Source organism: Streptomyces muensis (assembly GCF_021474425.1).
In the GTDB taxonomy this organism is placed as follows: Bacteria; Actinomycetota; Actinomycetes; order Streptomycetales; family Streptomycetaceae; genus Streptomyces; species Streptomyces muensis.
Genome location: NZ_JAKEIP010000008.1, coordinates 56,371 through 107,092 on the forward strand (window position 1 = coordinate 56,371; position 50,722 = coordinate 107,092).

The window sequence follows — 50,722 nt, forward strand, 5'->3', positions numbered from 1 at the left end:
CCGAACCGGCCGCCGCGGCCGACGCCGGCGACGGGTGCAGGATCTCCGCGTGGACGTCCCGGCCCGCCAAGTGACCTATGGGCAGCCGCAGTTCCGGTTCGCCGCCGCGCCGCCAGACGGTGAGGTACGACGTACGGCCGTCGGACGACCGCATCCCCAGCGCCAGCCACTCGTCCGTCCAGCCGGGCAGCCCGAGCGGCCAGAACGGGACGGCATGCGCCAGGTCCGGGCGGATCGCCTTGTACGTGGTCACCGCGTCCCGCACGAGGTCGAGTTGACGCGGTGACATCCGGTCCAGATGGCCCGAGAGATGGATCCGCCCGAGCAAGGCACCGCCCAGGGTGAAGGCGATCAGGTCGTCGTCGAAGCCGGGCTGCGGGTAGGCCCAGACGGCGCCCTGTTCGGGCGGTACGGCGGTCGGCGCGGCGGCGGCGATGGGCGGGTAGCGCAGGGGGTCCTGTTGGTCGCTGGTGGACTGGAGCTGGGTGACGGCGAGGGTGGCCCCGTCCATCCGCATACCGCCCGAGGCGCAGTTCTCGACGACCAGGTGGGGGTGCCGGTCCAGCACCTCGGAGAGCCAGTCCAGGTAGGCGTGGGCGTGGCCGAGCAGGCCGGCTCCGGGTGCGAGGTCCCCGGGTGCGAGGGTGCCGGGGTCGACCACGATGTTGTAGTCCAGCTTGAGATAGCCCACGCCCCAGTCGCCGACGATGCGGTCCACCGCCTTGTCGAGGTGCGCCCGGGCGGCCGGGTGGCGCAGGTCGAGCTGGTGGCGGCCCTGTTCGGTGAGGCGTACGCCGTCGCGCTGGAAGAAGGCGTCCGGCGGGAGCGCCGCGGCGACCGGGCTGCGTACGCCGACGACCTCCGGTTCCAGCCACAGCCCGGGCACCATGCCGCGCTCCCGGATCCGGTCCAGGACCGCCCGGATGCCGCCGTCGGGGAAGCGCCGCGCCGAGGGCAGCCACGCGCCGACGGTGTCCCACCAGTCGCCGTCGGCCGAGTCGTCGTACCAGCCGGCGTCCACGCAGAAGTACTCCGCGCCCGTCCGGGCCGCCGCGTCGATCAGCGGGAACAGCTTCTCGGTGGTCGGGTCGCCCATGAGCGTGTTCATGTAGTCGTTGAAGACGACCGGGAGCGCGGTGTGGTCCGGGTGCGGGCGGCGAACGGCGCGGCGGTACACGGTCAGAGCGCCCATGGCCTCGTCGAACCCGGTGCCGAGGGCCAGGACTCCCGGCACGGTGGTGAACTCCTCGCCCGGCGCGAGCCGGACCCGCCACTGGTGCTCCGCGTCCGTGGGGCCGTTCAGCGCCACGTACGTGCCGTGCCCGCGCTCGCCCAGGTCCCAGCGCCAGCCGGCCGGGGACTCGATCTGCCACAGCCAGGTCCGGCCGCTCCCCCGCTCCGTCAGCGCCCCCATCGCCAGATGACCGTCGGTGGGCCAGCTGCCGCGTCCGGCGAGGACGAGGGCGGCCCGGCTGTCGTGCTGATGGGCGCCGACGTTGATGTCGGCGACGGTGGCGCGCAGCGGTTCGGTGGACCAACGGCACTCCGCGAGCCAGTCGTTGCGGGCCCGGCGCACGTCGAGGGCGTCCGGTGCGGGCAGGCCGCCGAGGAGCAGGCTGCTGACCGACTGGACGACGAGCGGCTCCGGGCCGTCGTTGCGGAGCCGGACGCGGGAGCGCAGGACCGGCAGTCCGGTGGGGGACGTCAGCTCGACGAAAGCCGTCAACCCGGTCGCCGGGTCGTGGAGTTCGAGGGTCAGCCACTCCTGGTCGCCGCGCCGCCCACTGTGCCGGCCCCGGTACTTCAGGCGCGCGCCGAGGGCCGTGCCGGTGAAGCGCGGGCCGGACCAGGCGCTGCCGTGCCCGAAGGCCGTGAGCTCGACGAGGGGGAGGGCGGCCTCCGGACGGACGGGCTCGCCGTCACCGAGCCGGACCAGTCGCAGGGTCCCGTCGGACGCCGTGGCGAACCCGGCCTCCAGGGCGACATGACCCCAAGTGAAGGTGTCCTGCGTGCCGTTGAGTTCCGCGTCGCCCGTACCGGTCAAGGTGCTCCCCCTCGTGAATCCCTCGTTACGGTCTCTTGACGGTCCCCATGTGACCGGTCACAATCCTGGCATGAATGTGACCGGTCACACAAGGCGCCCTGCGAGTATCAGGGACGTCGCGACCGCCGCCGGCGTCTCGTACCAGACCGTCTCCCGGGTGATCAACGGCCATCCCAGCGTCAGGCCGACCACCCGGGAGCGCGTCCTCGCCGCCATCGACGAGCTGGGCTTCCGGCGCAGCGCCACCGCGCTCGCCCTGGCCAGCGGACGCAGCAGGGCCGTGACCGTGCTCACCGCGAACACCACGCACTACGGCTACGCCTCGATCCTCCAGGGCATCGAGGAGGCCGCCCGAGCCGAGTCCTACGCGGTCGGGATCGGCGTGCTGGAGTCGGCGGACGAGGCGGCCGTCGCGGCCGAGGTGCGGCGGGCGGCGGGCGCGGGCGGCGGGCTGATCGTGATCGCGTACGACCCTGCCGGAGTGAAGGCGCTCGGTGCCGTCCCCGCCGAACTCCCGGTCGTCGGCGTCGTCGAGACCCCGGCGAGCACGCCCGACCCGGGCCGGCCCTGGGTGTGGACCGACGACCGCGAGGCCGCCTACCAGGCGACCCGCCATCTGCTCTCGCTGGGGCACGAGACCGTGCACTACGTCGCCATCCCGTCCAGCACCCGGCGCACCAGCGCCCGTACCAGCGGCTGGCGGCAGGCGCTGCGCGAGGCCGGTGCGCCCGAACCCCGGCCGGTGCAGGGCAGTTGGGGTCCGGCGGAGGGTCACGCGGCGGGCCACGAGCTCGCTCGGGACCCCGCGGTCTCGGCGATCCTGTGCGGCAACGACGACCTGGCGCTCGGGGTACTGCGGGCCCTGCACGAGGCGGGGCGCTCCGTGCCCGGCGAGGTGAGCGTGGCCGGGTTCGACGACGCCCCGCACTCGGCGTATCTGACGCCGTCCCTGACGACCGTACGGCTGGATTTCACCGGGCTCGGGCGGGCCGCGTTCGCCCTGTTGCACGGGGTGCTGGAGGAGGCCGCGCGGATCGCCCCGCATCCGGTGTCGGTGCCGGAGCTGGTGGTGCGGGAGAGCTCGGGGCCGCCCCCGGCCACCACCTGAACGCGCCGCACGGTCCCTCGACTCGCCGCAGAACCTCTCGACACACCACAGCCCCCTCGACACATCGCACGCCCCCGCCGCACCACACCATCCCTGACCGCGTCGCACAGTCCGCCATGGCGCCGGACGGTCCCCGAACGCATCGCACGAGCACCGCTGTTCTGATTCCTGCTTCCTGAACCACCCGTTCGCGAAAGGCAAGTGATGAAGACAAGAGCTCTCCCCGCCCTGGCGCTGATATGTGCCCTCGGCCTCGCCGCCACCGCGTGCAGCGATCCCACGGCCGGCGCTTCCGGTGACTCGGGCACGGACGGGAAGCGGACGGCCGTCGACCCGACGGCCCGTCTGGACGGCGTGAAGCTGACGATGTGGACCGCGCAGAACACGGTCGACGCGCCCAAGCAGGTCATCGACGCCTTCGAGAAGGCGACCGGCGCGCAGGTGGAGACCCAGGCGATCCCGGACCTGTACGAGCAGAACGTGCCGACCAAGCTGGCCTCCGGCGACCGCCCGGACCTGATGTTCTGGCAGCCGTCCATCTCCACGCTGCCGTTCGTCCAGCCGCAGCAGAACCTCCTCACCCTGGACGGCGAGCCGTGGGAGGCCAGGCTCGGCGACACCGAGAAGTCGCTCGGCGTGATCGACGGCAAGCGGTACGCGGCGATCGTCACCAGCCCCGCCATGCTCGGCGTCTACTACAACAAGGACGTCTTCAAGCAGGCCGGGCTCGGCGAGAAGGACTTCCCGAAGTCGTACGACGAGCTGCTCGCCCTCGGCCACAAGGTCGTCGACAAGACGGACGCGGCCGCCTTCTACGAGGCCGGCGGCGACAAGTGGCCGCTGCAGTGGCAGATGCAGGTCCAGCTCACCGACCTCGACAAGCAGTGGTGGGCGGACCTGAACGAGAACAAGAAGAAGTGGACCGACCCGGTCGTCGTCGGCGCGATCAAGAAGTACAAGGAGAAGCTGCTCGACGCCGGGCTCGCCCAGAAGAACTACCGGACCGGCACCTTCACCGGACAGGCCGACGCGCTGTGGAAGGGCGAGGCCGGCATGGTCCTCAATGTCACGTCCTTCCAGAGCCAGTTGCAGGCCAAGTACTCCACGGCGGAGATCGACAGGAAGATCGGCTGGTTCCCGATCGCCAACTCCGCCGCCACCGGCATGTACTCGCCCGACCAGACCAACGGTGTGGTCGCCTTCAGGACCGGCGACGACAAGCGGCAGAACGCGGCCCGGCAGTTCCTCGCCTTCTGGCTCGGCCCGGACTACGCCGACTACATCAAGGCGATGAAGATCCCGTCCGTACAGCCGTCCGTGCCCACCCCCGAGGGTCTGCCGCAGACCTCCAAGGCCCAGGTCGCGGCCCTGCCCACCGCCATCGGCGTCTTCCAGGCCAAGGCGATCGTCGCCCCGGACACCCACCTGTACCTCGCCGACATGATCTTCGACAAGAAGAACCCGACGCAGGTCGCCCAGGCCATCCAGGACCAGTTCGCGCAGGTGGCCAAGGCCCAGGGCGCGCCCGGGTTCTAGCCATGGCCGACACCGTCGTACGTACGCGGAAGCAGCCGTCCGCGCAAGGCGAGTCCAGGGGCGTGGGACGGCTGCCGCGCGCCGCCGTGCACCACCCCTGGTGGTTCGCGCTTCCAGCGATCGTCGTCTTCGCGGGCTTCTTCCTGGTGCCCAACCTGCTCAACTTCTACTACCCGTTCACCGACTGGTCCTCGTACCACGCGGACATCGCCTTCACCGGCCTCGACAACTTCAGAACCATCGCCGAGGACGGCTCGCTGCTCCGCGCGATCCGGACGACCCTGCTGTACGCCCTGCTGGCGGCGCTGTTCCAGAACGGCTTCGGGCTGGGGCTCGCGCTGCTGCTGGAGGCCGACAGCCGCTTCAACCGGTTCTTCCGCGCGGTGTTCTTCCTGCCGGTCCTGATCTCGGCGCTCGCCACCGGTTACGTCTTCCAGGCGCTGCTCGACCAGGACGGAGCCGTCAACTCCGTGCTGGGGACGGACGTTCCGTGGCTGGGCTCGACGACCTGGACCCTCGTCGTCGTCACCCTCATCCACGGCTGGAAGTGGATGGGCCTGTCCATGCTGATCTATCTGGCCGGGCTCAAGGGCATCCCCGGCGACATGCTGGAAGCTGCGCGGATGGACGGCGCCGGGCCGTGGCGGACCTTCTGGTCGGTGCGCTGGCCGATGCTCGCGCCGGCCGTCACCTTCAACGTCACCACCGCGCTGATCGGCTCGATGAACACCTTCGACATCGTGCAGGCCACGACCGGCGGCGGTCCGGCGGCCTCGACCGAGGTCTTCAACATCTACATGTTCCGGATCTTCGGTCAGGGCCTGTACGCCCAGGCCTCCGCGATGAGCCTGGTGCTCTTCCTGGTCGTGGTCGCGGTGGCGATTCCCCTGGTCGTCGGGTTGCGACGAAGGGAGCAGCTGCTGTGAACCCGTCCGTCGCCTGGCGGTACGGCCGCCCAGCCCTGGTCCTGCTGCTCGCCGGCCTGGCCGTCGGCGTACCGCTGTGGCTGGTCGTCGTCACCTCCGCGAAGCCGCAGGCGGAGGCCATCAAGCCCAACCTGGACCTGCCGCGGCACTGGCAGCCCGCCGACAACTACGCCGACGCCGTGAGCCAGGGCGAGATGCTGCGCGGCTTCTTCAACTCCCTGCTGGTGGTGCTGCCTTCGGTCGTCCTCGTCCTGCTCCTCGGGGCGGGCGCCGCCTGGGTCTTCGCGCGCCGCAAGTCCAGGCTGGTGTCGGCGGCGTACGCGCTGTGCATCAGCGGACTGCTGCTGCCTCCCGCGGTCATCACCATCGTGATGGAACTGCGCCAGCTGGGCCTGTCGAACACCCGGCCCGGCATGATCGCCGTCTACACCGGCATGTACCTGTCGACGTCGATCTTCTTCATGACCGGCTTCATCCGTGCCATCCCGCTGGAGCTGGAGGAGGCGGCCCGGATGGACGGGGCGACACCGTCGCGGATCTTCTGGCGAATCGTCCTGCCGCTGCTGCGCCCGGTGATCGCCACCGCGACGATCATGGTGATGCTCTACGCGTGGAGCGACGTCTTCTACGCCTTCTTCGTCCTCGGCGGCGGCGAGCGGGCCACCCTCCCGCTGAACCTCTACCAGGTCGCCAGCGCCCAGCTCTACCTCAACAACTGGCATCTCGTCTTCGCGTACGTCGTGGTGATGAGCCTGCCCATGGTCGCCGTGTTCCTCGTCGGCCAGCGAAAGATCGTGTCCGGAATCACCAGTGGAGCCGTCAAGTGACCGGAGGTCCAGCAGAGTGATCACCCCCGCCCGCACACGAACCCGTACCAGATTGCTCACCGGACGCCGTACGGGATCCCGTACCGGCTTCCGTGCCAGAACCGCCCTGATATCAGCCGCACTTGGAGCAGCCACCATGGCAGCCACTCTCCCCGCCGCGGGCCCCGCGGCCGCTGCCGACCCGCAGCGCCTCACCGTCGACCTGTCCGCCTCCGAGGGGCCGGTGATGCTCGGCGCCAACGGCGCGCTGTACGGGCTCAGCGACGACGGGGTGCCCAGCGACGCCGCGCTGGAACCCCTGAAGGTCACCAGCGTCTCGCAGAAGCCGGAGGGCGGCGCCCAGCACCCCAACGGCGACGCGCTCACCGTCTCGAAGTCGTTCTTCCGCAACGGCGGCGGCGAGATCAACGTGATGATGCAGGACATCTACGCCAAGTGGCCGTACGAGGATCTCGGCATCGACGACTACCTCCCCAAGGTCGACAAGATCGCCAAGGAGGTGGCGGCGGACCCGAACAGCGAGCGGTTCGTCTACATCCCGTTCAACGAGCCGGACCAGATCTGGTACAAGCTCGGCGTCGCCGACCAGGCCCAGTACGAGGCCAACCGGGACCGGTTCTTCAAGGACTGGAAGACGGTGTACCAGCGCATCCGCGCGATCGACCCGGACGCGAGGATCGCGGGTCCGAACGAAGCCGCCTACCACACCCGCCTGTTGAAGGACTTCCTCGCCTTCGCCAAGCGGGAGAACGTCCTGCCGCAGGTGATGACCTGGCACGAGCTGGGGTCCGGCTCGTTGCGCGACTTCCAGGCGCACTACGACGACTACCGCAAGCTCGAACGCGAGGCGGGCATCGCGCCGCTGAAGATCAACATCGACGAGTACGCCAACCGCCGCGACCTCTCCGTCCCGGGCCAGCTCGTGCAGTGGGTCTCGATGTTCGAGCGGAACAAGGTGTACGCGAACATGGCGTACTGGGACGCGGCCGGCAACCTCAGCGGCCATGTCGTGCGCTCCAACATCCCCAACGGCGGCTGGTGGTTGTTCCGCTGGTACGCCGGGATGACCGGTGACACCGTCAAGGTGACCCCGGCGCAGCCGAACACCATCGACACCCTCCAGGGCCTGGCCTCCCTGGACACCGGCCGCCGTCAGGCGCAGGTGCTGCTCGGCGGTGCGGCGGGCGACTCCGACGTCGTCGTGCGCAACGTGCCCCGTTCCGTCTTCGGCCGTACGGTCACCGCGACCGTCGCCGAGGCCGCCTGGTCCGGCTACGAGGGGCAGCACGCGACGCCGCGGGTCCTCGCCCGTACGAAGGTGAAGGTGGCCGACGACGGTTCGGTGACCGTCCCGCTGCGCGGCATGCGCAAGATGTCCGCGTACCGGATCGTCCTGACCCCCGGCGGCACGGGCACCCCCTCCCCCGCCGCCGTGCCCTGGTCGGCGTCGTACGAGGCCGAGGCGGCCGCCGTCACCGACGGCAAGGTCTACACGCAGGGCACGGTCGAGAACGCCAACGGCTACGCGGCCTCCGGCACCAAGGACGTCGGCTCGCTCAACCAGGCCACCAGCAAGGTCGACTTCACGGTCACGGTGCCCACGGACGGGACGTACGACCTGGCGATCCTGTACGGCAACCAGTCCGGCGGCCCGGCCACGCAGAAGCTGTCGGTCGACGGCGACGAGACGGCCACGGTCACCTATCCCTCCACGGAGAACTGGACCTACCGCGCCAAGAAGGACGTCACGGTGCGGCTGTCCGCAGGCACCCATGTCCTCACGCTCGCGAAGGGTGACGCCGAGGTCACCCTCGACCGCATCGACCTGACCGCCCGCGAGGGAGCGCCCTCGGCGTCGTACGAGGCCACGCTGGCGGACATCAGCGGGCGGCCGTCGTACGACTACTCCTCCTCGGCGGGAGTGGGCACCGGCGCCCTGGTGCTGCGCTCCGGCGACAAGGCGGTCTTCGACGTGTACGCCCCGCGCGACGGCTACTTCACGGTGGTGCCGGAGGCGACGGCGGCGGTGAAGCTCGCCCTGCACGGCGAGACGGTGACGGCGGCGCCGGGCCGGCCGCTGCGGCTCTACCTCGTGGCGGGGAACAACCGGGTCGCGGTGACCGCCCCGCACTCCGCCGTCCGGTCGCTGGAGGTCTCGGGCAGCGGATCGAGCTCCGGCGCCCTCTCCTACGAGGGCAGGGCGGCCGTCCTCAAGGGCGGGGCCGAGCTGGTCCAATCCGTGCACGCCTCCGCCGGTTCCTACATCGGCAAGCTCGGCAACAGCCCCGACAGCACGGCCGAGTTCACGGTGCGCGCACCCAGCTCGGGCCGCTACCTGCTGGTCGTCCACTACGCGCACAACGACCGGCGGGACAACGGCCACGCCTACAACACGGACATCATGTCCCGTACGGCGGACATCACCGTGGGGAGCGCGGCGCCGGTGAAGGCCACCTTCAAGAACACCTGGAGCTCGGACGACTACTGGACGCTGGGCGTCCCGGTCGACCTGAGTAAGGGTTCCAACAAGGTGACCTTCGGCAACGCGACCGGCTGGGCGCCCGACATCGACCGGATCGAGCTGGGCCGGGTGATCGACCGGGGGTAGCCGGGCGGGGTCGTGGCCGACGGTTCCACCTGTTCCGCCTTCCGGTGGAGCAGGTGGAACCCGCACGTCAGGCGACCTGCCCGCTGTGCAGTGCCGTGTACGCCCCGTTCCGGCGCAGGAGTTCCTCGTGGGTGCCGATCTCCTGGATACGGCCGTCTCCCATCACCACGATGCGGTCCGCGCCGCGCACGGTGGACAGCCGGTGCGCCACCACGAAGGTCGTACGGCCGTGCAGGAGACGGGCGAGGGCCTGCTGGACCAGCGCCTCCGACCGGGTGTCCAGGGCCGAGGTCGCCTCGTCGAGGATCAGCACCCTCGGGTCCCGGATCAGGGCCCGTGCGATGGCCAGACGCTGCCGCTGTCCGCCGGACAGCCGTGCCCCGCGCTCGCCGACCACGGTGTCGAGGCCCTGCGGCAGCCGGTCGACGAACTCCAGCGCGTTGGCGTCGCGCAGCGCCGCGCGCACCGTCTCCTCGTCGGCGTCGTCCATGCCGTAGGCGACGTTCTCGCGGACGGTGCCGTCGAAGAGGATCGACTCCTGCGGCACGACCGAGACGAAACGGCGGTAGGTGCGCAGGTCGAGGGTGTTCATGTCGGTGCCGTCGAGTTCCAGCCGTCCCGAGGTCGGACGGATGAAGCCGATGACGAGGTTCAGCACGGTGGACTTGCCCGCACCGGACGCGCCGACGAGGGCGATGGTCTCCCCCGGTGTGACCGAGAGACTGAAGTCCCGTACGGCGGGGCGGCCGTTGTCCTCGTAGGCGAACCTGACGTTGTCGAAGGTCACCGCGCCACGCAGCGAGGTCAGTTCGGCCTTGCCCGCGTAGTCCTCCAGCTCGGGGGCCTGGAGCACCTCGCCGACGGAGCGCACGGACTCCAGGCCCTTGGTGATGACCGGGGCCAGGCCCGCCAACGTTGTCGTGGAGTTGGTGAGGGTGGTCAGGAAGGCGCTCAGCATGACGACGTCACCGGCGGTCACACCCCAGACGCCGTAGTACGAGATCAGCGCGGCGCCGGCGAGGACGAGCACGCCGACGACGTTCAGCACGACCCAGGCGAGCGAGCCGAAGCGGCCGTTGACCAGGTCGAGGCGCATGCCGGAGGTCAGCAGCCGGTGCAGGGTGCCGTCCATGCGGCGCAGCGCCTTGCCCTCCAGGCCGTGGGCGCGGGTGACCGGGATGAGGCGGGTCATCTCCGTCACCCGGGAGGACAGGGTCTCGACCTCGTGGCGGAAGTGCTCGTTGTGGGTGCGCAGTCGGGCCCGGAGGCGGGCGACGACGAGCGCGGCGGCGGGCACGACGACGAGGAAGACCGGCAGGAACTCCGGTGTGCGGATCCCGATGATGACGAGGCCGCCGATGAGCACGGTGCCCGCGCCGAGCCCCGTCTCCGCGGTCTGCTGCACCATCTGCTCGACGGTCTCCACGTCACGCACGACCTTGGCCTGGAGCACACCGGCGCTCACGCGCGAGTGGTAGCCGATGGAGAGCTGCTGCATACGGGTGCACAGCGCGGAGCGCAGGCCGGTGCCCATCCGGCGCACGCTGCCGTACAGCAGGCGGACGTACAGCACGTGCAGGGGGTAGTTGACGAGCAGGATGAACATGATCACGCCGGTGCTCAGCCACAGTCTGCTGATCGGCTGGTGCTGGACGACCGTGTCGATGATGGACGCGGTGATCAGCGGCAGCAGCCAGATCGGGCTGTGCTTGACGGTGAAGACGCCGACCGCTCCGGCGATGCGGTAGCGGTCGGCGCGGAAGAGGTAGGCGAGGGTGCGGACGGGGTGTTCACCGCGGTAGCGGTGGTCGAGCGGCCTCTCGTGTGACGACGCCATCGGCGTTGTCCTTCCCAGGGTTCCGGATGAGTTGCAGACACCTGCACGGCAAGCGCATGGCAAAGCCAGTGGCAAGCGCTTTCCTATCCCGTCCCGAGAGGGAGTACAAGCGCATTCCCGAACGGCCCCCGGGGTCGTTCAGACGGCGTCCAGCTCCGCGAGTTCCTCGGCGGTGAGCACGAGTTCGGTCGCGGCGAGCGAGTCCAGGATCGTCTCCGGGCGGCTCGATCCGGGGATCGGGACGACGACCGGCGACTTGGCGAGCATCCAGGCCAGGCACACCCGCTGCGGGCTCACCCCGTGGGCCTCGGCGACCCGCGCGAACGGGGCGTAGGCGGAGCCCAGTTCACGGGCCCGGGAGATGCCGCCGAGCGGGCTCCAGGGCAGGAACGCGACACCGAGTTCGTCGCACAGGCGCAGCTCCGGCTCGCTGGAGCGGAACGCCGGGGAGAACTGGTTCTGCACGGAGACCAGCCGGCCGCCGAGGATGTCGTTCGCCTGGCGGATCTGCTCCGGGTTCGCGTTGGAGATTCCGGCCATCCGGATCTTGCCCTCGTCGAGCAGGTCGCGTACGGCGCCGACCGACTCGGCGTACGGCACCTTCGGGTCGGGGCGGTGGAACTGATACAGCCCGATGGCCTCGACGCCGAGCCGGCGCAGGGACTCCTCGCAGGCCTCCTTCAGGTGCCGGGGGCTGCCGTCGAGCGTCCAGGTTCCGTCGCCGGGGCGGAGATGGCCGCCCTTCGTGGCGACGAGGACGTCCTTGCCCAGGTCGTGGGAGGCGAGGGCCTTGGCGATCAGGGTCTCGTTGTGACCGACCTCGGCGGCGTCCCGGTGATAGGCGTCCGCGGTGTCGATCAGGGTCACGCCGGCGTCGAGCGCGGCGTGGATGGTGGCGAGGGAGCGTGCCTCGTCCGGGCGTCCCTCGATGGACATGGGCATCGCGCCCAGCCCGATGGCGCTGACCTCGACGTCCCCGATGCGGCGGGTGTGCATGGGCTCGTGACCCCTCTTCTCGGCTGTCGTGTTCTCGGCTGTGGTGCGGGAACCGGAGCGACACCAGCCTGGCCGTCCCGTGGCACAAGGTCCAATAGAAGAAAGAGAACGCATTCAGCGACGGCGCCGCTGAATCTCAGTTGTTGAATCTCTGTTGCCGAGATCGGCCGCCCGACTGCTTGCGCGGCCTCCTGGTCGGTGTGACACGCTCGCCCTCGACCGACGGACTGAACAGGGTTCGACTGTTCGGCACAGTGAGAGGCGGCAGCATGCGCATCGGACTGCTCGGCACCGGCCCATGGGCTCAGATGGCCCACGCTCCCGCCCTGAGCCGGCACGGCGAACTGGACTTCGTGGGGGTGTGGGGCCGTCGAGCCGCCCCGACCAAGGAGTTGGCCGACAGCTACGGCGTCCGCGCCTACGACGACGTCGACATGCTGCTCGCCGACGTGGACGCGGTGGCCGTGGCCCTGCCGCCTGCCGTTCAGGCCGACCTGGCGGTGCGGGCCGCGCGGGCGGGCCGCCATCTGCTGCTCGACAAGCCGCTCGCGCCGACGGTGGAACAGGCGCGGGCGGTCGCCGAGGCCGTCGAGGAGGCCGGGGTGGCCTCGGTCGTCTTCTTCACCACCCGTTTCCAGCCGGAGGCCGAGGCGTGGATCACCGAACAGGCCGCGGTGGGAGGCTGGTTCACGGGGCGGGCGGAATGGCTCGGCGCGGTGTTCAGCGGGGACGGCAGCCCGTTCGCCACGCCGTGGCGGCGGGAGAAGGGCGCCCTGTGGGACGTGGGTCCGCACGCCCTGTCGGTGCTGCTGCCGATCCTGGGTGACGCGAAGCGCGTGACGGCGGCCGCGCCCGGCCCCGGTGACACCGTCCACCTGGTTCTCGACCACGCCGGCGGCGCGTCGAGCACCCTCACGCTGAGCCTCACGGCACCGCCCGCCGCGGAGGGTGCGGCGGCGGAGCTGCGGGGCTCGGCCGGCGTGACCCGGCTGCCGGAGAGCACCGAAAGCGCGGTGTCCGCCCTGATCCGGGCCGCGGACGCCCTGCTGGCGGCCTCCCGTACGGGGCGGCCGCATGCGTGCGACGCGGCGTTCGGACTGCGGGTCACCGAGATTCTGGCGACGGCCGAGGCGCTGTTGGACGGAGAAGCCTGAGGGGGCCGCTGGTCGGGGGGACGGGGCTGGAGCCTGCGGCTGCTGGTGATTGAGGCCGCCCGGCACCTCGTTGCCGGGCTCGCCCAGCGCACCGAACGACTCGCCCTGGGCGACGCCCTCGCGGAAACTGCTGTGAGCCCTATACCTGGTCCTCGAACGGCTCCTCACTCCACCGGAACCAGGCCCGCTCCCCCTCGATGTGCAACAGGAACTCTGCTACGGGTCCGTCCGGCGAGGACAATGAGACCTGTCTTCGGATCTCCTCGTAGACCGCTTCCCACGCCTCCACGTCGTCCTCGAAGTCCCCCTCCAGCAGGGCCAGTTCACGGGCGAACAGATCGCCGACCGCCTCGTACCCCGGACCGGGTGCGAAGCGGCCCGACAGCCATGGGAAGTCGGCCTCGTCGATCAGGATCTCCCCCACGGGCACGCCGCCGCCGCGCACCTGCCAGACCTCGCCCTCGAACCCCATGGCCAACTCCCTCGCCCCCGCCGATCACACCGCCGACCAGCATGCCACCCCCCACTGACAACGGCCCGACCACGCCGACCACGCCGGCTACGCCGACTTCGGCGCACGGAAGTTGATGCGCTCGCTGACGACGGGGAAGCCCGCCTTGGCGAAGTTCGCGGCCATGGGGAAGTTCCCCTGGTCCGTCGCGCCGCTGACAAACTCCGCGCCCTGCGCGGCGAGGAAGTGGGTGCACTCCGTGAGGAGGTCGTAGGCGTAGCCGTGGCCACGCTGTTCCGGGACGACTCCGATGAAGCCGATGGTCGGGCCGGAGGGATTGTGGGCCGGGATGTGGATGCCGGCCAGTTCGCCGTCCGGCGTGTGCGCGACCTGCCACCACTCCCGTGGGGAGGGGCACCAGTGGAAGAAGTCCAGTTCCTCCTGGGCCGCCTGGTCGAGGCCGCCCTGCTCGATGGCCTGCAGCGCGTGGGCGTCCAGGGTGGCGGAGTGGATGCGGCGCAGCGCGTCGAAGAAGACCGCGTCGTCGGGTTCGGGGCTGAAGCGCAGGCGTCCGGGGCGCTCGGGCAGGCCGAGTTCCGGGGTCCAGCGGTAGAGGAAGCGTTCCACCAGGAGTTCGTGGCCGGCCGCGCGGGCGGCGTTGAAGCGGGCGTCGGCGGCGGCCTTCAGACCGGGCTCGTCCCGCCAGCCGCCGGGCAGGTTGATCTCGAGTTCGACCTGCCAGGGTGCGGAGCGCAGGAGTTCGGCGCCGGCCGCCTCCTCGCCCTCGGCCACGTCGAACCAGTTGATGTTGACGGGCTCCGAGTCGTCGGGCCCGCCCCACCAGGCGCCGCGGGCGACGACCGTGCCGTCGCGCAGGGCGACCCGCTTCCACTCGGGGCGGAACCGGGTCCGCCGGTGGCCCTCGCGGGCACCGAGCGGGTCGGGGTGTGCGTCGAAGAGATGGGCGTCGCTCGCGCAGAGCGTACGGATGACCAGATCGGTCACGGATTCCTCCGGGATGAGGGCTGTTCGGAGCGCTCCCGGTCAGATCTGACGCGACACGCCGGGGCAACGGAAAGAGGAGCGCTGGACTCGGTTGAACCGCACGGCACTCGCCTCCTTCCGTCCGTCTCAGGGCGTGGAGCCACACCGTACGCGATCTTCATCAGAGCCGTCCACGGGTTTTCGCACGTCCTGAGCCAGCTCCTCGTGGCTGCTTGGAGAGCGCTCTCAGAGGTCAGCGCGACTTAAGTGGGCCTTAGGAAGGGGTTAAGCCGTCACGGGCACGCCGTGGTCCTTCAAGTTCACGCAGCTGAAAGGAGTTTGGACTTGATGCAGACCCATTGGCCCCTGCGGAGTTGGTGCGTACCATCAGGGCCCATCGGTGGCTGTGACGCTCGTTTCGAGAGCGCTCTCAGAACGAGGGCCGGCGTTACCGCCGCTACCCAGCACTCCCCCCACACCCAACCCCCACACACGAGTACTCGGGAGACCCCCACATGACTTCCCGCCACCATCGCCACCTCGGTCGACGCAGGCTTCTCCTCGCCCTCGGCGGCACGGCGGTGGCCGTTCCCGCCGTCGCCGCCGTGGGCCCGTACGCCCTCGCGGGCACGTCCGAGGACGGTGACACCCGTGCCGCGGCGGCCGCCGCGCTGCCGCTGACGATCGTCAACGAGAGCGGTTCCTTCGGCAACGCGAACGTCCACGTCTACATCGTCGGAAACCAGGACGGCCGCCAGGTACGCGTCACACCCGACGGCACCCTCGCGCCGATCGCGCTGTCGGACAACGGACCCGACGGCTTCACGGACTACGCGATCAGCCTGGCCGGCAGTGGCGAGACCCGGCTGTCGCTGCCGCAGATGTCCGGCCGGATCTATGTGTCGCTCGGCGAGAAGCTCAAGTTCAAGGCCGTCACGGACGGCAACGGCAACGCCGCGCTCCAGTACCCGGCCGGCTGGGTGACCTCGGACCCCAACTACCCGGTGCTGCACGACTGCGCCGAGTTCACGTACAACGCCGCCGGAATGTTCTGCAACACCACCATGGTCGACATGTTCAGCGTGCCGCTGAGCATCCGGCTGACCGGCGCCAAGGACCAGACGGCGGGCCGGCTGCGGGCCGGTGGACGCGCGGCCGCGTTCGCGGCGGTCCGCCAGGTCGCGGAGTTCGCCCGGCTCGTCGTGGACGACACGCGCGTGATCGCCCCGGGGCACGGCCTGGACGCGGGACTGTTCGCCAAGGACTACTTCGCGCCGTACATCGACGAGGTGTGGAGCACTTACACCGGACGGGACCTGACCGTCACCACCAACGCCGGGAAGTTCACCGGGCGGGTGCGCGGTGACCGGTTCACCTTCGACGGGCCCGCGCAGGTGTCCTTCGCCAAGCCGTCGACCCGGGACGTGCTGTTCTGCGACGGCAATCTCGCCGCCCCCAACGACGGCACGACCGGCCCGGTCGCCGCGATCCTCGGCGCCGGCTTCAACCGCTCGACGCTGCTCAGCCATCCTGCCCAGCCGACCACCGACGCCGCGACCTTCTACCGGACCGGCCTGACCAACCACTACGCCAAGGCGATGCACGCGGCCACCGAGGACGGCAAGGCGTACGGCTTCGCCTTCGACGACGTGGCCGATTTCGCCTCGTACATCCAGGACACGGCCCCGACGGGGATCCGGCTGACGCTCACGCCGTTCGAGAGCTGACCCGAGTCCCGTCGCGGCCCGTCGGGTCCGACGGGTCGCGCGGGTGCCCGGTCCTCGGAGCCGGGCGGTTTCGCTCCGGTGTCGGAGAGGTACTCCGGGTGTCCAGGGGCCGGCAGGGGTGCGGCGGGGTTTCGGCGCCTCCGGATGCAGGGTCCGCTCCGGCGTTGAATGGTGTTAACAGACCCGATGACCGCACCGGGCCCGAAGGAAGACTCCCGGATCCGAGGAGCAGAGATGATGCCGACGTCCCAGCCCGAAGCGTCCGGGCCGTCCGGGGAGCGCGTGACCCCGGACGACCTGCTCCACGCCCGCACCGGCACCGAAGTGTCGCCCGAGGACATAGTGCTTGCCTCAGGCAAGGATCTCACCCCCCGCAATTTGGAATGGGCCAAGCGCAAGCTGGCCGACGAGGGTCCCTCCGCCCTCGACAAGCTGCTGCCCTAGGTCGGACACGACCTGGCCTCAGCCCGGCTTCACCGTCCGGAATCCGCACGAGTCCACCCCGGGTGCGCGTCGGCACCCGGGGCGGCCGTTCGCGTGTCCGCACACAGCACCGGCACGCGCTGTACGAGGTTGTTGGCGAAGCCCCCGCGGTTCCAGGGCGGCTCCAGAGGCTGCGTACGGCCCTCGGCGTCGGTGGCCCGGGCGCTCAGGACGTACTCGCCGGGCAGTGCCGTCCAGCCGTACCGCCACCGGCGCCACGCCCACCGGTGCCCGCCGTCCGGCTCGAGACCGGCCTCCCGCCAGCCCCTCCCCGCGTCGGTGCTGACCTCGACGCGCGCCACCGGAGCCCGCCCGGACCAGGCACGTCCCTCCAGGGTCACCGGACCGGGCGGGACCACGCGGGCCCGGGACATGAAGTCGGGGAAGCCCGGCGGGACGAGCAGGGCGCGAGGCGCGATGCGGGTGACCGGCTCGCCCTCGTCCTCGGGATCCCGGCGCAGCCGGTACGCCACGGCCTGCTGGAACCCCCGGAACGGCTCGTCGGCGACGGTGATCTCGCGCAGCCACTTCACGTGCGCCATGCCGTACCAGCCGGGCACGACCAGCCGTAGCGGCCGGCCGTGCTGAGGGGGCAGCGGGGCACCGTTCATCGCGTACGCCACCAGCACCTCGGGGTCGTCGCCCGTGGCCACGTCCACGGGAAGCGCGCGCTGGTAGTCCTGCTCGACGCCGCGCTCGACGCCGTGGTCGGCGCCGGTGAAGACCACGTCGACCGCGTCCGCCCCGACACCGGCCTCGGCGAGCAGCAGCCGTAGCGGTACGCCCGTCCACTCGGCGGTGCCGACCGCCTCGAGAAGCCAGGGCTGGCTGACCGGCCGGGGCGCCAGAAAGGCCCGGCCGTTGCCCGCGCACTCCAGTGTGACCCGGGTGGTGACCTGCGGGAACGCCCGGAGGTCGGAGAGGTCGAGGCGCAGCGGGCGGTGGACGTGGCCGCCGAGGGTCAGGTGCCAGGGGGTGTCGTCGGGGACGTACGGGATGTCGTAGTGGGTCAGGACGTAGTGCAGCCCGGGCGGGGTGAGGTCGTAGCGCAGGGCTTCGAGCGGCAGGCCGTGGTTGCGGGTCGCGAGCGCCAGTTCGTCCCGGCCGATGCCCTCGTCGGGGGCGGCCAGCCGGGCCGGTGCGCTCGTGTCGGCGAGTCGATGCCGAGGCCCCATACCGGCATTATCGACCCATATGCACAGGACCGCTCCAGTTCGTCGAGGCCCGCCCGGCGCGCGGTACAACTTCCGCTCTCCCTGCGGCACTTCACCCGGGCAGTGGTTTCCTGCTCACCCTTTCGAAAGAGGGCGCACGGCTGTCAGACTCCTGAGGGTGCCCGACTTCGACATGCTCGTCATCGGATCCGGTCCGGGTGGCCAGAAGGCCGCCATCGCCGCGGCCAAGCTGGGCCGCCGGGTCGCCGTCGTCGACCGCCCCGACATGGTGGGCGGCGTCTCCATCCACACCGGGACCATCCCCTCGAAGACCCTGCGCGAGGCGGTGCTGTACCTGACCGGCCTCACCCAGCGCGATCTGTACGGTCAGAGCTACCGGCTCAAGGACGACATCACCGTCGCCGACCTGACGGCCCGCACCCAGCACGTGGTCGGCCGCGAGGTGGACGTCATCCGCAGCCAGCTCTCCCGCAACCACGTCAACCTGTACGCCGGGACCGGCCGCTTCGTCGATCCGCACACGGTCGCGTTGCGCGAGGTCACCGGCCATGAACGGCTGCTGACCGCCGAGCACGTCGTCATCGCCACCGGCACCCGGCCCGCACGGCCCGGCAGTGTGGAGTTCGACGGGCGGACGATCATGGACTCGGACAACGTCCTGGCGCTGGAGCGGGTGCCGCGCTCCATGGTCATCGTCGGCGCCGGGGTCATCGGCATGGAGTACGCCTCGATGTTCGCCGCACTCGGGAGCAAGATCACCGTGGTGGAGCGGCGCGCCGGGATGCTCGACATGTGCGACGTCGAGGTGATCGAGTCGCTCAAGTACCACCTGCGGGACCTCGCCGTGACGTTCCGCTTCGGGGAGACCGTCGCCGCCGTGGAGCGGCATCCGCGGGGCACGCTGACCATCCTGGAGAGCGGCAAGAAGATCCCCGCCGACGCGGTGATGTACTCGGCGGGCCGGCAGGGGCTCACCGACGAGCTGGACCTGGACAAGGCCGGGCTCACGGCGGACGCGCGCGGGCGGATCACGGTCGACGAGCACTACCGCACCGAGGTGCCGCACATCTACGCCGTCGGCGACGTCATCGGCTTCCCCGCGCTGGCCGCGACGTCGATGGAGCAGGGGCGGGCGGCGGCGTATCACGCCTTCGGGGAGCCCGTCGGCCGGATGCACAGGCTCCAGCCGATCGGCATCTACACCATCCCGGAGATCAGTTTCGTGGGCCGGACCGAGGACCAGCTGACCGAGGACCGGGTGCCGTTCGAGGTGGGCATCTCCCGCTATCGCGAACTGGCCCGCGGACAGATCATCGGTGACTCGCACGGCATGCTGAAGCTGCTGGTCTCGCCGGAGGACCGCACGCTGCTCGGGGTGCACTGCTTCGGGACGGGGGCGACGGAGCTCATCCACATCGGGCAGTCGGTGATGGGGTGCGGCGGAACGGTCGACTATCTCGTCGACGCGGTGTTCAACTACCCGACGCTGGCGGAGTCGTACAAGGTCGCGGCCCTGGACGCCACGAACAGACTCCGTCAGATCGACCGGCTCGCCGACTGAGGGGGCGTCCCGTCCGCTACGGCTCCTCCACGACGTGCACGGCCGCCTCCTCCGCGCCGGCCGCCCCCGCGTCGATGCCCACGTCGGCCGCGACCTCCTCCTTGGTGGTGTCGGCGTGGGCGCCCTCGTCCGGGGCGACGAGGCGGCCCGCGCGGTCGGCGCCCGCCTCCCGGTCGACGGGTTCGCCGTCCCCGCCCGGCAGGTCACCGACGTCGTCGCCGGCCGGCTCGGCACCGTCGGGTACCTCCTGTGCGAGGCGTTCGTCGAGGGTCTCGCCGTCGTGCTGTTCGGCGGCCGTGGTGCCGTGTTTGGTCACGCCGAGCGGCTTCTCCGGCGGGGAGTAGCCCTCGTCGAGGGTGTCGTCGTAGGTCCGCTCGTCCACGGCGTCCTGAAGGTCGAGCGGTGCCGCGTCCTGCTGTTCCTCGTTGCTTCCGGTGGGCTGGTACGCGTCGTCGGCCATCGGCTCCGCGGGCGTGTTCTCGGTGCTCATGCCTGCCTCCCTCACTGGCTCGGTCGGCTGGTCTCGCCGGTGGATGTCCTGAACCGCGTTTCCCGTTGCGCGGCGTCCAACCCCGGAAGATCTCACGGCTCTTGAAGCATCAAAGAGTGTGGCTATCATCACTCGCACACACGGTGTGACTGCACGGCAACGCAACGGCGTACAGTGTCCGCCACCCCGTTCCGCTCCACCGCCCCTGACCCGAGGTCATCCCTCCCCGGTTCGTGGCGTTGTTTCACCCCCCACCCCCTTACGTCGTCGGGGCCGGTCCGCCCTCACGTCGTGCAAGACGGAAAGCAGCGCATCCATGGGCAACAACAGGGGCAGAGGGCTGCAGGCCAACGCCCTCGGTACGTTCGACACGGTGGTGATGGCGGTCGCGGGCAGCGCCCCCGCGTACTCGATCGCCGCGACCACGGCGGTGCTCGTCTCGGCGGTGGGCCTGGCCAGCCCGGCCGCACTGCTGTACTGCGCGATACCGATGCTGGGCATCGCACTGGCCTTCAGCCATCTGAGCCGGATCGACGTGAACGCGGGCGCCAGTTACTCCTGGGTGGGCCGCACGCTGCATCCCTTTCTGGGATTCATCAGCGGCTGGGCGCTGGTGATCTCGGCGACCATCTTCATGGTGGCGGGGTCGCTGCCGGCCGGTTCGATGACGCTCGCCCTCTTCGACGAGGAACTCGCCGACAACACCGCGCTGTCGACGCTGGTCGGCGCCGGCTGGTTCCTGATCATGCTGTTCGTGGTGCTGGGCGGCGCGCGGCTCACCGTGCGGGCGCAGCTGGTGATGTCCGGTGTCGAGCTGGCGATACTGGCCCTGTTCGCCGTACTCGCCCTTCTCCACTCCGACAACGCCCGGGCGTTCGACTGGTCCTGGCTCGGCTTCGGGCACTTCGACGGGGTGACGGGGTTCGCGTCCGGGGCGCTGATCGCGGCGTTCTACTACTGGGGCTGGGACGTGACCAGCAACCTCAGTGAGGAGACCCGCAACAGCCGTCGTACGACCGGTCTCGCGGGGCTGATCGGGGTGGGCGTCGTGTTCCTTCTCTTCGAGGCGTTCACGATCGCGGTGAACGTCATCCTGTCCTCGAAGCAGATCCAGGACAACGAAGCCAACGTGCTGGCCGTGCTCGGTGCGGAGGTCTGGCCGGGCTGGGGCGGCAAGTTGCTGGTCATGGCGGTGATGCTGTCCACGATCGCCACCCTGGAGACCACGCTCATCCAGGTCACGCGCTCGCTGTTCGCGATGGGCCGGGACCGTACGATGCCGTCCGCGCTGGGCCGGGTGCACCCCCGGTGGAACACACCGTGGGTGGCGATCACGGTGGTGGGAGTGGTGGCGCTGGCGATGCTCGTCGCCTCCAACTTCCTGGGCACGGTGGGCGAGATCCTCTCCGACGCCATCTCCGCGATGGGGCTGCAGATCGCCCTGTACTACGGGCTGACGGGGCTGGCGGCGGTGGTCGCCTACCGCACCACGCTGCTGAAGTCCGTGGGGAATTTCGTGTTCGGCGGTGTGTGGCCGTTGTTCGGGGCCCTGTTCATGTTCTGGGTCTTCGTCGAGTCGCTGGGCGAGCTGAGCGCCTCCGCCATCGCGATCGGCGTCGGAGGTCTCGCGGCCGGGCTGATCCCGATGTTCTGGTACTGGCGGCAGGGCAGCGACTACTACCGGCCGGCCAAGCTGGACGCGGCCCGGACCGTCGAGGCGGACTACGTGCCGGCCGGCGCGGGCGGCAGCGACTCCCTCGTCCACGAGGGTCTTCCCACCGACTTCTGAGGGAGCCCTCGATGGCGAAAGACCGCTTCGCTCCCGACTTCGACCCCGACTGCGGTGACGCCGCGCTGACCTGCGCCCGGCAGGACATCGTCATCGGCCGCTGGCAGGGGCTGCGGGAGCTGCTGCGGGTCACCGGTCCGAACTGGCTGGTCCGCGGCCATCGGACCCGGCTGCTCGCCCAGGCCTGTGCGAGCAGTTCGACGTCGGAGTCGTGGCTGGCCGCCGAGCCGCACAGCGCCGACGCGCTGGTGCTGCGGGCGGCGACGGAGACGGCCCGGGCGTTCAACCTGGCGATCACCGCGGGCCGGGGGGTGCCGATCGACCGGCGGCGCATCGACAGCGCGGTGCTGTCGTGCCTGAGGGCGGCCGACTCCTACCCGGACGATCCGACCCCGTGGATCTCGCTGATCTCCGTCGCCCGGCTGTATCCGTCGGGCGTACGACGGCAGGAACTGGCGCGCTGGTGGGACGAGTTGCACCAGCGCGACCCGTACAGCGTCGAGGGCCATCTGCAGGTGCTGCACTACTACTCGGCGCGCTGGCACGGCACCCACGGTCTGATGTACGACTTCGCCCGTGACGCGGCCGGCGTGGCACCGTCCGGCTGTCCGCTGCCGGTGCTGGTGCAGTACGCCCGGGTCGAGGAGTTCCGCTACGCCCTGGACGCGGCCCGGGGCCGGCACGCCTCGATGGGGCTGGGCCAGCACTGGAGCAACGACGGCGCCGTCAGCGACGTCCGCCGCACCTGGGAGCGCTGGATCACCGGCCGCACCGGCGACGGCATCGCTCCCGGCGAGCTGCGCGACGTCAACTACCTGACGCACGCGGCCTGTCACGCCGGGGCGCATGACATCGCGGCCGTCCTGTTCCGGATGCTGGAGCGCCGGGCCACCCGGGCTCCGTGGGCCTACACCGGCGACCCGGACAAGCAGTTCGTCAGATGGCGCAAGGAGGTGGGGGTGCGCGGTTGATCACGGCATGGCGTTCGGCCCGTCCGGCCGGCTGTGGCGCTGGGCGACCATCTCGCGGCTCAGTTCCTCCGTCTCCGACTCGGGCAGCCGCTCGAAGCCGTCCTCGGTGATCACCGAAACGGTCGGGAAGATACGGCGGTTGATGTCCGGTCCGCCGGTCGCCGAGTCGTCGTCGGCCGCGTCGTACAGCGCGTGCAGCGCGGCCAGCGCCGCCTCGTGCCGGGACATCCCCGCGTGGAACAGCTTCTTGAGGGCGCCCCGGGCGTACGGTGAGCCGGAGCCCTCGGCGTGGAAGTCGTACTTCTCGTACGGTCCGCCGGTGACCTCGAAGTCGAAGATGCGTCCGCGGGCGCCCTCGGGCGCCTTGGCGTCGTAGCCGGCGAGGAGCGGTACGACGGCGAGGCCCTGCATGGCCTGGCCGAGGTTCTGGCGGATCATGCCGGCCAGCCGGCTCGCCTTCGCCTTGAGGGTCATCGGGATGCCCTCGATCTTCTCGAAGTGCTTCAGCTCGACCTGGTAGAGCTTCACCATGTCCAGCGCGAGTCCGACGGTGCCCGCGAAGGCGACCGCGGTGTAGTCGTCCGCCGGGTGGACCTTCTCCAGGTCGCGCTGGGCGATGAGGTTGCCCATGGTGGCCCTGCGGTCGCCGGCGATCAGTACGCCGTCGCGGTAGGTGAGGGCCAGCACCGTGGTGCCGTGCGGGAAGCGGTCGGGGGCCGCGCGGACGCCGTCGGGAAAGGGACGGCGCATGGGCAGCAGGGCCGGGCGGTGTGCGGTGAGGAACTCGGTGAAGGACGAGGATCCCGGAGTGAAGAACTCCTCCCCCAACCGCCCGTCGTGCTCACTGCTCGTCATGGCGCTCCCCCTTCTGCGTCCGGCCGACAACCGGACTCCTACCTGAACCGGGCGGCCGGGAAACTCCTTTCAGGCTCAAGCGCCCGCGTCCGGCGCCGGGGCGATGCGGACCTCCAGGCCGTCGAGGCGGTGGAGTTCCCAGTCGCGGGCGTAGCGGGGCGGTGTGCCGCCGGGGTCGGTGAGGGCGCCGACCGGGATGCTGCGGGCGGTGTGCAGGATGTCGGCCTTGGTGGTGTTGGCGTTGTGGCCGCTGGTCGCGCCGGAGTCGCAGCCGGTGTAGTAGCCGACGGGGATGGCCTCGTGGCCGGTGAGCAGGCAGGGCGGGCGTACGCCGAGGCGGTGGAGTGCGGCGGCGGAGCGATCCCAGGCCTCGCGGTTGACGGTGGTGCGGTCCACGGTGCGGTCCAGGACGACGTACTGCACGGCCAGATGTCCGGCCAGGCCGAGCGCGATCACGGCGGCCGGCACCGGGCGCAGGCGGCCGTTCGGTCTGGTGGCCAGGTGGAGCAGCGCGTCGGCGACCGGGATGGCGAGCAGCGCGTAGGCGGGCAGGAGGAAGCGGGGCGCCGCGTATCCGATCATGAACAGGTACGGGAAGGCGGCCGTGGCGGCGCAGGCCAGGGGGACCAGGGTGCGGGTGGTGCGGCCGGCCAGGACCGCGACCGCCAGCCCGTAGGCGGCGAGCAGCGGGAGCACGAACCACCAGGCGTAGACGACCGGCGTGGGCATCTCGCCGTCGCAGGGCCGGCACAGGGTGCTGCCGACCAGGCTGCGCAGCTGGTCGTCGACGGCGAGGTTCCAGCCCAGGTCGCCCTGGATACGGGAGGCCTGGTTCAGCCGCTCGCGCAGTCCGCCGTAGCTGGTGAACGCCTCGATCACCCACTGCAGGCCACCGGCGGCCAGGCCCGCGGCGAGGGCGCCGCCGAGCCGCCAGTGCCGTGCCGCCACGGCGAGCACGAGCAGCGGCAGCGTGACCCAGACGGCGTCGGTGGGCCGCATCCACGCCATCAGCGCGGCGCCCGCCAGGACACCCCACCACGCCGTCCGGTCGAGCCGGTCCGTGCGGGCCCGCAGGAAGCAGGCGACGCAGATCAGGGCGCCGAGGGCGACCCAGAGGTTGGGCATGGCCTGCGGGCCGTAGAAGAGGGTCACCCACAGGGTGGCGAACAGGGCTGCCGCGCCGGCCAGGACGCGGGGCGGGAAAAGTCCGCGCCAGGCGCGCAGGGCCAGGTACAGGCCGAGTCCGGACAGGACGGCGAGGTAGACGCGCAGCAGGGGCGTGGAGGACGACCAGGAGGCGACGGGCCAGACCAGCAGCGGGACGCCGCGCGCGCGTGGTGCGCTGAAGAACGCGGCCGGGGCGTCGCCGCCGACCTGGCTGACGTACACCACCTCGTCCCAGCCGAGGCCGATCGAGGGCCGTACGAGCAGGAGTTGGGCGAGGGTGAAGGCGCCGGCCACCGCCGCGAGCAGGCCGTGGCCGCGGGCCTGCCACGACCGGCCGGACAGGAACGCCCCGTCGCGCCGGCCCATGCTCACGACCATGGGCTTCGTGCCGTGCGCCATCGTCCGCCCCTCCGGGAAGAAAGAAAGCGATGAAAAGATCGAAAACACGGACAAGCTAACCCGCATGGGACAGGTGTGCAGTGTGATGTTCGGCCAGGTGCCTGACCGAGGGGTGACACACTCTGGTCTGTGGTCCCGACCTTCGACGATCTCCTCGCCCGTGCCCGGTCCCTCCCCCGCGACGGCCACCGTGCCGTCCTCGGCATCGCCGGCAGCCCCGGCGCGGGCAAGACGACGCTCGCCGAGCGTCTGGTGCGGGAGCTGAACGGTTCCGGGGACAAGTGGGTCGCCCATGTGCCCATGGACGGCTTCCATCTGGCCGACGTGGAACTGGACCGGCTCGGTCTGCGCGACCGCAAGGGCGCGCCGGAGACCTTCGACGCTGCGGGGTACGCGGCGCTGCTGCGACGTCTGCGCGAGGAGGCCGACGGCGACATCGTGTACGCGCCCGGGTTCGAGCGAGTGCTGGAGCAGCCGATCGCCGGTGCCGTCGCGGTGGAGCCGACCGCCCGGCTGGTGGTGACCGAGGGGAACTATCTGCTGCTGGACACGGGGCCGTGGGTCCGGGTGCGGCGACAGCTGGACGAGGTGTGGTTCTGCGAGGCCGACGAGCCGGAGCGGGTGCGGCGGCTGATCGCCCGTCACGAGGAGTTCGGCAAGCCGCACGAGAAGGCGGTGGCCTGGGTGCTGGGCACCGACCAGCGCAACGCGGACCTGGTCGCCGCGACCCGGGTCCGGGCGGACCTGGTGGTGCCGGCCACGGCCCTGTCGAGCCGTCAGCGTCTATGACGTCTTGAGCGTGAGCTCCGGCTCCCCGTGTGCGTCGCCCGCCACCTCGCCGAGCACGGCGGTGAATGCCTCGGTGTGGACGACCAGCCGCGCACCGTCGCGTTCGACGCTCAGGGCGCCGAACGGGCCGGAAGGTCCGTAGCGTACGGCGAAGACGTGCAGGTCCTCCGGGCCGCCCGGCGCCGGTTCGGCCTCCAGGGCCGTCGAGCCCACCAGATGCCGCCAGCCCTCGTCGGGGTTGCCGTATCCGCGCGGGTCGGCCGCCAGGGCGAAGGCCGCCTCCTCCTGGGTCCGGCCTTCGCGGGCGTCGAAGTACTCCACGCCGTCCGACCCGGGGTGCGTCAGCCGGAGCGCGCCGGCCGACGTGACGTCACCGTCCGCGGTCCTGCGCACCCGGTCGCCGTCGTCGGTGGCGTACGGCAGCCCAGCGAGCAGGTACGGCGTGCCGGGGAGCCGTTCCACCGCGACGGTCACCCACAGGCGCGTCCCGTCGGTGACGTACAGGGACCTCAGATGGCGCAGGACGTGGTCGCGGCCGACGACCGGCTTGGTGACCAGCTTGGCCGTGAGGCCGTCGGCGCGGACGTCCCGGACGCGGACCTCGCCCATGGGGCGGCAGTAGAGGAAGCCGTCCGTGACGGGGCCGAAGCCGTGCTGTCGGTTCACCGCCGCCGGGAGGTAGTACGTGCCCGCGGCCTCGACCAGCGACGGCGTCATACGGTCGTCGAAGGCCACCGACACCGTGCCCGCCCGCAGTTGGTGACGGGCCGGGAGCCGCGACGGTCTGCGGTGCCAGCGCGTGGTGTCCTGGATCTGCCAGACCAGCATCCAGGCGAAGTGACCGTCGACCCCGCCGTCGGCCTTGACCGCGTGCCGGCCCCAGCGGGTGTCGCCCCGGTAGCGGCCGAGGTCGGAGCCGACGCGCCGGCTGAAGTAGCGCAGGCCCAGGACCGACTCGAAGCCGCTGTGCTGCTCGCTGTAGCGCGGGCCGCCGTTGTCGAAGCCGCCGTTCGTCAGACGGGCGTCGATGTAGCGGGCGAGCGCGTCGCCGTCCTCGGCGAAGATCCGCTCGCCGCTGACCCGGTGGGCCTGGGCGAGGAAGGACAGGGAGATCGGGCCGTAGTTGTTGTCGTAGGCGCCGCCGTGCTCGGGCGGCAGCAGCGCGCCCCGGTCCGCGACGCGGTGGGCGCGGATCTTGTCGGCGTACAGGGCGAGGGCCCGGGCACGCACCTGCTCGCCCTTGCCGGGCGGGAGATGGCGGGCCAGCATCAGCCCGCCGACGATGCAGCCGATGGCCTGGTTGCCGGCCTCCTGCGGGTTGAAGAAGGTCGCCTCGGTCAGCCAGCGCCAGTAGCCGTGCGCGACGTCGAGCAGTTCCGCGCGCTGCTCGCCCTCGACGAGCCCCTCCGCCAGATCCAGCACGTCGACGGCCTGGAGCAGCGCCCACACCGTGCTCGGCCAGTCGCCGACGGGGTGGGCGCCGGCGGCGAGGGTGTAGCGGGCGTAGGGCAGGGCCGAGTGGCGGGCCCTCAGGTTCGGGTAGCCGGGGTTGTCCACCGTGTAGACCCGCTCGCGCAGATGGAAGGCGAGGCTGCGGCGCACCGCCTCCGGCAGCCGGGGGTCCTTGCCGCGCTGCCAGGCCAGGGCGAGCAGCGAGGTGATGCCGAGGGACGTGTCGCCGATGTCGTCGACGCAGTCCGGGTGCTCCAGGTTGCCCTCCGGCGTGAGCCGGGCCAGGGCCTCCGCCACGACGCCGGCGAGGACGGCGTCGTATGCCTCGGGGCTGTCCGGCAGGTCGTGCAGCGGGCCCAGCTGGCGTGGCAGGTGCACGGGAGGGGACGTGAGGTGCACGGGGATCAGCCCTTCATGCCTGAGGTGGCCATGGCGTCGGTCGTCGGGGTCATACGACGGGTACGTGCCGGTGGGCGCGCAGTGCCAGGTTCAGGGTCTGCGGTCCGTGGCCGCCGAGGTAGACGCGGTTCCCGGTCGTCGCGTCGGTGCCGCCGGCCACGGTGTAGTCCTGCCCCGGGTCGTATCGCAGTACGTCGCCGCGGTCCGGTCCGGCGAGCGGTTCGCCCGTCTCGACGGTGGCCTCGATCCGGATCTCGTCGTCGCCGACGCGGTAGGTCAACGGCTCGGTCGTCAGGCACCAGCTTCCGTCGCCGAGCGGGACGGCGCCCTGCGGCTCGCCGCCCGGGCGGAAGGTCAGTTCGAGGGCCCAGGGCACGGTGGGGCCGCTGACGTCGATCCGCAGGTCGGCGCCGTCGTCCCGTAGGTCGACCTCGATTCGGGTCGTGTGGGAGACCTCGTCCTGAGGGCGGTCGGGGAAGGCCATCGCCGCGGAGAAGCGGCCCTCGTCCACCAGGCGGTAGGCGCCGTCGTCGCGCCTTCGGTCCTTCGGGAGCGGCTGGTAGTAGGCGGTGGTGAGGGTTTGGGTGAGCCGGTACCGGTGGTCGTCGAGCCGTTCCATGGCGGCGGCGCGGAACGGGCCCAGGTCGAAGAACACCCGCGAGAGACGGACCGCGTCCAGGACGGCGGCACCGGCGAACATACGCAGGAAGGTGGGGTTGCAGGCGAGGCCCGAGCGGATGCGCCGGTGCTCGGGCACGTCGGAGCCGCCGTACACCACGGTGTGCGCGGTGGCCGACGCGTGTGCGGCGAGGCGTGTGGTGGGCAGGTACCGGTGGCGTGGGAGCTGCTCCGCGTCCGGGGCCGGCAGGGTGCGGCACAGCTCCGGGGTGAGGAGGGTCTGGGCGAGCAGGTCGGGGTCCTCGATGCCGTCGGCGGCCGCCAGGCGGGCCGCGCGGGCGAAGTCGCCCCGGCCGGTGCGGATCGCGAGCAGCCGGTAGTGCGGCAGGTAGGGCCACAGCGCGAACGACAGCTTCTGGTCCTGGCGGCGCGAGTGGACGGTCTCCACCGTGCCGTCCGGCCTGATCAGGTCCAGGGTCGCGGCGAGGTTGCGTTCGACGGCGGCCGGCAGGTCGGTACGCCCGAGCACCTCGGCCAGCAACAGCAGCGCCGGGTTGGTCACGATGGACGCGTAGACGGCGCTGCGTTCCGAGTACAGGCCCTCCGCGTCGATGTCGACGCCCTCGCCGAGCCACTCCTCGACGCGGTCGAGGAGCCGGTCGTCCGGGAACGACCGGTGCAGTCGGGCCAGCGCCGCGCACAGCTCCCAGCGGTGGTTCGGGGTGTGCACGCCACCGGTCAGGAGGCTTTCGGTGGCGGCGCCGGCGATCTCGGCGAGCGCGGCCGTCACCTCGCCCAGTTCCGGTCCCGCGTCGGCGGCGAGGACGTACGCGTCGCACACGTCGTTGACGGTGAACGCGGAGTCGGGAGGTGACTGGACGTTGTCGCCGCCCGCGAAGAGACCGGAGGGCGTCTGCACCGCCCGCAGGGCGCGCAGCTGTGTCATCGCGGCGGCGACGGCCTGCTTGCTGCCGTGCAGTGCCGAGTCCGGGGAACGGTAGGCCGCGACCAGGGTCTTCACCCGGTGTGCCAGACCACGGTGTGGCACACCGGTGGGTTCCTCGTCGGGGTCGGCGGCGAGCGGGGCGGCCAGCCGGTCGGCGGCGCGCGCCGCCGACCGGACGAACTCGTGGTCGATCGGGTGGGGCAAGGTCAGTCCTTCAGGCCGGCGTTGATGTCGGCGTTCATGACGTACTTCTGGAACACCAGGAAGACGATGATCAGCGGGATCATGGAGATGACCGATCCGCCGAGCAGCACCGACCAGTTGATGTTCTGCGCCCCGACGAGGCTCTGGATGCCGATCTGCACGGTGAACTTCTCGGGGTCGTTGAGCATCAGCAGCGGCCAGATGTAGTCGTTCCAGCGCCACTGGAACGACAGGATGGCGAGCGTCAGCATGATGGGCCGGGAGAGCGGCACCATGATCCTCAGGAAGATCGACAGCTCACGCGCGCCGTCGATGCGGGCGGCCTCGATGAGCTCGTCGGGGACCGTCAGGAAGAACTGCCGGAACATGAAGCAGCCGGTCGCGGTGAGCAGGGCCGGGAGGATGATGCCGGCGAGCGAGTTGTAGAAGCCGAGGTCGCGGACCACCAGGAACAGCGGGGCGAGCATGACCTCGCCCGGCAGCATCGTGGTGGCCAGGATGCCGATGAAGAAGGCCTTGAGCCATTTGTTGTCGTACTTGGCGAGCGCGTACCCGGTGCAGCAGCTGACTCCCACCGTGAGGATCGTCGCGATCACACAGACGATGGCCGTGTTGATGAAGTACTGGGAGAAGTTGGCGCTGTCCCACGCCGTCTTGTATCCCGACACGGTGGGGTCGTGCGGGAACAGCGTCAGCGGAAGGGAGAACAGGTCTCCCGCCGGCTTGAAGGAGCTGAGGACGAACCACAGCACCGGCACCGCGTAGAGGGCCGCCAGGACCCACAGGAGTGTCGTCGCGGGCACCGCGCGCCGAAGGCCACCGCCGCTCCCGCCGCGGGACCGCTTCCTGGAGACGGCCCGTACGGAGGCGGCGTCGACCTTGCGCGGCATGTCTGTGGTTGTCATCGGTTCTCCACCCGCCGGTTGACCATCATCTGGACGATCGCGACGACCATCAGGATGAGCATGAGCACGAACGACGCGGCGCTCGCGTAGCCGATCTGGCCCGTCTTGAAGCCGGTCTGGTAGATGTACTGGACAAGCAGGTTGTTCGACGTTCCGGGTCCGCCGTTGTTGAGGGAGGCGAACAGCGGGTATTCCTTCATCGCGTGGATCGTGTTGAGCAGGATGACGATGAAGGAGGTCGGCGCGATGCTCGGCAGTGTGATGCTGATGAACTGGCGCCACGGGCCGGCGCCGTCGAGCTCGGCCGCCTCGTAGTACGACTGCGGCACGTTCTTGATCGCCGCGATGAACAGCAGCATCGAGAAGCCCGTCCAGGCCCAGGATGCCGCCACGACCACCACGATCAGCGACAGGTCCGCGTTCGACTGCCAGGGAACGGCGCTTCCGCCGAGCTTCTCGATGAGGTAGTTGACCAGTCCGAAGTTCTCGCCGAACAGCCACCGCCACAGGACACCCACGACGATCGGCGACAGCAGCCACGGGATGAAGAAGAAGATGCGGGCGACCGACACGCCCTTGGCGTGCTTGCTCACCAGCACGTTGGCGATGAGCAGCGAGAGCACGAAGTTCAGCGGTACGAAGAGCACGGTGTACAGCAGTGTCCGGGACAGCGCGTCGAAGAAGGTGGAGTCCCCGAACAGGTTGCTGTAGTTGTCCAGTCCGACGAACTGGAACGCCCCCACACCCGTGTAGTTCGTGAAGGAGTAGACGAGCCCGATCACCGCCGGCCAGACGAAGAACAGCGCGAAGAGCACGACGTTGGCCGCGATGAGGACGAGCGGCGCGAGGGTGTACTTACTGCGTCTCCTGGGCGGGCTCACGGACACGTCCGACACGTCCGAGGCGCGTTTTGTCATCTTCCTGACTCCGTGCTGGTGGAATGGGTTCCTGTGGGCTCAGGCGGTGAGCCCGGCTTCGCGCGGGCCCCGAGTCCGGGCGGCGGGGTCGGGACACCGCCGCCCGGACTGTCGGCCTGCGATCAGCCGCCGACCTGCTGGTTGTAGCCGGCCACGATGTTCTCCAGGGCCTTGTCGGCCGACTGCTGGCCGTTGATCGCCTTGCCGAGTTCCGTCTTGGTCGGGTCCTCGGTGAGGCTCTTGCCCTTCAGCACCCAGTTCGTCTGCGCGCTGTTGAAGTAGCCGGAGATCGGGTCGTAGAGCGGGATGGACTCGTTGTAGAGCTTGAACGCCGCCTGCGCCGCCTCGGACTTGAAGGGGTACTTCGGGTTCAGGCCGCTCTCGACCGGCAGGAAGCCGGACGCCTCGCACAGCGCCTGGTAGTGGTCCGGCTCGTACAGCCAGGACAGGAACTTCTTCGCGGCGGCGGCCGCGTCGGCGTTGTTGTTGAAGCCCACCGTCATGCCGCCGCTGTTGACGTCACTGGCCTGCACCGGCTGGGCGGGGGTCGGGACGCTCGCCCACTCGAACTTCTTGATGCTCTCCGCGAAGGCGGGGACCTGCCACACGCCGGACCAGTAGGCGACCACGTCACCGCTCTGGAACATGGCGGACGGGTCGGCGCCGGACGTCCACACCGACTTCGGCATGGTCTTGTCGTCGTTCCAGCCGACGAAGGTGTTCACGGCCTTCTTGGTCGCCGCGTCCACCGAGAACTTGCCGGAGTCGTCCGCGTGGACGTACTTGCCGCCCATCTCGTAGACCATGGCGCGCAGCCGGGACGGCGACTGGTCGAAGGTCAGGGAGTACTTGGCCTTGGTCTTCTCCCGGACCTTGTTCGCCGCCTCGATGAAGTCGGTCCAGGTCCAGGTCTTGTCGGGCGAGGTCGGGTAGTCGACGCCGGCCTTCTCGAAGAGGGACTTGTTGATGAACATGCCGGACGCGGTGACGTCCGAGGGGATGGACAGCACCTTCCCGGACGAGTCCTTGGCGACGAAGTTGGCGTTGATCTTGTTGGTCTTGTTGTTGGCGATGTCGCTGAGGTCGATCAGCTTGTTCGACCAGATCGGGTCCAGCGCCGGCACGGCCGCCACGTCGGGCAGGGAGTTCGCCTGGGCGGCGTTGTGCAGCTTCGTCGTGTAGCCGTCGTAGGGGATGTTGACGAGCTTGACCTTGACGCCGGTTTCCTTCTCGTACTGCGCCACCATCTTCTTCCAGCCCGCGTCCTGCCCCGGAACCGTGGAGATCCAGAACGTCAGCGACTTGGAGGTCCCGCCCGAGCCGGAGTCCGACCCGCAGGCGGAGAGCAGGAGGGCACCTGCCGTGGCCACGGCAGCGAGGGGAGCCAGGCGGCGTATACCGCCGCGGCCGAGTCGGCGGGAGCGCCGCACACCCACAGTGGTCATCTTCGATCCCTTTTCGTCGTAGGGGACGGAGCCCGGCGCCGACGATGCGGCACGGGTGCATTTTGCAGGATTTGCAGGAAAAGTCACTTTCCGGGGGCCGCGACCTCGCCCGGCCGCGTCGTCCACGCGGGGCGGGATCCCCGGCCGTCCTGGCCGTCACCGCACGGGCTCGCCCTCGTGCGGTTGCCGTACGTCGAGTACGGGCGGGACGCTCGCCCCAAGCCGGCGTCCCGGCCGACTTAGAAAGCGCTTGTCCGGACATTGGCAGACCGAGTCCGAAACCGTCAATCCTTCGTCCGCGCCGCCTCGGTCACGGTTTGGACTCCTCTGGCCACCGCGAGGCGGGCCGCGCCCACCACGGTGCCGAGATCACCGACCTGGCTGCTGACCACCTCGGTGGGCCAGCTGAGCCGCTCCAGCTCGGCCCGCACACCGGGCAGGAGCTGCGAGAACGCGCCGGTGCTGCCGCCCAGCACGAGCAGCCCCGGATCCAGTACGGCGGTCACCGCGGCGGCCAGCCTGCCCACGTCCACGGCGTGCCGGGCGACGACGGCGCGGGCCGGGGCGTTGCCCTCGCCGGCGAGCGCGAAGAGCCGCTCGACCGTGGCGGGGCCGGCACCGTCGGCATCCGGCCATGCCTCGGCGGCCCGGCGCAGCAGGGAACGGGCCCCGATGTACTCCTCCAGGGCCTCGTGGCGGGGCTCCAGGTCGTCGTCCCAGGGGTAGGGCAGCCGGGCGAGCTCTCCGGCGGCTCCGTTCGCCCCGGCCAGCACCTGGCCTCCCACCACGATGCCGAGACCGATACCGACGCCGATCCGCAGATAGCCGAAGGTGCGCCGGCCGCGCGCCGCGCCCTCGTGCAGTTCCGCGAGCGCGGCGCAGTTGACGTTGTTCTCCAGGTGGACGGGGACTCCGGGCGGCAGCGCGACGGCCACCGCGTCGAAGACGGGCCCCGCCTTGGCGGTCGCCGGGCGCATGCCGGAGCCCTCCTCGGCCCGCGCGGTGACATCACCGACGGCCACGACGATGGTGCGCAGCGGGGCGTCGGCGGGCAGCGCGCCGAGTGTGTCGCGCACCACGTCGGCCGCCTCGGTGCGGGGACCGGTGGCCTCGGCGAGCAGGGTGCCGTCCAGGGCGCAGCCGCGGACCCGGGTGAGCGCCGGGCCGAGGTCGACGGCGAGCACGGCGCCGGCGGCCGGGCCGAGGCGGTAGACGGCGGCGCTGCGGCCCGTGCCGCTGGAGGCGGTGCCGGAGTGGGCGGCCAGATGGACGCTCTCCAGTTCGGCGACGGCGGCGGAGACCGTCGGTTTGGACAGCCGCGCAAGGCTGGCGAGCTGCGGCCGGGTCGCGGTGCCGGCCTGGGCCAGCACGGCGAATACGAGGCTCGCGCTCTCGGTCAGACGGGGGGCTCTTACCACGTCGTGTTCCACAGTTCCCCCAGGTGACAGGCTGCTCTCCCGGGCCGATCGGCTCGGCGGAAGGCGGCGATGGGTTGCCCTGGCGGCACGCCTCGCCGGACCGGGCGAAAGGCCCGGGAAGCCGACTGCGCGACGCCTATTGACACGCACTGTACTTCGTTAGTTAACTTCCTAACGAACGTCACGGTACTCGCCTGCCGTGATCCGTCCAGAGGCCCGTCCCGGGGCTTCACCAGCTCTTCAACAGTCTTGCCCTCCGGCACGGTTCGCCCGCCGTCGCAGCACCCAGCGCACCGACGAAAGAGGATCCGTGCAGGTCACCCCTTTGTCCGGCCCACTGGTGGTCGGCATCGACGTGGGCGGCACCAAGACGCATCTCCGCGCGCTCACGGCCGAGACCGTCGTGGCCGATCACGTCCGTCCCAGCAGCGGCTGGCGGCCGTGCGATCCGGTGGCCGCCGCCGGCTGGCTGGCCGCGCTGCTCGCCGAGGCCCTTCCCAGGGGCACGCGCCCGGCCGCGCTGGCCGTCGGCGCACATGCCTGCGAGACCGCGCGTCAGTGCGCACAGATCCGTACGGCGCTCCAACTCCACTTCGACGCGCCCGCGCTGGTCATGGGCGACGCCGAACTCCTCGTGCCCGCCGCGGGCCTGGACAAGGGTGTCGGCCTGGTCGCCGGCACCGGATCCGTCGCCGTGGGCCGCTTCGCCGACGGCACACCGGTCCAGGTCGGCGGCTGGGGCGCGCTGCTCGGCGACGAGGGCGGCGCCGCCGGCCTGGTCCGCGAGGCCGTCCGTGCCGTATGGGCCGCGCACGACCTCGGCGAGGAGCCCGACGCGCTGGCGCTCGGTCTGCTGGCCGCCTTCGACGTCCCCGAAGTACCCGCGCTCGGCGCCGCGTTGGAGTCCGCCACGGCGCCCTCCGCCGACTGGGGCCGGCACGCCCCGGCCGTGTTCGCCGCCGCCGAGGCCGGCTCCCCGCTCGCCCGCACCGTGATCGCGGAGGCGGGCCGCTCCCTGGCCGCGCTCGTCGAACGCCTCGCCGCCCGTGGGGTGGTGGTCGACGACGTCGTGGTCGCGGGCAGCACCGTCCTCGCCCAGCCCTCGCTGTACGACGCCTTCGTGTCGGCGCTTCAGGAGAGTGTGCCGACGGCCCGGCCGCGCCCCCTGCGGGCACCTCCGGTCGAGGGCGCCGTGGCGATGGCCCGTTCACTTGTGTGACATGTGCCGGTCGCCGACTCTCCTCCACTTCGCCATGACCCGCCCGTAGATCTTCGCTCGAACGACCTCCCGGCCGCACGGCCGCAGAACTCGAGAGAGGCCACACCCATGCCGTCAACCGCCGGGCAGCACACCCCCGCGCCGCTCACCGAACGCACCATGAGACGCAGGGGGTTCCTCAAGACCTCCCTGGGGGCCACGGCCGGTGTCGTGGCCGCGCCCACCCTCGTCGGCTGGCTGGCCGCGGCGGACGCGAAGGCCGCCGCGGCCGCCGCCGCGTTCGTCGACGACTACAAGACGAACATCGTCGCGAACCAGACGCCCGAGACCAACGCGGTCATCCGGATCCTCGGCGGCTTCGCGAAGGTGTGGAAGACGGGCGGCGCCTGGAACACCGGCACACCGCTCGCCCCCGAGGTGCTGCGCGCCAACATGCGCTACTGCGCCCGGATCACCGCCGTGCGCACGGACGCCCAGGCGAAGGAATCGTTCATCGTCGACCGTCAGCACCAGAGCTACTCGGTGATCGCCGGGCTCGGTCCGCTGGCCGACCTGTACAAGTCGGGCGCGAAGGCGGTCACTTCGATCACCAGCGCGCCGGACGGTACCCCCGCCGGGAAGATCAGCGACGTCCTGCCGGCCGACGCGCCCGCGGGGTCCGCGATCGGCGCCGGGTCGTACGACTCGGACCTCGGCCAGGTGGCCAGGCTGGTCGACACGGTGCGCGGCCCCTTCGCCTCCGGCAACCCGGCCAAGTTCGCCTTCCAGTACCCGCGTCCGTGGCGGATGAACGAGGACAGCGAGGTCGTCGACACCGGCGAGAAGGACGAGTTCGGCTTCCCCGTCTACGACTCGAAGGTGGTCGTCGCCCCGCAGCTGCTGCGCCAGCGCAGTGAGAACGCGGCCGAGGACGGCGGTTTCCCCAGCGGCCACACCAACGCCCTGCACCTGGCGGCCCTGGCGTACGCCTACGCCGTACCGGAGCGCTTCCAGGAGATGGTGACCGCCGCCTTCGAGCTCAGCCACACCCGGATCGTGGCGGGCATGCACTCCACGGTCGACGTCCTCGGCGGCCGCGTCATGGCCACCGCCCTGGCCGCCGCCGCGCTGGCCGACCCGGCCAACTCCGATCTCAAGGCCGCCGCCCGGACGCAGGCCCTCGCGTACTTCGCGAAGCGGACCGGCACGACGGCGGACACGCTGTACGCCTACGCCCACTCGGCGGACGTCGGCACCGACCCGTATGCCGACCGCGACGCCAACGCCCGCGCCGTCAGGCCGAAGCTGACGTATGTGCTGACCCGGCGCGGCCGCGACGAGCCCCTGACCGTGCCGAAGGGCGCCGAGGTGCTGCTGGAGACGCGCCAGCCGTACCTGAGCGCGGCCCAGCGCCGCGAGGTGCTGCGTACGACCGCGCTGCCCGCCGGGTATGTCCTGCTCGACGGATCCGAGCAGTGGGGGCGGCTCGACCTGTTCTCGGCGGCGGACGGTTACGGCGCCTTCGACTCCGACGTGACCGTGACGCTGGACGCGGCGGCCGGGGGCTTCGGCGCGGCCGACGCGTGGCGCAACGACATCCGCGGCGAGGGCGGCCTGACCAAGCGCGGCACCGGCACGCTCACGCTGACCGGGCACAACCGGTACCACGGCGGCACGGTCGTCGAGGCGGGCACGCTGGTCGCCGGGTCCGCCAATGCCCTCGGGCAGGGCGATGTGCGGGTGCGGGGCGGCGTGCTGCGCGCGGACAAGGTGCTGCGGGTGCGCGGCTCCTACGTCCAGGAGGGCGAGACGACCCTGGAGCTGCTGCTCCGCAAGAACCACGGTCCGGCGCTCGAGGTGTCCCGTCGAGTGGTGCTGGGCCGGGGCAGCGTGCTGTCGCTGCGCCTCGACGCCGAGCGGCCGCCGGTCGCGGGGGCGACGGTTCCCGTCATCGAGGCACAGCGGTTGCGTGGTCAGTTCGACCGGATCGCGCTGAACTCGGACCGGCTGCGGGCCGTACCCGTCTACACGGCAGAAGGCCTGTCGGTACGACTCCTGAGGCGGTAACGCCGTCCCCGGCGCGGGGGCTGGTGCAGAGTAGGCCCATGGGCCGGCTCCGGATCAGCTCCCGCCGCCGCGGGGCCGACGGCGCCGCGGAGCGGATGATGGCGCTCGAACGGCACTCGGGTACGACCCCCGCGCAGGTGTCGGCAGCGGCATCGCAGGCGCTCCCGGACACGCCCGATGCGCTCAAAACGCCTGACGCTCAGCCCTCGTGGTCGTCCCGCAGGCGCTGGCTGGTCCCGCTCCTCGTGGTCGTGCTGCTGGGCCAGATGGCCGTCGCGATGGTGACGACCGCGCTGCAGCAGACTCCGACGATCGACGAACCCGTGTATGTGGGCGCGGCGGCCGAGTATCTGTACGAGCACCGTCTGGTCCACAACCCCGAGCATCCGCCGCTGGGCAAGCTGGTCATCGGCACCGGTGTGGCGCTGGCCGATCCCCAGGTCGATGGCTCGTTCACGGGCGATCAGGGCCGGTTGGGCCGGCATCTGCTGTACGAGTCGGGGAACGACCCCTGGCGGCTGATGCTGTTCGCCCGGCTCCCCGTGATCGTCCTGACTCTTTCGTTCGGGCTGATCGTGTTCGCCTTCGCCCGTGAACTGGCCGGTGCCGTGGGCGGGTTGGCGGCGCTCGGACTGTACGCCTTCTCCCCCGACGTCATCGCCCATGGCTCCCTGGCCACCTTGGACGTTCCGACGGCCGGGTTCGTGCTGGCGTCGGTCTGGCTGCTGTGGCGGGCCCGCCACCGGCCGCGCCGGTATGTGCCGCTCGCCGGGGTCGCGCTCGGCGCGGCCCTGGCGACGAAGATGAGCGCGTTGGCGGTGGTCCCGGTGGTGGCCGCGCTGGCGGCCCTGTCGGTGTGGTGTGCGAGGGTGTCCGCCGAGCCCGCCGAGCCCCGCCGCAGGACTCTCCTGCGGGCGGTCGCGGGCGCCGGCGTCGTCGTGGTGGTCGCGATCGGCGTCGTGTGGGCCTCGTATCTGGTGGTCGACCCACGGCTGCGGTGGGCACCTCAGCAGCATGTGCCGGTCGTGCACGGGCTGCGGGGGCTCGTGGTGGACCTGCTGCCGTTCCCGGAGGCGTACCGGGACGGGATGCGCGTCCAGTTCGGCTTCGAGAACCACCCGTGGGAGGGCTTTCTGTTCGGCCGGCTCTACACGGGCTCGCTCTGGTACTACCTGCCGGCCGCGCTGCTGGTGAAGACGCCGCTCGGCATGCTCGCCCTGTGGGCGGCGGGTGCGGTTGTGCTGGTGGCCGTTCGGCGGCTGCGGCCGGCGGCGCCGTATCTGCTGGTGCCGACCGCCGTGCTGCTCGCCTCGGCCATGCTCGGGTCACGGGACTTCGGTACGCGGTACGCCGTCTTCGTGCCGATGTTCCTGGCGGTGGCCGCGGGCTGTGCGGTCGCGGTGCGGTGGCGGTGTGCGCCGGTCGCGGTGGGTGCGCTGGTGCTGTTCGTCGCGGTCAGCTCGCTGCGGACGTATCCGTACTACCTGCCGTACTCCAACGAGGCGTTCGGCGGTCCGGCGAAGACGCGGCTGCGGCTGCACGACTCGAACGTGGACTGGGGTCAGGACCTGGGCCGGCTCGCGGACCGGCTGCGCGAACGGTACCCGGGTGAGCGGGTCTGGCTCGTCTACAAGGGCAGCGGTGTGCCGTCCTACTACGGCGTCCGCGCCACCGATCCGCGCAGGGCGCCCGCGCGTGAAGTGCGCGGGCTGCTCGTCGTGTCGGACTCCGCGGCGGCCAAAGCGACCGGGCGGCTGGCCGAATTGATCGACAGCAGTCGTCCGATCGATACGGTCGGCCATTCGATCACCATCTATCGGCGCTGAGCGCAGCGCCCGCACTCCGCTCACACACCTTGGTCACCACGGTGTGTGAGCTATGTTGAAGCACTGTGGAAGACAAAGGAGGCGCCCTGCCATCGCCGCAGCAGGCGCGCGCGCAGGCATCCGCGATCACTTCGGGCAAGACCGCTCCGGAAGCGGAGGCGTCCCCGACTTCCCAGCTCAGGACACTCTTCGACCAGCCCCGCCTGTCCCCCGGACAGCGGCGTATCGCGCAGTACCTGATCGAGCACATCACCGAAGCGGCGTTCCTTTCGATCACCGATCTCGCCGAGCGGGTCGGTGTCAGCCAGCCCTCGGTGACGCGTTTCGCCGGAGCGGTGGGCTTCAGCGGTTACCCGGCGCTACGGGAGAAGCTCCAGGCAATCGCCCTGGGCAGCCTCGCCGGGGGCCCCGCGGCGGCGGAGGAGAACGGCGCCAACGAGCTGCAGTCCGCCGTGGACGCCGAGATCGAGAACCTGGAGAACCTGCGGCGCGACTTCGCCGACCCCGACCAGGTGATCGCCATCGGCCGTGAACTGTCGCGGTCGACCCCGCTGACCATCCTCGGACTGCGCATCTCCGGCTCCCTCGCCGAGTACTTCGCCTACGCGGCACGCCGTATCCACCCCGACGTACGGCTGGTGACCCGCGGCGGCAGCGTCGCCTACGACGCGCTGCTCCAGTCGCGCGAGGCCGGCGGCACCTGGGTGCTGGCGTTCTCCATGCCCCGGCACGCGCAGGAGACCCTCACCGCCGTGCGGGTCGCGCGCAGCGCCGGGCTGAAAGTCGCCCTGGTCACCGACCTGGCGCTCGGGCCGGTGGCCGACACCGCCGACGTCGTCTTCGCCACCGGCACCGGCTCCCGGCTGGTCTTCGACTCCTACGCCGCGCCGGGCGTGATGGCCGCCGCGCTGCTCCAGGCCATGACCGACGCCGACCCGGAGCGCACGCAGGCGCGACTGGAGGACTACGAGCACATCTCGGACGAGCACCAGTTCTTCCTCCGGGACTGAACCCCGAAATCCGGCCGTCGAACCGCCACAGGGTGGGGTGTTTCCATTCAAATCACGCATGAATGTTTTCATGCGCCTTGAAAAGCAGACGGCATATATAAATACTTCACACGCACCATCCGCCCGCCGAAAGCAGCCGGTCCGCTCATGCGCACCTCACCCCATCCGTCGTGCACATGTCGGCTGCCTCGGCGGGCTCCTCAACGAACAGCCGTTGCCGCCGTCTCCTACCCGCGTCGGCGCACGGGCTGTTCGGTCGGGCATCGCACGCGCGAGCGCCCGTGGCGGCGGCCCCGGTCATCCCCTAGGCCGGGGCCGCCCCGACCCCGTCGGACACCCCAGACGACGCCGCACACCCGGAAGCGATGACCATGACCCTGACGACGACGCGCATCAGCCCGGACTGGCCGTGCCAGGTCAAGACCCCCGGCTCCTACGACTGGGAACGTTCGGCGGCCAAGTGGCTGCGTGAGCTGGTGCCGGCCCGCTACGCCAGCTATCCGGCACTGATCCGCCACCCCGTGCTGCTCGCCCGCCATGCGCAGATCCAGGTCCAGAACGAGATCCGGGTCGCCCGCACCGCGCTGCAGACCGCGCGGGCCGACCTGCCTGCCCTCGGCATGCCGGAGTCGGTCATCGAGCTCACCATCAAGATGTACGCGGCGGAGGTCATGCAGTTGCAGCACATCGCCCGCAGCGTGCGCGCGGTGTCCCAGGCGCTGGTCGACCGGGGTCGCTGACCGGTCGTCACCGTTAGCGGTAGGACGCGCCGGGCGGGCTGGATGTGCTGGACTTGCCGGTTGCGGGCCTAGCCTCAGGACGCTCCGGCCGTCGCCGCGCAGGTCACCTCCGCCGAGGGGGAGCCGGACCGCGAGGTGTCGGCGATGAACCCGAACGTGACGCTCGCACCGGGCGCCAGCTTCCCGTTCCACGAGGCGTTGGCGACGGTGGCGGTGCCGTCTCCCGTCGTGGTGAGGGTGCCGTCCCAGACCTGGGTGAGTCGGGTGCCGTCGTCCGGTACGACCGTCGCGGTCCAGCCGGAGACGGACGCGGCGGGCGCGTTGGTCACGGTCACCTCGCCCTGGTAGCCGCCCTGCCAGCTGTTGACGGTCCGGAAGGACGCGGTGCAGGCGGACGAGCCCCCGCGGCCACCGGAGTCACCCGAGTCACCCGAGTCGTCGGCGCCGGGTGCGCCCGGTGCGTTCGGGTCAGGCTCGGCCGATGCCGAGGCACTCGCGGACGAGGCCGGATCCTCGGCCCCGGCCGCCGTGTCGTCGCCGCGGCCGGAGAGCACCAGCGCCCCACCGAAGCCGACGACCGCCGCCGCCGTCACGGCGACCGCGACGGCGGCCCGGCGGAATCCGGGGCCGCCGGATGCGGCCGGGCGGGGGCGGGCGCCGCTGCCGAGCGGTGCGATCCTCGTCTCCTCCGCGACGGGCGGGAGTTCCTGTGTCGCGTCCTCCGTACCGGGCAGGGACGGCGGCACGGCCACGGCTTCGTAGCCGTTCCTGTCCCGCTCCAACTCCTTGAAGAGTTCCGCGAGGGCGTCGGTGCGGCGTGGGCGCAGGACGCGGATCGGTTCCAGGGCCGGGCCTTCGTCGGACTGCTCGGGGTCGGGCCGTGTGGGCACGCCGCTCTCCTTCCGTCCCGTCTTCACGGGATTCACCATTCCCCGAGAAGTGATACGGGGTTGCCGTCCCGCCGGTTCAGCGACATGGTCCGGTCGCAGCGAGGAAACGGTGCAGAGACGCCTTCATCGCGGCGACGAAGGCGTCCCGTCCCGTGTCGTCCAGGACGTCCAGCGACAGGTACGGGTTGAGGTCCTCCAGCTCGACCAGCAGCAGTTCGCCGCCCGGCGCGCGGCAGGCGTCGACGCGCTGGATGCCGTGCGTGATGCCGTTCCACTCCACGAAGCGCCGGGCGAACTCCAGGTCACTGTCGGTGGGTTCGTACGGCTCCAGCTGCCAGCGCCGGTCGGTGTGGGGCGCGTACAGGGCGTACTGGAAGTCGTGGTCGACGAAGTAGAAGGAGACTTCGTAGGCGAAGTCGACGCAGGGCTGGATCAGGACGTCCCCGTCGACCGACTCGCGCACGCCCTGCGCCGGAACGATCCGCAGCCCTATGGAGTCGGCGCCGAGCTTGGGCTTGACGACATACCGGTCGGCGTCGGGCAGCCGGTGCAGGTCGTCGGCGCTTTCCACGGTGGGGATGACCGGGTGGCCGGCCGTGGTCAGGTCGAGCAGGTACTGCTTGCCCGCCATGTCGGCCTTGCCGGAGAGCGGGTTGTACACGCGCGCCCCGGCGGCGAGCGCACGACGGCGGAAGTCGTCGTACGCGTCCTGGTAGTCCAGCACGGGACCGCTGTTGCGGACGACGACCGCGTCGAAGGCGGCCATGAGCGCGGCCGCGTCCCTGGGGTGGCACAGGGCGAGGTCGAAGTCGTCGCGCAGTCGGGAGGTGAGGAAGATGTCCTCGTCGCAGTAGCGCCGCCCGCGCGCCGGGTAGGCCAGGTCGGTGACGTACAGGACGCGGGGTCGGGCGGGCGGCATGCGGGCTCCTCGGCTGCGGCGGCAGCCGATCGTATGCGGACCGCCACTCACCGAACAAACGTCGGGTAAGCCGAGGCAAATATCGGTCTGCCGAGGTCACAGGCCCGCCGACCACAGCTCCCGCCGGCCGATTCCCTCCAGGCCGTGACGAATTGCCGAGGGAGCCCCCGCCGCGGCAGGGCACTCAGGGTGACCGTCCCCCGGCCCACCGCGCAGCACTCAGTACCCCTGAGCAGCGCACTGAGTGCCATGGCCCTCGCTCTGGTGCTACGTTCCCGTTCATGAGCTCCAGCAGTGCGACGCCCGGTCGCGGCGAGAAGGCGGAGGCCGCGGCGGCGAAGCCCCCGATGCGGGAGGCGCTGGTCGCCGCGGCCTTCCAGCTGTTCCTGGAGCGGGGCTACGAGCAGACGACGGTCGACGACATCGTGACGCTCGCCGGTGTCGGGCGGCGGTCGTTCTTCCGTTACTTCCCGTCCAAGGAGGACGTGGTCTTCCCGGACCACGAGCGGTGCCTGGCCGACATGACGGCGTTCCTCGCGACGAGCGGCGAGGAACAGGACCACGAACCGGTGCGACGGGTGTGCGACGCGGCCCGGCTGGTGCTGCGCATGTACGCGGAGAACCCGACCTTCTCGGTCCAGCGCTACCGGCTCACCAAGCAGGTGCCGGGACTGCGCGCCTACGAGCTGTCGGTCGTCTGGCGCTACGAGCGCGCCCTCGCCGAGTACCTGCGCCGGCGTTTCAGCGGCCGGCGCGACGGGACCCTCCAGGCCGACGTGATCGCCGCCGCCGTGGTCGCGGCGCACAACAACGCGCTGCGCTCCTGGCTGCGCTCGGACGGCCAGGGCGATGCGAGCGCCGAGGTGGACCACGCCCTCGGGTATGTGCAGTCCGCCTTCGGCGCCGCCCCTCCCCCGCGCCCCGCCGGCGGATCGCCCGACGGACCGGCCGACGAGCCGGCCGAGGACGTGGTGGTCGTGGTGTCCCGGCGCGGCGCACCGCTGTGGCGGGTCGTGCAGGAGATCGAGACGACACTCGCACGGGACTGAGGGGCACGCACCCTCCACATATTCAGGGTACGCAGTGCCTTTACGAGTGGCACTGAGTGCCATACGCTGAGGCCGTGCACGGTGGCACGGTGAACCGGGCACGTCCGTGCACGGGTGACCCGCGCACGGGGGATTCCGGCCCAGCGCAGGGAGTTGACCAGCGTGTACCACCACTCAGGAAGCGTTGTTCGTCAGACCGCCGGTTCCGCGGTCGGCGTCCTCGACCCCGCGGCGTCCACGGCCGCCGACCGGGAGGCCATCCATTTCCAGCGGTGCACCTGGTGCGGCACCGCCATGTACCACCGGCTGCTGTGTCCGGTCTGTCAGGGCAGTGATCTGCGGACCGAGCGCAGTGCGGGTGTGGGGACCGTCCGGCACTCCACCACCGTGCACCGCAACACCCCCGCCGCGCGCAATGTGTCCCTCGTCGAGATGGCCGAGGGGTTCGTGGTGCGCGGCCGGGTCATGGGCCCGCCGATCGGCATCCACAGCGGGGACCGGGTCCGGCTGTCCACGGCCAAGGACCCGGTCCGCGGCGAGCCGGTGTTCCAGCTGATCGACGAGCCCTACCGCGCCTGGACCTGAGCGAGCCCGGGGACCAGTTCCCGCACACCGACGGGTTGCCCCGTCTCGAAGCACCGGTTGGCGGCGAGCCCGACCGCCAGGGCCAGCGCGCCATCGCGTTCGGTGGCCGTGGGATGCGGATGACGCGGATGCGCCGCCGTACCGGACGTCGCCCCAGAGCCGGCCGGCCGCGTGGGACCGACGGGGCCGAACAGGGCGTCGAGCATGCGCGGGTCGCCTCCGCCATGGGCCTCGTGGGCGGTCACGAGCGGAACGTCCACGGGGGGTCGCCACAGCGGGCGCAGCGTGAGCCGTGCGCCGCCCGCGTGCTCCGCCGCCGTGTCCCCGTGCAGCGCCCCGCTGTTCGAGGCGATCCGGATCCGGGGTGGCTGCCAGCGGCTCTCCTCGACCTCGAGTTCCAGGCGTCCGGCGCTGCCGTTGAACATGACCCGGTAGCCCTCCCACGGTGAGTAGGCGGTGAGGTGGTACGTCATCGTCGCGCCCTTCGCGTAGCGCACGAGGACGGCCATGTCGTCCTCGATGGTGACGGGCCCGTCGAAGACGTTGCGGTCGCGGACGTACCCGTTGTCCGGTTCGGCGTCGAGGTAGAGGGCGCGCAGGGTGTCGTCGGCGGCCAGGTCCAGGGCGAAGGGGTCGTCGGCGGCCGGGGCGGCGCCGTGGGCGCGGTCGTAGTCCCGGCGCAGCCCGTGGCGTTCGCCCGCCGCACGGCCGTAGAAGCCGAGCCGTCCGTAGCCGAAGACGTCCGCCGGCTCGTCGGCGAGCCACCAGTTGACCAGGTCGAAGTGGTGGCCCGACTTGTGCACCATCAGTCCGCCGCTGCGGTCCTTCTCCCGGTGCCAGCGGCGGAAGTAGTCGGCGCCGTGGCGTACGTCGAGCAGCCACTCGAAGTGGACGGAGAGGATCTCGCCGATCGCGCCGTCGGCGAGGAGCGCGCGGACGTTCTCGTGCACCGGGTTGAAGCGGTAGTTGAAGGCGACGGTGAGAGAGTTCCCGGTGTCGCGGACCGTGTCGAGGATCCGGGCGCAGCGGTCCGCGTCGATGGTCATGGGCTTCTCAGTGACCACCCGGCAGCCCGCCTCGAGGGCGGGGACGATGTAGCGGTCGTGTTCGGCGTCGACGGTGGTGACGACGACCTCGTCGATGTCCTCCTTGGCGAGCATCTCGGTGAAGCGGTCCGGCTCCCACTGGGTGGCGGTGGGCTCGCCGTGGTCGGCCAGCAGCCGGTTGTGGAAGGCCATGCGGGCAGGGCTGGGGTCGCAGAGGGCGGCGACGCGGTGGTGGGGGCGTTCGGCGAGGGCCCGGGTGAAGGTCTGGGCGCGGTGGCCGGTGCCGACAACGGCGGCGCGGCGTTGGGGAGTTCGGCTCATTGTGGTGGCCTTTCCCGTCGTACGCCCTCCCAGTCCTCCGCTCGCGCCGGGCGCCCGGGGCGGCCCTCGCTCTTCTCTCCTGGCACAGGCAACGCACAAGTCCCGCCCGCCGTCCTCTCCGGGTGAGGGGCCCGGGGCCGTCCCGGTGCCGACGGAAGGAGGGGCACGTGATCCGTGCCCGGCGAATAGGGGTCACCGCTCTGGCGGTGCTCGCGATGGTGGGGGCGTCGCCAGGGTGGGCTGAGGCTCAACAGGCGTCCGACATACGGCCGTTAGAGCGTGCGGCCGGCGGCGGTGACGGTCTGCCGGCCGACTGGAGCATCACCGGCGAGGGGGCCGCGCGGAAGCTGGTGTGGCGGTCCGACGAGCGGGTCCCGATGGGGGACGCGCGGGTCGAGTTCTACGCCGGTGACCGGCTGCTCGGCCGTCCGGCGCCGGCGAAGGACGGGCGGACGTTCCGGCTCGGACTCGACGGTGTCCCGCTGGACTCCCCGCAGGACCTGCAAGTACGGGCGGCCGGGCGGCGGTTGGACGCGCCCGAGCCGACGTCCGGCGGCCCGCGTTCGGCGGCGCCCGTCCCCCAGCGGCTGCCGGCGAACCAGGTCGATCCCGGCAAGCCGGGTGCGTACCGGACCGTCACCGGCGAGTACGGCCTCGACCCGGTACGGCTGCCCGGATTCCCCCAGCCGGTCGAGATGAAGGCCGTGGTGGTGGCACCCAAGGGCGCTCAGGGCCGCCGTCCGCTCGCGTTGTTCCTCCACGGACGCCACTCCACCTGCTACACCCCGCAGGGCGAGACCGGCGGCGAGTGGCCCTGCCCCGCCGGCACCAAGCCCATCCCGAGCCATCGGGGCTATCTGCGCGACCAGCGGCTCCTGGCCTCCCAGGGCTATGTGACGGTGTCGATCTCCGCCAACGGCATCAACGGCCAGGACTGGAACGCCGAGGACGGCGGCGCACAGGCCCGTTCCTCGCTCGTACGGCAGCATCTCGCCCGCTGGGCCGGCTGGTCCGCCCATCCGGGCACGGCACCGGCGGCCGTACGGAAGGCGCCCCGGGCCGATCTGTCGCGGGTGCTGCTGGTCGGGCACTCGCGGGGCGGTGAGGGCGTGAACCGGGCGGCGATGGACAGCCTCTACCCGCCGCCCGCGCCGCAGGACGGGTATCGCGGCCCGGTGCGCTGGCGCGTTCGCGGCACCGTGCTCATCGGCCCGACGATCTTCGGCCAGAACCCGGTGCCGGACGTGCCGTCGATGACGATCCTGCCGGGCTGTGACGGCGATGTCTCCGACCTCCAGGGCGAGGTGTACGTCGACGGCACCCGGCAGGTCAGCCGCGGTGCCGCGCTGCACAGCGCGGTGTACATGGTGGGCGCCAACCACAACTACTTCAACAGCGAGTGGACGCCGGGGCAGGCCGTGGCGCCCGCCGACGACGACTTCTGGCACGACGAGGAGGAGCCCGACCCGGTCTGCTCCCCGGGCACCCGTACCCGGCTGACCGCCGACCAGCAGCACCGGGCCGGCGCGACCTACATCGCGGCGGCGGCACGGCTGTTCGTCGCCGGGGACGACCGGGTCCGTCCGCTGCTCGACGGCTCGGGCCGCCGCGCGCCCTCGGCCGATCCCGCGCGTGTCCTCACCCATGCGGTGGGCGCCCGGCGCGGCGCGGGCTTCCTGCCGGACGGCAAGGTCACCGTGAGCGGGGGCCGGCTGTGCTCGGCGGTGCATCCGTCGTCGGCCACCGCCTGTCTCGCGTCGGAGACGGCCGGTACGTCACCGCACTTCGCGCGGTGGGAGACCGACCGCGAGCCCGGCCGCCGCGCGGTCGCGCTGCGCTGGTCCGCGGCGGGTTCTCCCGTACGGGTACGTCCCGACCGGTCGTTGTCGCTGACCGGTGCCAAGGCGCTGGCGCTGCGTGTCATCGTGCCTCCGAACAGCACCGGAACCCGGCTGGACGTCTCCGTCACCGACACCGCGGGACGGCACCGGACGCTCGGCCGCGTCCAGGTCGACGGGCTGCCGGGATCGAACCGGACCGCGTCGTACTGGGCGCGCGAGGTGCGGGTGCCGATCGGCGCCGACGACGTGGCCGCGGTCGACCTGCGGCACGTCGCTTCACTGGAGTTGACGCCGCGCACCAGGTCCGGGCGGGCCTGGCTGATGGACGCCTGGGCCTGGCGGCCGGGCACCGCCCAGGTGCGGGAGGCTCCGCTGGCTCGCGTCGACGTGGGCCGGCTGACCGTCGAGGAAGGGGACTCGGGCGAGCGGACGTACCGGGTGCCGGTCGAGGTGTCGGGGCGGGGTGACGGGCAGGTACGGCTGTTCGTCACCGACCCGGCCACGGACCGGGTCACGCACCGGCTGGTGACGGTACGGCCCGGCGCGCACGACATCGACGTACCGGTGAAGGTCCTGGGCAACACCCGCTACGGCGACGACGTCACGCACAACGTCTTCGTGAAGGCCGTCCGCAGCAGCGTGGTCGGCTCGCACCTCGGCGGGGTGACCGCCAAGAACGACGACCCGGTCCCCACGCTCGGTATGACTCCGGTCGCGGACCGGGTGACCGAAGGGAAGCCGCTGAAGTGGCGGGTGACCCTGTCGACTCCGGCCGATGTCGAGGTCGGCGGCATGCTCGCCGTGGTTCCGGTCACGGATGGCCGGGAGCTGTCCAGCAAGGACGTCGACCCGGCCTGGCTCAGGGATGCCACCGGGGCCTCGCCGGATCCGGAGCGACCGCTGTCCCAGGTCGAGGGGCTGTCGCTGTGGGTGTCCGTCCCCGCGGGCGAGTCGAGCACGGAGGTGACCGTGCCGACACGCAAGGACACGGTCGCCGAGCCGGCCGAGTCGGTGCGTCTGCGGTTGGCCGACGACTCCGGTGAGCCGGTGCCCGGCGGGCCGGTGGTGACGGGCACGGTCGTCGACGCGTCGTGAGACAGGCCTCGCGGGCGGGCACCGGCCACCGGATGCCCGCCCGCGAGGGCGACGTCCGCGCCCGTGTACCGACTTGCGGGGCCGGCCGGTCGCGTCAGTGCGCTTCGTGGTCCGGAGGGAACGTGGCGTCGTCCTCCATCAGGTCCAGGTCCGGCGGGACGAGCGTCGTGGACTCCACCAGGCCCCGCAGCAGGTTGTGCAGCAGACGGTTGTCGCCGGGGCGGCCCTGCGACCTGTCGTGCAGCAGGGGGTAGCGGAAGCCGGTGCGGTCCAGCCGACGGCGTACGTCCTCGATGCGGTACTCGATCCTGCGCTCGTTCCAGCCCGCGTCGGGCCGTAGGTCGGCGAGTTGCCGGGCGGCCATGGCGTAGCTCAGGGGCCGCGGGTCCTCCTCGTACAGCAGATAGCGCTGGCCCAGGACGACCAGCAGCAGCCGTTCGTCGTCGTCGAGCGGCCACATGTCCGGCCGCACCGTCTCGGCCCTGCGCCGGGCGACCGGGCCCTGGTCGTCATGGCCGGCGACGTACAGCTCGACCAGGTGTTCCCGGTACCCGGAGCCCTTCACGAACAGCGGGGTGTAGCCGGTGGCGAGCGGCATCGGCTCGGTCGCGGTGTGCATCATCCGTCCGCGGGGCAGCCGGACGAGCTGCTGTCCGGTGTTGCGCAGCCACCACTGCCCCTGCTGGTACGTCAGTTCGCCGTGCCGTCGGCTCACCCGCAGATCGTCCACGCCGACCCCCAGGTCCACGTCCGGCCGGTCGCCCCGGCCGAAGCGCACCGTCAGGCCCGGGCGGGGCGGGGCCGTGAGATCTCCGGTGACCGTGCGGGCGTGCAGGGTGCCGGGTGTCGTGGGCGTGACACCGCGCGCGAGGCTGGCTTTCAGGGGCATCGCTGGTCTCCCTCGGTGGTTCATGGTGATCTCGGCTCGGTGGGTGGATGCGTTCAGCAGGATCCCGTACCCGCCCGGGACCCCTCCCCATCACAAGGGGGTCGGCCATCGGTCAGTAGGCCGGCTTCATGCCTCCCGCCGGCAGCTTCTTGCCGTCCTCGCGGGCCACGCTGCACATCACGTGGCGAAAGCCCGCGTCCCACTCCTCGTCCGTGGAGGACCAGCCCCACATCTCGTGCCCCTTGCCGCGAGCCCAGTCGACGCCGTACTTCTCCTCGCAGAGCCCTCCCGTGTCGACGCTGTCCGAGGAGCCCTCGCCCGACGCCCACGTCCAGCCGGCGATCTGCTCGTCGTGCGGCTCGTCGCAGGACACCAGGGTCTCGGTGGTCGAACCGTCCTCGTCCTCCTCGGAGTTGATGCAGTCACCGGGTCCGAGCTGGGTGATGTACACCTCGTCGCCGAACCTGCGGAAGTCACCGAGGGGGCCGCCGAGGGTGGCGTGCTTCAGGAAGAGCAGACAGGCCGAGGCGGGCGGCTCGCTCTGACCGGACTCGGGGGTCAGGACGTACAGCACCGGGTCGGGCATGGTCGCCCGCAACTCGGCGGTACGCCGGGCGCATTCGCCGCGTACGGCCTCCGTGTCGGTCGCCGGTGCGCCCCGCTCGGCCGCCACGGTCGCGATGACCTGCCCCTGGGGGTCGTCGTCACGGCAGTCGACGAGCTTGAGGCCTGGCCGTCCCTCGAAGTCCTCGCCCTTCCAGTCGGCGTCGACGCACTGGCCCGCGCCGAGCCCGTCGCGCAGGCCGACCTGCCTGCCGTACGGGTACGCGCTACGGGTCACGGTCGGCGACGGGAGGGCGGAAGGGGTGGCCACGGGCTTCGCCCTGACCTCCGGGCTCCGCGTCCCGTCGTCGGCGCCGCCGAAGGCGAGGGCGCCCACCCCGAAACCGCCGCCCGCGACGAGCGCGGCGGCGAGCGTCAGCAGCACGGGCAGCCGGCGGACCGGCGAGGGCAGGGCGTCGAGCGGGGTACGGCGGGTGGCCGTGGGGCTGCCGTCCCGGGGCG

39 protein-coding genes and 1 pseudogene (1 of these 40 cut by a window edge) are annotated in these 50,722 nt (G+C 71.3%); 20 read left to right on the forward strand and 20 right to left on the reverse strand.

Going from position 1 to position 50,722, the window contains the following annotated elements; genetic code table 11:
- Nucleotides 1-2,044, reverse strand: the 5' portion of a protein-coding gene (locus L0P92_RS04075; RefSeq protein ID WP_234761071.1) for an alpha-galactosidase. The gene continues 131 nt to the left of window position 1, outside the view; only the first 2,044 of its 2,175 coding nucleotides appear in the window; the start codon lies at nucleotides 2,042-2,044; the stop codon falls past the left edge of the window.
- A gap of 70 nt (nucleotides 2,045-2,114) precedes the next feature.
- On the opposite strand from L0P92_RS04075, the gene L0P92_RS04080 reads away from it, so the two are divergent.
- The 5 genes from L0P92_RS04080 to L0P92_RS04100 all read left to right on the forward strand — a co-directional run bounded on the left by L0P92_RS04080 (nucleotide 2,115) and on the right by L0P92_RS04100 (nucleotide 9,049).
- On the forward strand, nucleotides 2,115-3,152 hold the full coding sequence (locus L0P92_RS04080; RefSeq protein ID WP_234761072.1) for a LacI family DNA-binding transcriptional regulator: 1,038 nt from the start codon (nucleotides 2,115-2,117) through the stop codon (nucleotides 3,150-3,152).
- A 204-nt stretch (nucleotides 3,153-3,356) separates the two neighbouring features.
- Entirely contained in the window at nucleotides 3,357-4,688 is a 1,332-nt protein-coding gene (locus tag L0P92_RS04085) for an ABC transporter substrate-binding protein (RefSeq protein WP_234761075.1), read from the forward strand.
- Nucleotides 4,689-4,690: 2 nt separating this feature from the next.
- A complete protein-coding gene (locus L0P92_RS04090; protein WP_234761076.1) occupies nucleotides 4,691-5,614 on the forward strand; it encodes a carbohydrate ABC transporter permease in 924 nt (307 codons plus the stop codon).
- Nucleotides 5,611-6,441: a carbohydrate ABC transporter permease gene (locus L0P92_RS04095; RefSeq protein WP_234761077.1), complete on the forward strand. Its 831-nt coding sequence runs from the start codon at nucleotides 5,611-5,613 to the stop codon at nucleotides 6,439-6,441. The genes L0P92_RS04090 and L0P92_RS04095 overlap by 4 nt, the downstream gene beginning before the upstream one ends.
- A 136-nt stretch (nucleotides 6,442-6,577) precedes the next feature.
- A complete protein-coding gene (locus tag L0P92_RS04100) occupies nucleotides 6,578-9,049 on the forward strand; it encodes a CBM35 domain-containing protein (RefSeq protein ID WP_234761078.1) in 2,472 nt (823 codons plus the stop codon).
- A gap of 67 nt (nucleotides 9,050-9,116) precedes the next feature.
- Here the strand turns inward: L0P92_RS04100 and L0P92_RS04105 are convergent, their stop codons facing one another.
- Both L0P92_RS04105 and L0P92_RS04110 read right to left on the reverse strand, forming a co-directional pair.
- A complete protein-coding gene (locus tag L0P92_RS04105) occupies nucleotides 9,117-10,886 on the reverse strand; it encodes an ABC transporter ATP-binding protein (protein ID WP_234761079.1) in 1,770 nt (589 codons plus the stop codon).
- 138 nt (nucleotides 10,887-11,024) lie between these two features.
- Nucleotides 11,025-11,882 (reverse strand): aldo/keto reductase, encoded by an 858-nt coding sequence (locus tag L0P92_RS04110; RefSeq protein WP_234761081.1) that lies wholly within the window; start codon nucleotides 11,880-11,882, stop codon nucleotides 11,025-11,027.
- 269 nt (nucleotides 11,883-12,151) lie between these two features.
- Between L0P92_RS04110 and L0P92_RS04115 the strand changes: the two genes are divergently transcribed.
- Nucleotides 12,152-13,036 carry a Gfo/Idh/MocA family protein gene (locus L0P92_RS04115; protein ID WP_234761082.1) on the forward strand — a complete coding sequence of 295 codons (885 nt, stop codon included), beginning with the start codon at nucleotides 12,152-12,154 and terminating at the stop codon, nucleotides 13,034-13,036.
- A gap of 139 nt (nucleotides 13,037-13,175) precedes the next feature.
- Here L0P92_RS04115 and L0P92_RS04120 read toward each other — a convergent pair whose 3' ends face one another.
- Together L0P92_RS04120 and L0P92_RS04125 are read right to left on the reverse strand one after the other, a co-directional pair.
- Nucleotides 13,176-13,508: a hypothetical protein gene (locus tag L0P92_RS04120; protein ID WP_234761083.1), complete on the reverse strand. Its 333-nt coding sequence runs from the start codon at nucleotides 13,506-13,508 to the stop codon at nucleotides 13,176-13,178.
- Nucleotides 13,509-13,595: 87 nt separating this feature from the next.
- Nucleotides 13,596-14,492, reverse strand: a complete 897-nt coding sequence (locus tag L0P92_RS04125) for a GNAT family N-acetyltransferase (protein ID WP_234761084.1) — start codon at nucleotides 14,490-14,492, stop codon at nucleotides 13,596-13,598.
- A 494-nt stretch (nucleotides 14,493-14,986) separates the two neighbouring features.
- Between L0P92_RS04125 and L0P92_RS04130 the strand changes: the two genes are divergently transcribed.
- Together L0P92_RS04130 and L0P92_RS04135 are read left to right on the forward strand one after the other, a co-directional pair.
- Nucleotides 14,987-16,198: a beta-1,3-glucanase family protein gene (locus tag L0P92_RS04130; RefSeq protein WP_234761085.1), complete on the forward strand. Its 1,212-nt coding sequence runs from the start codon at nucleotides 14,987-14,989 to the stop codon at nucleotides 16,196-16,198.
- A gap of 237 nt (nucleotides 16,199-16,435) precedes the next feature.
- A complete protein-coding gene (locus L0P92_RS04135; RefSeq protein WP_217207053.1) occupies nucleotides 16,436-16,642 on the forward strand; it encodes a hypothetical protein in 207 nt (68 codons plus the stop codon).
- Nucleotides 16,643-16,671: 29 nt separating this feature from the next.
- On the opposite strand, the gene L0P92_RS04140 is transcribed toward L0P92_RS04135, so the two are convergent.
- On the reverse strand, nucleotides 16,672-17,856 hold the full coding sequence (locus L0P92_RS04140; RefSeq protein WP_234761086.1) for a sulfite oxidase: 1,185 nt from the start codon (nucleotides 17,854-17,856) through the stop codon (nucleotides 16,672-16,674).
- 157 nt (nucleotides 17,857-18,013) lie between these two features.
- On the opposite strand from L0P92_RS04140, the gene sthA reads away from it, so the two are divergent.
- On the forward strand, nucleotides 18,014-19,417 hold the full coding sequence (sthA, locus tag L0P92_RS04145; protein WP_234761087.1) for a Si-specific NAD(P)(+) transhydrogenase: 1,404 nt from the start codon (nucleotides 18,014-18,016) through the stop codon (nucleotides 19,415-19,417).
- A 16-nt stretch (nucleotides 19,418-19,433) separates the two neighbouring features.
- Here the strand turns inward: sthA and L0P92_RS04150 are convergent, their stop codons facing one another.
- On the reverse strand, nucleotides 19,434-19,907 hold the full coding sequence (locus tag L0P92_RS04150; RefSeq protein ID WP_234761088.1) for a DUF5709 domain-containing protein: 474 nt from the start codon (nucleotides 19,905-19,907) through the stop codon (nucleotides 19,434-19,436).
- A gap of 316 nt (nucleotides 19,908-20,223) precedes the next feature.
- Between L0P92_RS04150 and L0P92_RS04155 the strand changes: the two genes are divergently transcribed.
- Together L0P92_RS04155 and L0P92_RS04160 are read left to right on the forward strand one after the other, a co-directional pair.
- Nucleotides 20,224-21,696, forward strand: a complete 1,473-nt coding sequence (locus L0P92_RS04155) for an APC family permease (protein ID WP_234761090.1) — start codon at nucleotides 20,224-20,226, stop codon at nucleotides 21,694-21,696.
- A gap of 11 nt (nucleotides 21,697-21,707) precedes the next feature.
- Nucleotides 21,708-22,667 carry a hypothetical protein gene (locus tag L0P92_RS04160; protein ID WP_234761091.1) on the forward strand — a complete coding sequence of 320 codons (960 nt, stop codon included), beginning with the start codon at nucleotides 21,708-21,710 and terminating at the stop codon, nucleotides 22,665-22,667.
- On the opposite strand, the gene prcB is transcribed toward L0P92_RS04160, so the two are convergent.
- Together prcB and L0P92_RS04170 are read right to left on the reverse strand one after the other, a co-directional pair.
- Entirely contained in the window at nucleotides 22,668-23,522 is an 855-nt protein-coding gene (prcB, locus tag L0P92_RS04165; RefSeq protein WP_234761092.1) for a proteasome subunit beta, read from the reverse strand.
- A 75-nt stretch (nucleotides 23,523-23,597) separates the two neighbouring features.
- Nucleotides 23,598-25,088: a glycosyltransferase family protein gene (locus L0P92_RS04170; RefSeq protein ID WP_234761093.1), complete on the reverse strand. Its 1,491-nt coding sequence runs from the start codon at nucleotides 25,086-25,088 to the stop codon at nucleotides 23,598-23,600.
- Nucleotides 25,089-25,217: 129 nt separating this feature from the next.
- Here L0P92_RS04170 and L0P92_RS04175 point away from each other — a divergent pair, with 129 nt between their 5' ends.
- Nucleotides 25,218-25,877 (forward strand): nucleoside/nucleotide kinase family protein, encoded by a 660-nt coding sequence (locus L0P92_RS04175; protein WP_234761094.1) that lies wholly within the window; start codon nucleotides 25,218-25,220, stop codon nucleotides 25,875-25,877.
- Here the strand turns inward: L0P92_RS04175 and L0P92_RS04180 are convergent.
- The 6 genes from L0P92_RS04180 to L0P92_RS04205 all read right to left on the reverse strand — a co-directional run bounded on the left by L0P92_RS04180 (nucleotide 25,872) and on the right by L0P92_RS04205 (nucleotide 34,181).
- Nucleotides 25,872-27,707, reverse strand: a complete 1,836-nt coding sequence (locus L0P92_RS04180) for a hypothetical protein (RefSeq protein WP_234761096.1) — start codon at nucleotides 27,705-27,707, stop codon at nucleotides 25,872-25,874. The two genes, L0P92_RS04175 and L0P92_RS04180, sit on opposite strands and share 6 nt — an antisense overlap.
- Nucleotides 27,708-27,777: 70 nt before the next feature.
- Complete coding sequence (locus L0P92_RS04185; protein WP_234761097.1) at nucleotides 27,778-29,496, reverse strand: hypothetical protein; 1,719 nt, start codon at nucleotides 29,494-29,496, stop codon at nucleotides 27,778-27,780.
- A gap of 2 nt (nucleotides 29,497-29,498) precedes the next feature.
- The gene (locus tag L0P92_RS04190; RefSeq protein ID WP_234761099.1) at nucleotides 29,499-30,401 is read right to left on the reverse strand and encodes a carbohydrate ABC transporter permease; all 903 of its coding nucleotides are present in this window, start codon (nucleotides 30,399-30,401) and stop codon (nucleotides 29,499-29,501) included.
- Entirely contained in the window at nucleotides 30,398-31,318 is a 921-nt protein-coding gene (locus L0P92_RS04195) for a carbohydrate ABC transporter permease (protein ID WP_234761100.1), read from the reverse strand. The genes L0P92_RS04190 and L0P92_RS04195 overlap by 4 nt, the downstream gene beginning before the upstream one ends.
- A 122-nt stretch (nucleotides 31,319-31,440) precedes the next feature.
- On the reverse strand, nucleotides 31,441-32,763 hold the full coding sequence (locus L0P92_RS04200) for an extracellular solute-binding protein (RefSeq protein ID WP_234761101.1): 1,323 nt from the start codon (nucleotides 32,761-32,763) through the stop codon (nucleotides 31,441-31,443).
- 284 nt (nucleotides 32,764-33,047) lie between these two features.
- On the reverse strand, nucleotides 33,048-34,181 hold the full coding sequence (locus L0P92_RS04205; RefSeq protein ID WP_234761102.1) for an ROK family protein: 1,134 nt from the start codon (nucleotides 34,179-34,181) through the stop codon (nucleotides 33,048-33,050).
- A gap of 310 nt (nucleotides 34,182-34,491) precedes the next feature.
- On the opposite strand from L0P92_RS04205, the gene L0P92_RS04210 reads away from it, so the two are divergent.
- From L0P92_RS04210 to L0P92_RS04230, 5 genes are all read left to right on the forward strand, one after another.
- A complete protein-coding gene (locus tag L0P92_RS04210) occupies nucleotides 34,492-35,400 on the forward strand; it encodes an N-acetylglucosamine kinase (protein WP_234761103.1) in 909 nt (302 codons plus the stop codon).
- Between the two features lie 108 nt (nucleotides 35,401-35,508).
- Nucleotides 35,509-37,446: a phosphatase PAP2 family protein gene (locus L0P92_RS04215; protein ID WP_234761104.1), complete on the forward strand. Its 1,938-nt coding sequence runs from the start codon at nucleotides 35,509-35,511 to the stop codon at nucleotides 37,444-37,446.
- A gap of 266 nt (nucleotides 37,447-37,712) precedes the next feature.
- Complete coding sequence (locus L0P92_RS04220) at nucleotides 37,713-39,272, forward strand: ArnT family glycosyltransferase (protein WP_234761118.1); 1,560 nt, start codon at nucleotides 37,713-37,715, stop codon at nucleotides 39,270-39,272.
- 86 nt (nucleotides 39,273-39,358) lie between these two features.
- On the forward strand, nucleotides 39,359-40,282 hold the full coding sequence (locus L0P92_RS04225; RefSeq protein WP_234761119.1) for a MurR/RpiR family transcriptional regulator: 924 nt from the start codon (nucleotides 39,359-39,361) through the stop codon (nucleotides 40,280-40,282).
- Between the two features lie 365 nt (nucleotides 40,283-40,647).
- Nucleotides 40,648-41,022 (forward strand): hypothetical protein, encoded by a 375-nt coding sequence (locus L0P92_RS04230; RefSeq protein WP_234761105.1) that lies wholly within the window; start codon nucleotides 40,648-40,650, stop codon nucleotides 41,020-41,022.
- A 74-nt stretch (nucleotides 41,023-41,096) separates the two neighbouring features.
- Here the strand turns inward: L0P92_RS04230 and L0P92_RS04235 are convergent, their stop codons facing one another.
- Both L0P92_RS04235 and L0P92_RS04240 read right to left on the reverse strand, forming a co-directional pair.
- Complete coding sequence (locus tag L0P92_RS04235; RefSeq protein WP_308289615.1) at nucleotides 41,097-41,912, reverse strand: cellulose binding domain-containing protein; 816 nt, start codon at nucleotides 41,910-41,912, stop codon at nucleotides 41,097-41,099.
- Nucleotides 41,913-41,988: 76 nt separating this feature from the next.
- Nucleotides 41,989-42,831 carry a hypothetical protein gene (locus L0P92_RS04240; RefSeq protein ID WP_234761107.1) on the reverse strand — a complete coding sequence of 281 codons (843 nt, stop codon included), beginning with the start codon at nucleotides 42,829-42,831 and terminating at the stop codon, nucleotides 41,989-41,991.
- Nucleotides 42,832-43,112: 281 nt separating this feature from the next.
- Between L0P92_RS04240 and L0P92_RS04245 the strand changes: the two genes are divergently transcribed.
- Nucleotides 43,113-43,880, forward strand: a complete 768-nt coding sequence (locus tag L0P92_RS04245) for a TetR family transcriptional regulator (RefSeq protein ID WP_234761109.1) — start codon at nucleotides 43,113-43,115, stop codon at nucleotides 43,878-43,880.
- Nucleotides 43,881-44,042: 162 nt separating this feature from the next.
- Nucleotides 44,043-44,465: a Zn-ribbon domain-containing OB-fold protein gene (locus tag L0P92_RS04250; protein WP_234761120.1), complete on the forward strand. Its 423-nt coding sequence runs from the start codon at nucleotides 44,043-44,045 to the stop codon at nucleotides 44,463-44,465.
- On the opposite strand, the gene L0P92_RS04255 is transcribed toward L0P92_RS04250, so the two are convergent.
- A complete protein-coding gene (locus L0P92_RS04255; RefSeq protein WP_234761110.1) occupies nucleotides 44,447-45,832 on the reverse strand; it encodes a Gfo/Idh/MocA family protein in 1,386 nt (461 codons plus the stop codon). The two genes, L0P92_RS04250 and L0P92_RS04255, sit on opposite strands and share 19 nt — an antisense overlap.
- Nucleotides 45,833-45,999: 167 nt before the next feature.
- Between L0P92_RS04255 and L0P92_RS04260 the strand changes: the two genes are divergently transcribed.
- On the forward strand, nucleotides 46,000-48,768 hold the full coding sequence (locus L0P92_RS04260) for an alpha/beta hydrolase (protein ID WP_234761111.1): 2,769 nt from the start codon (nucleotides 46,000-46,002) through the stop codon (nucleotides 48,766-48,768).
- A gap of 94 nt (nucleotides 48,769-48,862) precedes the next feature.
- On the opposite strand, the gene L0P92_RS04265 is transcribed toward L0P92_RS04260, so the two are convergent.
- Both L0P92_RS04265 and L0P92_RS04270 read right to left on the reverse strand, forming a co-directional pair.
- A complete protein-coding gene (locus L0P92_RS04265) occupies nucleotides 48,863-49,657 on the reverse strand; it encodes an FHA domain-containing protein (RefSeq protein WP_234761113.1) in 795 nt (264 codons plus the stop codon).
- A 112-nt stretch (nucleotides 49,658-49,769) separates the two neighbouring features.
- Nucleotides 49,770-50,722, reverse strand: a pseudogene (locus L0P92_RS04270) (serine/threonine-protein kinase); the annotation flags it as partial.

Bases quoted from the DNA above. Each gene is read 5' to 3' on its own strand.
- L0P92_RS04255 (WP_234761110.1), bottom strand. From the start codon at position 45,832: ATGAGCCGAACTCCCCAACGCCGCGCCGCCGTTGTCGGCACCGGCCAC.
- L0P92_RS04265 (WP_234761113.1), bottom strand. From the start codon at position 49,657: ATGCCCCTGAAAGCCAGCCTCGCGCGCGGTGTCACGCCCACGACACCC.
- L0P92_RS04110 (WP_234761081.1), bottom strand. From the start codon at position 11,882: ATGCACACCCGCCGCATCGGGGACGTCGAGGTCAGCGCCATCGGGCTG.
- L0P92_RS04195 (WP_234761100.1), bottom strand. From the start codon at position 31,318: ATGACAAAACGCGCCTCGGACGTGTCGGACGTGTCCGTGAGCCCGCCC.
- L0P92_RS04245 (WP_234761109.1), top strand. From the start codon at position 43,113: ATGAGCTCCAGCAGTGCGACGCCCGGTCGCGGCGAGAAGGCGGAGGCC.
- L0P92_RS04215 (WP_234761104.1), top strand. From the start codon at position 35,509: ATGCCGTCAACCGCCGGGCAGCACACCCCCGCGCCGCTCACCGAACGC.
- prcB (WP_234761092.1), bottom strand. From the start codon at position 23,522: ATGACGAGCAGTGAGCACGACGGGCGGTTGGGGGAGGAGTTCTTCACT.
- L0P92_RS04100 (WP_234761078.1), top strand. From the start codon at position 6,578: ATGGCAGCCACTCTCCCCGCCGCGGGCCCCGCGGCCGCTGCCGACCCG.
- L0P92_RS04155 (WP_234761090.1), top strand. From the start codon at position 20,224: ATGGGCAACAACAGGGGCAGAGGGCTGCAGGCCAACGCCCTCGGTACG.
- L0P92_RS04105 (WP_234761079.1), bottom strand. From the start codon at position 10,886: ATGGCGTCGTCACACGAGAGGCCGCTCGACCACCGCTACCGCGGTGAA.
- L0P92_RS04170 (WP_234761093.1), bottom strand. From the start codon at position 25,088: ATGGCGCACGGCACGAAGCCCATGGTCGTGAGCATGGGCCGGCGCGAC.
- L0P92_RS04140 (WP_234761086.1), bottom strand. From the start codon at position 17,856: ATGGGGCCTCGGCATCGACTCGCCGACACGAGCGCACCGGCCCGGCTG.
- L0P92_RS04160 (WP_234761091.1), top strand. From the start codon at position 21,708: ATGGCGAAAGACCGCTTCGCTCCCGACTTCGACCCCGACTGCGGTGAC.
- L0P92_RS04120 (WP_234761083.1), bottom strand. From the start codon at position 13,508: ATGGGGTTCGAGGGCGAGGTCTGGCAGGTGCGCGGCGGCGGCGTGCCC.
- L0P92_RS04085 (WP_234761075.1), top strand. From the start codon at position 3,357: ATGAAGACAAGAGCTCTCCCCGCCCTGGCGCTGATATGTGCCCTCGGC.
- L0P92_RS04230 (WP_234761105.1), top strand. From the start codon at position 40,648: ATGACCATGACCCTGACGACGACGCGCATCAGCCCGGACTGGCCGTGC.
- L0P92_RS04130 (WP_234761085.1), top strand. From the start codon at position 14,987: ATGACTTCCCGCCACCATCGCCACCTCGGTCGACGCAGGCTTCTCCTC.
- L0P92_RS04190 (WP_234761099.1), bottom strand. From the start codon at position 30,401: ATGACAACCACAGACATGCCGCGCAAGGTCGACGCCGCCTCCGTACGG.
- L0P92_RS04150 (WP_234761088.1), bottom strand. From the start codon at position 19,907: ATGAGCACCGAGAACACGCCCGCGGAGCCGATGGCCGACGACGCGTAC.
- L0P92_RS04115 (WP_234761082.1), top strand. From the start codon at position 12,152: ATGCGCATCGGACTGCTCGGCACCGGCCCATGGGCTCAGATGGCCCAC.
- L0P92_RS04200 (WP_234761101.1), bottom strand. From the start codon at position 32,763: ATGACCACTGTGGGTGTGCGGCGCTCCCGCCGACTCGGCCGCGGCGGT.
- L0P92_RS04135 (WP_217207053.1), top strand. From the start codon at position 16,436: ATGCCGACGTCCCAGCCCGAAGCGTCCGGGCCGTCCGGGGAGCGCGTG.
- L0P92_RS04080 (WP_234761072.1), top strand. From the start codon at position 2,115: ATGAATGTGACCGGTCACACAAGGCGCCCTGCGAGTATCAGGGACGTC.
- L0P92_RS04240 (WP_234761107.1), bottom strand. From the start codon at position 42,831: ATGCCGCCCGCCCGACCCCGCGTCCTGTACGTCACCGACCTGGCCTAC.
- L0P92_RS04090 (WP_234761076.1), top strand. From the start codon at position 4,691: ATGGCCGACACCGTCGTACGTACGCGGAAGCAGCCGTCCGCGCAAGGC.
- L0P92_RS04220 (WP_234761118.1), top strand. From the start codon at position 37,713: ATGGCCGTCGCGATGGTGACGACCGCGCTGCAGCAGACTCCGACGATC.